Annotated in this window: 42 protein-coding genes, 2 pseudogenes and 1 riboswitch (2 of these 45 cut by a window edge); of the genes and pseudogenes, 11 read left to right on the top strand and 33 right to left on the bottom strand. The window is 66.9% G+C overall.

Features of this window, described 5'->3' with window-relative positions; genetic code table 11:
- The 3 genes from F6S87_RS06315 to F6S87_RS06305 all read left to right on the top strand — a co-directional run.
- A protein-coding gene (locus tag F6S87_RS06315) for an energy-coupling factor transporter ATPase (RefSeq protein WP_331270765.1) crosses the window boundary here: on the top strand, nucleotides 1–1,867 show its 3' portion. The gene continues 806 nt to the left of window position 1, outside the view; 1,867 of the gene's 2,673 nt are visible here — the last part of the coding sequence; the start codon falls outside the window, past its left edge; its stop codon occupies nucleotides 1,865–1,867.
- Between the two features lie 488 nt (nucleotides 1,868–2,355).
- Complete coding sequence (locus F6S87_RS06310) at nucleotides 2,356–3,195, top strand: aldo/keto reductase (protein WP_163227801.1); 840 nt, start codon at nucleotides 2,356–2,358, stop codon at nucleotides 3,193–3,195.
- 57 nt (nucleotides 3,196–3,252) lie between these two features.
- Nucleotides 3,253–3,558: a YhbY family RNA-binding protein gene (locus F6S87_RS06305; RefSeq protein WP_163227800.1), complete on the top strand. Its 306-nt coding sequence runs from the start codon at nucleotides 3,253–3,255 to the stop codon at nucleotides 3,556–3,558.
- Between the two features lie 69 nt (nucleotides 3,559–3,627).
- Here the strand turns inward: F6S87_RS06305 and F6S87_RS06300 are convergent, their stop codons facing one another.
- The 7 genes and pseudogenes from F6S87_RS06300 to F6S87_RS06275 all read right to left on the bottom strand — a co-directional run bounded on the left by F6S87_RS06300 (nucleotide 3,628) and on the right by F6S87_RS06275 (nucleotide 10,536).
- Nucleotides 3,628–4,461 (bottom strand): thiaminase II/PqqC family protein, encoded by an 834-nt coding sequence (locus tag F6S87_RS06300; protein ID WP_163227799.1) that lies wholly within the window; start codon nucleotides 4,459–4,461, stop codon nucleotides 3,628–3,630.
- Nucleotides 4,453–4,568: riboswitch (TPP riboswitch) on the bottom strand. (Overlaps the previous gene by 9 nt.)
- 49 nt (nucleotides 4,569–4,617) lie before the next feature.
- Nucleotides 4,618–4,989, bottom strand: a complete 372-nt coding sequence (locus F6S87_RS06295; RefSeq protein WP_163227798.1) for a metallopeptidase family protein — start codon at nucleotides 4,987–4,989, stop codon at nucleotides 4,618–4,620.
- 140 nt (nucleotides 4,990–5,129) lie between these two features.
- Entirely contained in the window at nucleotides 5,130–5,285 is a 156-nt protein-coding gene (locus F6S87_RS06290; protein ID WP_163227797.1) for a hypothetical protein, read from the bottom strand.
- A 290-nt stretch (nucleotides 5,286–5,575) separates the two neighbouring features.
- Nucleotides 5,576–5,947, bottom strand: coding sequence for a DUF488 domain-containing protein (locus tag F6S87_RS08770; RefSeq protein WP_331270772.1), 372 nt, complete (start codon nucleotides 5,945–5,947; stop codon nucleotides 5,576–5,578).
- 360 nt (nucleotides 5,948–6,307) lie between these two features.
- Nucleotides 6,308–6,661 (bottom strand): annotated as a pseudogene (locus F6S87_RS08765) (DUF488 domain-containing protein); the annotation flags it as partial.
- A gap of 245 nt (nucleotides 6,662–6,906) precedes the next feature.
- Nucleotides 6,907–8,805 carry an AMP-dependent synthetase/ligase gene (locus F6S87_RS06280; protein ID WP_163227795.1) on the bottom strand — a complete coding sequence of 633 codons (1,899 nt, stop codon included), beginning with the start codon at nucleotides 8,803–8,805 and terminating at the stop codon, nucleotides 6,907–6,909.
- 150 nt (nucleotides 8,806–8,955) lie between these two features.
- On the bottom strand, nucleotides 8,956–10,536 hold the full coding sequence (locus F6S87_RS06275; RefSeq protein WP_163227794.1) for a DUF6508 domain-containing protein: 1,581 nt from the start codon (nucleotides 10,534–10,536) through the stop codon (nucleotides 8,956–8,958).
- A gap of 456 nt (nucleotides 10,537–10,992) precedes the next feature.
- On the opposite strand from F6S87_RS06275, the gene F6S87_RS06270 reads away from it, so the two are divergent.
- Complete coding sequence (locus tag F6S87_RS06270; RefSeq protein WP_163227793.1) at nucleotides 10,993–11,754, top strand: GNAT family N-acetyltransferase; 762 nt, start codon at nucleotides 10,993–10,995, stop codon at nucleotides 11,752–11,754.
- Between the two features lie 48 nt (nucleotides 11,755–11,802).
- Here the strand turns inward: F6S87_RS06270 and F6S87_RS06265 are convergent, their stop codons facing one another.
- The 4 genes from F6S87_RS06265 to F6S87_RS06250 form a co-directional block, all read right to left on the bottom strand.
- Entirely contained in the window at nucleotides 11,803–13,281 is a 1,479-nt protein-coding gene (locus tag F6S87_RS06265; RefSeq protein WP_231129422.1) for an MFS transporter, read from the bottom strand.
- 345 nt (nucleotides 13,282–13,626) lie between these two features.
- Nucleotides 13,627–15,336 (bottom strand): MDR family MFS transporter, encoded by a 1,710-nt coding sequence (locus tag F6S87_RS06260; protein ID WP_231129406.1) that lies wholly within the window; start codon nucleotides 15,334–15,336, stop codon nucleotides 13,627–13,629.
- A 297-nt stretch (nucleotides 15,337–15,633) separates the two neighbouring features.
- Nucleotides 15,634–17,250, bottom strand: coding sequence for an MDR family MFS transporter (locus F6S87_RS06255; protein WP_163227791.1), 1,617 nt, complete (start codon nucleotides 17,248–17,250; stop codon nucleotides 15,634–15,636).
- A 252-nt stretch (nucleotides 17,251–17,502) separates the two neighbouring features.
- Nucleotides 17,503–18,945 carry a replication-associated recombination protein A gene (locus F6S87_RS06250; RefSeq protein WP_163227790.1) on the bottom strand — a complete coding sequence of 481 codons (1,443 nt, stop codon included), beginning with the start codon at nucleotides 18,943–18,945 and terminating at the stop codon, nucleotides 17,503–17,505.
- Between the two features lie 270 nt (nucleotides 18,946–19,215).
- Between F6S87_RS06250 and F6S87_RS06245 the strand changes: the two genes are divergently transcribed.
- A complete protein-coding gene (locus F6S87_RS06245; protein ID WP_163227789.1) occupies nucleotides 19,216–20,643 on the top strand; it encodes an APC family permease in 1,428 nt (475 codons plus the stop codon).
- A gap of 141 nt (nucleotides 20,644–20,784) precedes the next feature.
- Complete coding sequence (gene ucpA / locus F6S87_RS06240) at nucleotides 20,785–21,591, top strand: SDR family oxidoreductase UcpA (RefSeq protein ID WP_163227788.1); 807 nt, start codon at nucleotides 20,785–20,787, stop codon at nucleotides 21,589–21,591.
- Nucleotides 21,592–21,709: 118 nt separating this feature from the next.
- On the opposite strand, the gene F6S87_RS06235 is transcribed toward ucpA, so the two are convergent.
- From F6S87_RS06235 to hisS, 10 genes are all read right to left on the bottom strand, one after another.
- Nucleotides 21,710–24,325: a DEAD/DEAH box helicase gene (locus tag F6S87_RS06235; protein WP_163227787.1), complete on the bottom strand. Its 2,616-nt coding sequence runs from the start codon at nucleotides 24,323–24,325 to the stop codon at nucleotides 21,710–21,712.
- Nucleotides 24,326–24,456: 131 nt separating this feature from the next.
- Nucleotides 24,457–26,718: an amino acid permease gene (locus F6S87_RS06230; protein WP_163227786.1), complete on the bottom strand. Its 2,262-nt coding sequence runs from the start codon at nucleotides 26,716–26,718 to the stop codon at nucleotides 24,457–24,459.
- Between the two features lie 461 nt (nucleotides 26,719–27,179).
- Complete coding sequence (locus F6S87_RS06225; protein ID WP_163227785.1) at nucleotides 27,180–28,169, bottom strand: PPK2 family polyphosphate kinase; 990 nt, start codon at nucleotides 28,167–28,169, stop codon at nucleotides 27,180–27,182.
- Nucleotides 28,170–28,376: 207 nt separating this feature from the next.
- Complete coding sequence (locus tag F6S87_RS06220) at nucleotides 28,377–29,597, bottom strand: amino acid ABC transporter permease (RefSeq protein ID WP_163227784.1); 1,221 nt, start codon at nucleotides 29,595–29,597, stop codon at nucleotides 28,377–28,379.
- Between the two features lie 9 nt (nucleotides 29,598–29,606).
- Nucleotides 29,607–30,284, bottom strand: coding sequence for an amino acid ABC transporter permease (locus F6S87_RS06215; RefSeq protein WP_163227783.1), 678 nt, complete (start codon nucleotides 30,282–30,284; stop codon nucleotides 29,607–29,609).
- A 2-nt stretch (nucleotides 30,285–30,286) separates the two neighbouring features.
- A complete protein-coding gene (locus F6S87_RS06210) occupies nucleotides 30,287–31,150 on the bottom strand; it encodes a glutamate ABC transporter substrate-binding protein (protein WP_163227782.1) in 864 nt (287 codons plus the stop codon).
- Nucleotides 31,151–31,189: 39 nt separating this feature from the next.
- Nucleotides 31,190–31,969, bottom strand: a complete 780-nt coding sequence (locus F6S87_RS06205; protein WP_163227862.1) for an amino acid ABC transporter ATP-binding protein — start codon at nucleotides 31,967–31,969, stop codon at nucleotides 31,190–31,192.
- 303 nt (nucleotides 31,970–32,272) lie between these two features.
- Nucleotides 32,273–33,064, bottom strand: coding sequence for an alpha/beta hydrolase (locus F6S87_RS06200; protein WP_163227781.1), 792 nt, complete (start codon nucleotides 33,062–33,064; stop codon nucleotides 32,273–32,275).
- Between the two features lie 180 nt (nucleotides 33,065–33,244).
- The gene (aspS, locus tag F6S87_RS06195; RefSeq protein ID WP_163227780.1) at nucleotides 33,245–35,044 is read right to left on the bottom strand and encodes an aspartate--tRNA ligase; all 1,800 of its coding nucleotides are present in this window, start codon (nucleotides 35,042–35,044) and stop codon (nucleotides 33,245–33,247) included.
- Nucleotides 35,045–35,114: 70 nt separating this feature from the next.
- Nucleotides 35,115–36,506 carry a histidine--tRNA ligase gene (hisS, locus tag F6S87_RS06190; protein ID WP_163227779.1) on the bottom strand — a complete coding sequence of 464 codons (1,392 nt, stop codon included), beginning with the start codon at nucleotides 36,504–36,506 and terminating at the stop codon, nucleotides 35,115–35,117.
- Between the two features lie 151 nt (nucleotides 36,507–36,657).
- Here hisS and F6S87_RS06185 point away from each other — a divergent pair, with 151 nt between their 5' ends.
- A complete protein-coding gene (locus F6S87_RS06185; RefSeq protein ID WP_163227778.1) occupies nucleotides 36,658–38,133 on the top strand; it encodes a DUF349 domain-containing protein in 1,476 nt (491 codons plus the stop codon).
- Nucleotides 38,134–38,270: 137 nt separating this feature from the next.
- Here the strand turns inward: F6S87_RS06185 and F6S87_RS06180 are convergent, their stop codons facing one another.
- The 3 genes from F6S87_RS06180 to adhP form a co-directional block, all read right to left on the bottom strand.
- Entirely contained in the window at nucleotides 38,271–39,506 is a 1,236-nt protein-coding gene (locus F6S87_RS06180; protein WP_231129405.1) for an alpha/beta hydrolase, read from the bottom strand.
- A 192-nt stretch (nucleotides 39,507–39,698) separates the two neighbouring features.
- Nucleotides 39,699–40,793, bottom strand: a complete 1,095-nt coding sequence (gene ychF / locus F6S87_RS06175; protein WP_163227777.1) for a redox-regulated ATPase YchF — start codon at nucleotides 40,791–40,793, stop codon at nucleotides 39,699–39,701.
- A gap of 174 nt (nucleotides 40,794–40,967) precedes the next feature.
- Entirely contained in the window at nucleotides 40,968–41,987 is a 1,020-nt protein-coding gene (gene adhP, locus F6S87_RS06170; RefSeq protein ID WP_163227776.1) for an alcohol dehydrogenase AdhP, read from the bottom strand.
- 291 nt (nucleotides 41,988–42,278) lie between these two features.
- On the opposite strand from adhP, the gene F6S87_RS06165 reads away from it, so the two are divergent.
- The gene (locus tag F6S87_RS06165) at nucleotides 42,279–43,616 is read left to right on the top strand and encodes an alpha/beta fold hydrolase (RefSeq protein ID WP_163227775.1); all 1,338 of its coding nucleotides are present in this window, start codon (nucleotides 42,279–42,281) and stop codon (nucleotides 43,614–43,616) included.
- Between the two features lie 11 nt (nucleotides 43,617–43,627).
- On the opposite strand, the gene proC is transcribed toward F6S87_RS06165, so the two are convergent.
- From proC to F6S87_RS06130, 7 genes and pseudogenes are all read right to left on the bottom strand, one after another.
- Nucleotides 43,628–44,428 (bottom strand): pyrroline-5-carboxylate reductase, encoded by an 801-nt coding sequence (gene proC / locus F6S87_RS06160; protein ID WP_163227774.1) that lies wholly within the window; start codon nucleotides 44,426–44,428, stop codon nucleotides 43,628–43,630.
- 59 nt (nucleotides 44,429–44,487) lie between these two features.
- Nucleotides 44,488–46,353 (bottom strand): annotated as a pseudogene (locus F6S87_RS06155) (FtsX-like permease family protein); the annotation flags it as partial.
- Between the two features lie 174 nt (nucleotides 46,354–46,527).
- A complete protein-coding gene (locus F6S87_RS06150) occupies nucleotides 46,528–47,280 on the bottom strand; it encodes an ABC transporter ATP-binding protein (RefSeq protein WP_231129404.1) in 753 nt (250 codons plus the stop codon).
- A gap of 183 nt (nucleotides 47,281–47,463) precedes the next feature.
- Nucleotides 47,464–48,231 (bottom strand): energy-coupling factor transporter transmembrane component T family protein, encoded by a 768-nt coding sequence (locus tag F6S87_RS06145; RefSeq protein ID WP_163227771.1) that lies wholly within the window; start codon nucleotides 48,229–48,231, stop codon nucleotides 47,464–47,466.
- Nucleotides 48,228–49,760 carry an ABC transporter ATP-binding protein gene (locus F6S87_RS06140; RefSeq protein ID WP_163227770.1) on the bottom strand — a complete coding sequence of 511 codons (1,533 nt, stop codon included), beginning with the start codon at nucleotides 49,758–49,760 and terminating at the stop codon, nucleotides 48,228–48,230. Before F6S87_RS06140 ends, F6S87_RS06145 begins: the two co-directional genes overlap by 4 nt.
- A 120-nt stretch (nucleotides 49,761–49,880) precedes the next feature.
- Entirely contained in the window at nucleotides 49,881–51,209 is a 1,329-nt protein-coding gene (locus F6S87_RS06135) for an O-acetylhomoserine aminocarboxypropyltransferase/cysteine synthase family protein (RefSeq protein ID WP_163227769.1), read from the bottom strand.
- A gap of 178 nt (nucleotides 51,210–51,387) precedes the next feature.
- Entirely contained in the window at nucleotides 51,388–52,257 is an 870-nt protein-coding gene (locus F6S87_RS06130; protein ID WP_163227768.1) for a pyridoxamine kinase, read from the bottom strand.
- A 209-nt stretch (nucleotides 52,258–52,466) separates the two neighbouring features.
- Between F6S87_RS06130 and F6S87_RS06125 the strand changes: the two genes are divergently transcribed.
- From F6S87_RS06125 to F6S87_RS06115, 3 genes are all read left to right on the top strand, one after another.
- Nucleotides 52,467–53,024: a YraN family protein gene (locus F6S87_RS06125; RefSeq protein WP_231129403.1), complete on the top strand. Its 558-nt coding sequence runs from the start codon at nucleotides 52,467–52,469 to the stop codon at nucleotides 53,022–53,024.
- The gene (locus tag F6S87_RS06120; RefSeq protein WP_163227767.1) at nucleotides 53,024–54,553 is read left to right on the top strand and encodes a YifB family Mg chelatase-like AAA ATPase; all 1,530 of its coding nucleotides are present in this window, start codon (nucleotides 53,024–53,026) and stop codon (nucleotides 54,551–54,553) included. Before F6S87_RS06125 ends, F6S87_RS06120 begins: the two co-directional genes overlap by 1 nt.
- A 90-nt stretch (nucleotides 54,554–54,643) precedes the next feature.
- Nucleotides 54,644–56,197 (top strand): DNA-processing protein DprA, encoded by a 1,554-nt coding sequence (locus tag F6S87_RS06115; RefSeq protein ID WP_196779134.1) that lies wholly within the window; start codon nucleotides 54,644–54,646, stop codon nucleotides 56,195–56,197.
- A gap of 87 nt (nucleotides 56,198–56,284) precedes the next feature.
- Here the strand turns inward: F6S87_RS06115 and F6S87_RS06110 are convergent, their stop codons facing one another.
- Nucleotides 56,285–57,013: an O-methyltransferase gene (locus tag F6S87_RS06110; RefSeq protein ID WP_163227766.1), complete on the bottom strand. Its 729-nt coding sequence runs from the start codon at nucleotides 57,011–57,013 to the stop codon at nucleotides 56,285–56,287.
- 74 nt (nucleotides 57,014–57,087) lie between these two features.
- A protein-coding gene (locus F6S87_RS06105) for a succinate dehydrogenase/fumarate reductase iron-sulfur subunit (RefSeq protein WP_163227765.1) crosses the window boundary here: on the bottom strand, nucleotides 57,088–57,671 show its 3' portion. 391 nt of this gene lie beyond the right edge of the window; only the last 584 of its 975 coding nucleotides appear in the window; its start codon lies off the right edge, out of view; it ends in the stop codon at nucleotides 57,088–57,090.

Here is a 57,671-nt window from a genome sequence, read left to right as displayed (position 1 = left end):
CGACGAAGGCTCGCCGTTCGACGACGCCCCGGCGCCGGCCGTCCGGTTCCGGCACGTCACGTTCGGCTATCCGGACGCCGAGATTCCGGCGATCGACGACGTGTCCGTGACGATCCGGCGCGGCGAGACGGTGGCGCTGATCGGCCACAACGGCTCGGGCAAGACGACGTTCGCGCGGCTGCTGGCCGGCCTGGAAACCCCGCAGCACGGCGAGATCGCCGTCGACGGCCTCGTCGTCGCGGCGCCGCGCAGGAGTCCGCTGGCCGCGCTGCGGCGCACCGCGTCGGCCGGACTGGCCGCGGACAACGACGAACCGTACGGCAACGACTGGCCGAAGGGCACGGCGGCGATGTCGCCGCGGGACAGCGAGGTGGCCGACGCGGCCGACCGCGAATGGCTGCGCCGCGCGCCGTCGCGCCGGGCCGGTCGGCGCGAGCGTCGCGAGCTGCACCGCAGGGTCGGCTATGTCATGCAGCATCCGGAACGCCAGCTGTTCGCCGACACTGTCGCCGACGACGTCGCGTTCGGCCCGAAGTCGTGGGGCCTGTCCGGCGACGACGTGCACGCCCGCGTCGTCGAGGCGCTGGAACTCGCCGGCATCCTCGACCTCGCCGACCGGCGCCCCGGGGAACTGTCCGGCGGCCAGCGCCGGCTGGCCGCGATCGCCGGCGTGCTCGCCTGCCGGCCGTCGGTCCTCGTCATGGACGAGCCTACGGCCGGCCTGGACGCGGCCGCGCGCCGCCGCATCCACGACGTCATCCGTCAGCTCAAGCTACAGGGCGTGACGGTGCTGCTGGTGACGCACGCGATGGACGAGGTCAGCGAGCTGGCCGACCGGATCGTGCTGTTCGGCGCGCCGCCGCGCTCGTTCGCCGTCACGCCGGACAAGCCGGCGCGCAAGACGAGGCTGCGTGGCCGGCTGCAGCAGGTCAACCGCCGCCATCTCGAGGGCGCGAATTCGCAGCGGCACTGGCAGGAACGGCGTGCGCGCGCTGCCGCGCTGGCCAACGGGCAGCCGGATCCGGCGCCGGCCGCCGTCAGGCAGGCGGCGCCGTCCTTCGACCGCGTGGCCGCGGCATCGTCGCAGGAATCGTCGACGAACGAACGGTTCTCGTGGGTCTCGTCGCTCGATCCGCGCGTCAAGGCGCTCGGGTTCCTCGTGTTGATGTTCTCGGCGTTCGCGATGTCGTCCTGGTGGGCGGTGCTCGTCGGCGCGGTCGTCGCTGTCGGTCTCGTCGCCGCGAGCCGCATCCGGCCGTCGCGCCTGCTGCGGCAGGTCCACGCCTTCCTCGCGCTGTTCCTGGTCATGGGGCTGCTCAACGTCTTCGTCGTGCGGTCGGGCACGCCGCTGTGGACAATCGGCCGGTTCGCGATCACCGACGACGGCGTCGACACGGCGCTGCTGTACATGGCGCGATTCTCGATCGTCATCGTGCTCGGTGCCGTCATGCTCGAGACGACGACGCCGACGGCGCTGACCGACGCGTTCGGCTCGCTGCTCTCGCCGCTGCGCGCGCTGCATGTCCACGCGCAGGAAATCGCGCTCGTGCTGTCGCTGGCGCTGCGGTTCCTGCCGACGCTCGGCGCCGAGGCGAAGGCGATCGTCGAGGCGCAGGGCTGCCGCGGCGGCTCGGTCGACAGCGGATCGCCGTGCCGGCGCATGCGGGCGATGTGCGCCGTCGTCGTGCCGATGTTCGCGGCGGCGCTGCGCCATGCCGACAACCTGTCGCTGGCGCTCGATGCGCGCTGCTACGAGGAAGGCCTGGACCGCACGCACTGGCGCCGGTACCATGTCGGTCCGCGCGACGTCGCATTCGCGGGAATCGTCGCCGCGCAGATCGTCGCGATCGTGCTGCTGCAGCTGTAACCGCCGTCCCTTCCGCTCGTCCGGATCATGCCGATGTCGCGGACCCGAGCTTCCGTCCCGGGTCCGCGACATCCGGAAGAAAACCCGAAAATGTGACCTGTCTCACATTTCAAGCAGTGGCGGCGCAGCCATGCCCCCTTCCGGAAGAATGGGGTCCAGCGACCGGCGGGTCGATGGCCGAGACACAATCCGTGCTGATCCGCCGCATTACGAGAGAAGGGTTCGACCCCGTCCCGTCGGCTCCGGTCCGGCGAGGGCGGGCGACCAGACGGTTACCGGACCCAGCCCGGACGCGACCACTGCCTCCCACAAGGAGCACGGTCGTTCGAGCCGAGGTTCGTAGGTGTCGTGCGACAGCGGAAGGCGACGGCGGGCCCGTCGCCTTCCGTCATGTCCGCCGGCGTTCTCACGAGGCTGATTTCCCGTTTGTGGCCGCCGGGCCTACGATGGGCACCATATCCATTCCCCATCGCAGGCAAGGAAGCGACATGCACAAGATTGCGTTGAACAATGAACTGCTGATCCCGGAAATCGGCTTCGGCGTCTTCGAGATTCCGGACGGCAAGGCGACCGAGGACGCCGTCCGCGCGGCCATCCACACCGGCTACCGGCTCATCGACACGGCCGCCGTCTACGGCAACGAGGCCGCCGTCGGCGAGGCGATCCACACGGCCGGCGTTCCGCGCGAGGAGCTGTTCATCACGACGAAGGTCTGGAACGACGACATCCGCAAGGGCACCGTCAAGCAGGCGTTCGAGGAGAGCCTGGCCAAGCTGGGACTCGACTACGTCGACCTCTATCTCATCCACTGGCCGGCCGAAGGCTGGCAGCAGGCATGGCGCGACCTGCAGGATCTCTACGCTTCGGGGCGCGCGAAGGCGATCGGTGTGTCCAACTTCGAGCGCCACCATCTCGAGGCGCTGCTGGACGCCCCGACGACCGAGGTCGTTCCGGCCGTCGACCAGGTCGAGTCGAGCCCGCAGTTCCCGAACACCGACCTCGTCGACTTCTGCAAGTCGAGGGGCATCGTCGTCGAGGCGTACAAGCCGCTCGGCGGCCACGAGGGCGTCGCGGCGCTGTCCGGCGACCGGCGCCTGCGCGACGTCGGCGAGAAGTACGGCAAGTCGCCGGCCCAGGTGGCCCTGCGCTGGCAGCTGCAGCGCGGCGTCATCCCGCTGCCGAAGTCGACGAGGGAGACGCGCATTGTCCAGAACTACCACGTCTTCGACTTCGAGCTGTCGCCGGAGGACATGGCGGTCGTCGACTCGGTCGCCGGCACCGACGGTGGCCGGCGCAACGGCAGCGATCCGGACAACTTCGACTTCTGATCCCGTCGCTTCGCTCCGGTAGGATGGTTGGCGTTCATTTCTAGAGAAAGCAGATTCATGGCACTGTCCAAGAAGCAGATCAAGCAGCTGCGCGGCATGGGCCAGCACCTCAACGTGCTGATCCAGATCGGCAAGAACGACCTGACCGACGCCGCCATCCAGCAGGCCGACGAGACGATCGAGAAGCGCGAGCTCGTCAAGGGCTCGGTGCTCGACGGTTCCGGCCTGGACGCGCGCGAAGCCGCCGAGGGCCTGGCCGAGGCGCTGAATGCCGAGATCGTCCAGGTCATCGGCAACCGCTTCGTGCTGTTCCGCCGCTCGCACCGCAAGGACATCGAGCACATCGCGCTCGTGCGCGAGTAGGCCAATACGAAGAGAAGAAAGGGCTCCCCTCGGGGAGCCCTTTCTTGCTGTCCTGCCGCTCTTGCCGCCTTACCGCCATCCCGGCTTCCAGCTCATCTGCTCGTCGTAGGCGCTCGCCCAGAACATGTATTCGTTCTCGACGCCGTGGACGAAGATGTCCTCCAGCCCGGCGAGCCTGCGCTCGTAGGCTTCCGGCGTCAGCACTCCCCCGCGCAGCCGCGCCAGTTCCCTGTCGATCAGCGAGATCAGCCACGCGCCGTTCTTCCAGAACGCCTCGTCGCGGTACATGTCGATCCAGTGGGCGTACGGATTGTCCCCGAACGTCACCGCGCCGTTCCCGGCGGACGAATCGTTCCCGAACTCCTCCGCCAGCCGCACGCCGTAGTCGGCGTAGACCCACGCGCACGGCAGCACGCCGACGAGCACGTCGAGGATGTCGCCGAACGCGGCGAGGTTGAGGATGTCGGTCGTGTAGGCGCGGGCGAACGCCGACTGGCGCGCCTCGTGCGCGATGAAGTCGTCGGTGACGCCGAAGCTGGCGAGGTACGACTTGTGCAGCGTCGACTCGACATGGAAGATGTCGTGCTGGACGGCCGTCAGGAATTCCATCGTCTCGGAGTCGTTCGTCTTCGTCATCGCGAGCGCGTGGACGCGGGCGTAGTCGTTCAGGTAGAGCGAGTCCTGCGTCAGGTAGAACGCGAACTTCTCGCGCGGCAATGTGCCGGCGCCGAGCTCACGCAGGAACGGCTGCCGGTAGCCGTCCTCCCAGACGGCGTCGGCGGCCTGCCGGAATCGCAACGCGAATTCCGGAAGCCTCGTCAGCGTGATCTCGCCGGTGAACGGGTCGGTGGTCGTGGCGAGAATCTCGTCGACGGGTCGGTTTGCTGCAGCTTCTTGCGTCATGTCAACACTTCCTACGCTGGTATTGGCCATCAGGTTCGAAGGGTCCGCCGAGGCGTTCTCAACCGTGCGCCGCCGGCCGGCGGCGCACGGTTCCCCTGTGTCTGTCAGTGTTCATGAAAGCAGGAAGCGACGACGAACCACGGCCGTCATCGGCGCTCAGTAGCCGTGGCTGTGCAGGTAGGCATCGTCAAAGCCGAAATAGTGGCCGAGTTCGTGCAGCACCGTTTTCCGGATTTGCTCCACCATGTCGGCGTGCGTGCTGCAGACGCGTTCGTGCGGACCCTTGAAGATCGTGATCCTGTCGGGCAGCACGCCGGCGTAGCCGGTCGTGCGCTGCGTGAGCGGAATGCCCTGGTACAGGCCGAGCAGTTCGCCGTTCGCGCCGATGCAGGCGTCCTGCAGTTCTTGCGGCGACGGTTCGTCGGCGACGGTGATCGCGATGTTGCTCAGCGCCTTCTTGAATCGTTCCGGCACGCCGGCGAGCGCCTCGCTCACCGTCGCCTCGAATTCCGGCTCGGTCATCTTCATGTGTTCACCCTATCGTGACTGCGCGGCGTTCGCCGGCCGCCAACACGTCCGTGTCATCCGGCAGCCGTCCATGAAAAAATCGGCGGCCTTGCGGTCGCCGATCACGATGTCGGAAGTCCGGATGCCGTCCGGTCATGCCGTCACAGGTTACGCAGCCGCGACTCGATCGAGTCGTCGTCGACCGGCACCGGGACGGGTACTTTCTCGGCGTCGTTCTCGTCGTCCCATGCCGCGCGGTCCGCGCTGAACACGAACAGTCCGGCGAACGCCAGTCCAATGATTCCAACAACCACCATCATCATGTGTCATCACCCCTTGGCCGCCCGCGGCGGCTCACCAACGTCGTAACGAATGTACAGACCCTTCGGCTCAGGTTCCCCAACCATCTTCGCTCTCGTTACGGTTTCAATATACGGGATTGTGCGACATTTCGGCGGGAATTCCTTCGTTCGAATAACGTCAGCGTTCTCACAGCCGGCTTTCAGGAACGACTGTCGTCGGCAGGCAAACGGCGGGGACTCCCGTCCGCGGAATTTTTCCGCGGACGGGAGCCCCCGCCGACTGCATTGGACCGGTTCGCGCCGGCCTACTTCGTCGCGATGCCGAGCTGGCCGTCGAGCCAGTCGCGCAGCACGACGGCACCGTTGTGCACGGTGTCCTTCGCCGCGTACAGCAGCGTCACGTTCTCGTCGCGCAGCGTCTTGCCGACCTTGTCCGCGAAGTCGTGGGCGTCGCCGCTGGCGTCGAGCTCGGCCACGTAGCGTTTCCTGAACTCGGCGAACTTGGCCGGGTCGTGGCCGAACCACTTGCGCAGTTCGGCGGTCGGCGGCACCTCGTAGTCGCTCCAGTCGGTCAGCTGCGCCTTCTCGCGGGACACGCCGCGCGGCCACAGCCGGTCGACGAGGATGCGGGCGCCGTCGTCGGCAGCCGGCTCCTCGTAAATGCGCTTGATCCGGATCGAGTGCGGATATTCGCTTTCGACGGTGCCGCCGCGGCGCTCGATCTTGTCGCCTTCGCGGAACAGCCTGCGCTCCTCGTCGGCGGTCTCGGCGGCCTTCTCCTCGGTGCGCACCGTCATGCGCGGGTTGTCGCTTGCGCCGACGACCGGCTCATCGGCAATCCGTGCGGCCTTCGCCAGGTCGTCGTTGCGTTCGTTGGTGTCCATGGAATCCCCCTGTTCATCGGTTGGTGTCGAAGCGTTGGCACGATCTGTCCGTCCGGCGTGGTTCGCGTCTTCGGAGGCGTGGCTGCCGGGAGCGTCGAGGCCGGTCGTCGTGTACCAGACCGGCAGCTGCGGGCGCATGCCCCACTGGCGGTAGAGCCAGTTGCGCACGATGACGGCCGTGTTCTTCGTCGGATGCCGCGAGATGTAGACGAGCGTGACGTTGTCGTGTTCGAGCAGTTCGCGGATCTTCCTCGCCATCTCGTGGGCTTCGGGACGGCTGTCGAGTTCGTCGACGTAGCGTTCGGCGAAGACCGGGAAGTTCGGCCGCGTGTGGCCGAGGAACGCCTTCAGTTCGGCGCTCGGGCCGAGTTCCCTGTTGGCGCGGTAGTACAGGTCGGCGGTTTCCCGGCTCAGCCCCCGTGGCCATGCCCGGTCGACGAGGATCCTGTAGCCGTCGTCCGGCGACGGATGGTCGTAGACGCGCTTGATCCTGAGTTCGTGCAGCATTCGTACCGGTCCCCCTTGCCGGCGCCGCCGGCTGCGGCGTCGTGACCCAATATCGTCGTGCCAGCGTCCGGATACAAGTCACGTTCGCCACGGAAGAACGGAAGCGGCCTCCTGTCCATGTCGCAACCCGCTGGCCGGATCGCGGGATTGCGACATGGAAGAACAGTCGCATGGCAAGACGGACAAGACGAAACAGGGCGCTCCCCCATTGCGGGAAAGCGCCCTGCCCGGTGCGGCGAAAAGGCTCAGCCCTTCTTCTTCGGCACGTAGATGACAGTGTCGATGAGCTTGCGGTAGTGGTCGATGATCGGCTTGCGGCGCGTCTTCATCGAGGCGGTCAGCATGCCGTTGGCCTCGGTGAACTCGTCGGGCAGGATCTCGAACTTGCGGATCGACTCGGCACGGGAGACGCCCTCGTTCGCCTTCTTGATAATGCGTTCGACCTCGGCATGCACGATCGGGTTCTTCGAGAGCTCCTCGAGCGATTCGGCTGGCTGGGCGCCGCGCGAGGCGAGCCATGCGTTGGCGTCGGTCATGTCGAGCGTGACGAGCGCGGCGACGAACGGCTTGCGGTCGCCGATGACGAGGCACTGGGAGACGACCGGCGACGTCATGACAGTCGCCTCGAGGGCGCCCGGCGAGACGTTCTTGCCGCCGGCCGTGATGATGAGGTCCTTCTTGCGGCCGGTGATCGTCACGAAGCCCTCGTCGTCGACGTCGCCGAGATCGCCGGTGTGGATCCAGCCGTCAACGATCTGCTGCGCCGTGATCTCGGGCTGGTTGTGGTAGCCCATGCAGACGTTCTCGCCCTTGAAGCACAGTTCGCCGTCCTCGGCCACGCCGGCGGTGACGCCGCACAGCGGCTGGCCGATCGTGCCGATGTGGTTGTTGTCCGGCAGCGAGACAGTGACCGGGCCGGACGTCTCGGTCATGCCGTAGCCCTCGAGCAGCGGCATGCCGATGCCGTTGAAGAAGTGCGCCAGCCACGAATCCATCGGCGCGCCGCCGGTGATCGCGAAGTCGGCGTTCGGGCCGAAGATCGTGCGGATCTGCTTGTAGACGAGCGAATCGTACAGCTTGTGACGCAGGTTGAGGCCGCCCGGAATCTTCTCGCCGGACTGCTCGGCCTTCGACCATTCGACGGCGGTCTCGACGGCGCGGGCGAAGATCTTGCCCTTCATGCCGCTGCCGGCGCGCTGCGAGGCGGCGTTGTAGACCTTCTCGAACACGCGCGGGACGGCGAGCAGCAGCGTCGGGCCGAACTTCTCGAAGTCCTGGACGATCGACTTCATGTTGTCGGACAGGCCGGTCGTCACGGTGCCGGCGATGCCGACGATGACCATGAAGCGCGCGAACACGTGCGACAGCGGCAGGAACAGCAGCAGGCGGCGATCCGGAATGTTGATCGCGCGCGGCATGTACTGCAGCGCGCCGAGGCATTCGGCGGCCATGTTGCGGTGCGAGAGCTCCACGCCCTTCGGCGTGCCGGTCGAGCCGGACGTGTAGATGATCGTCGCGAGCCTGTCGCCGTGAACGGCGTTCTTGCGCGCGTAGAATTCCTCGTCGGACACGTTGACGCCGTACGCGACGATCGCGTCGAGGCCCTCGGAATTGATGACGAACGATCCGCGCAGCGACGGCGTCTCGTTGTCGATCGCGTCGATCTTCTCCTGCTGCGAATCGTCCTCGGAGAACGCGAGCACGACTTCCGAATCGTTGAAGATCGAACGCATCTGCGCGGCCGAATTCGTCTCGTAGACCGGCACCGTCACGCAGCCGATGCCCATGATCGCGAGGTCGAGCGCCACCCACTCCCAGCGGGTGTGCGCGACGATCGAGATCGACTCGCCCGGGCGGGCGCCCCAGCCGATCAGGCCCTTGCCGATCGCGATGATCTTCTCGCGGAACTCGGTGGCCGAGAAGTAGCCCCACTCGCCCTGGTCGTTCTTGTAGCCGATGAGCGAGCCGTCGGGATCGCGCTCGACCCTGTCGTCGACGAAGTCGAACAGGTTGATGTCCGGATCGATCGGCTCGTGGAGCGGAGTGGTGTATTCCTTGACGATGCCGGCGTTGATCGCCTTGTCGTCGACGTTCTGGGAGGCTTCCGGCTTCGTGGTCGGAGCCTGCTGTTCTTCAGTTGCCATAGTCACTGGCTTACACGGACGACGTGACTTTTCTACGGTTCCGTAACCTTGGTGTTTCGTAGCCGGGAGAATAGTTTCACGGCGCAACGATTCCCTGTCGCGGCCGGCGGCGCGCCCCCGTTCGGCACACGGTCTGCACAACCGTTCCGCTCACTGGCCATCGATCTCGGCGAGCCGCTTGAGCAGCCGCAGCAGCGTGCCGGTCTCGAGCGCCTCGGCGAGCGACCCCTCGTTCGTCTGTTCCTTGTGCACGAGCATCGCGACGAGCGCCTCGACGAGATCGCCGTCGAGGTCGTCGATCTTCAGGATGTCGAGCCGCACGTTGCGGTCGAGGCCGTACGAGGCGAGGACCTTGCGGTAGCCGGAACTGCGGTTGACGACGGCCTCGATGAACGAGAGCATGACCTTCGAGTAGACGCAGAAGCCGACCTTGTGCTTGCCGGCCGGATCCATCGCCATGAACTCGATGTGGTAGAGCGGCTCGGCGGCGTGCTCGATCGGCTCGATGAAGCTGGTGTAGAGCCGGTAGCGCCGTTCGTGGCCGGCGACGCCGTGGATCAGCGACAGCGCGTCGGCATAGTGACGGTAGCGTTCGGACTTCTTGCCGGCCTTTCCGGCGTCCCTGAAGCCCGGATGGCCGGCGACCGGCGTGGCCGGACCGACGGTCGTGAACGATTCGTCCGGCATCGAGACGCGGAACTGGAAGCGACGCCCGATCTCGAAGATCGCGGCCGCCATGTGCCGGCACAGGTGCCGGTGCTGCCCCTCGTCGCACGAGCAGGTGATGCGCGCGACGGCGTTGTGGCGGATCAGGATGTCGACCTGGGCATCGTAGGCCATCGACGGGTCGGAGACGAGCGCATGCCAGATGCCGTAGACGGTCTCGTCGACCTGGAGCACGCGGCCGGCGTTGAACAGGTCGTTGCCGGCCTGCAGCGTGTCGGCGGCCATCCACTGGGCGACGTCCGGCAGCATGCGGCCGACCCGCAGCGACGAGGCGAGCAGGCGCAGGCGGGCGCGGTTGCCGATCGCCAGCAGCCGGCGCCGGTCGTTCGGCACGACAATGTCCTCGCGCGCGTCGTTGACCTCGTTCATGTCGGACGCGTACTTGGCGAGCGGGTCGTGGTTGAGCCGGTTGAACTGCTCGATCCTCGGGTTCGGCGGTTCGGTGCCGGCCACGCGGTGCCACGAGGCGACCGGACGCAGCACCTTCGTGTTTTCGTAGAGCACGACGAAGTTGCGGCCGATCGACGCGCTCCACCATTCGTCGAGCGTCACGTTCGTCGGGTCGAGGATCGCGTCCTTGACGACCTTCCAGCTCGGCAGGTCGGCGACCGACGTGTGGTAGAGGTCGGCGAGGTTGGCGCGCAGGCCGTCGGAGAACATGATGCCGCCGGTCACGCCGGAGCTCATCAGCGCGCGGAAACTGCGGTACGTCGTCGGCACCGACGCGAGGTCGCACTGTTCGTAGACGGTGCCGGGACCGTAGGTGACGAGCGGATCGTCACCGCGCTCGTGGCCGTCGAGCGGCGGATACTCGCAGAACGTCAGCGCCCCGCACGATTCGCACTGTTCGAGCACGCGGCCGCCGGACAGGTGGACGCCGCTGTCGAACGGCAGGTCGTAGTTGTAGTGGGCCAGCGAGGAGGCGGGAATGAACGTGAAGCGATGCGGACCAGTCACGGCCAGTCCCTTGAGCGGCTTGCCGCATATGCAGGTGTCACGAACCATCCGGCCCCTCCTTTCGTGTCCGCGCACGGCCACCCCTTATGGCCGCGGAAGGCGTTCCGTCCCGTTCTCCGATGAACGTGGCGGCATGGCGCACGGCCGTCCGGTGAATCCGCTGCCGGATTCTCCCCCGGGCGAAGCGGCGACCGTGTCCCGAACCGCTGGTTTCCCCACCGGCCACCGAGCTGTGCAAACACCAAGAATATAACACCGCGCGCGGCGATGCACAAAAGCATGACCGCCATGCAACCGTCGCCGTCGGCGCCGCGGCGCCGTGTCCGGCAATGGCTCCGGCGCCGCGACGCCCCCGTGTCGTCCGCCATGTTCCGCCGGCGCGCCGTTGCGCCGTCGGCATGACCGGCGACGGGAACGGACGGCGCCGGTCTCCCCCGACAAATTCCCTTGTGCTGACCGCGTGAGACGGCCGCGCGGTGGTGAATCGTCACATACGATGAAGGCATGAGTGAACAAGTTGCTTACAGGACGTTGCAGCGCGACGACTATCCGACGCTGACGACGCTGATCCAGAATGCCTGGCACGCCAACGAGGACTGCTCCGACGAGCAGGCCCACCGCATTGCCGAGGCCGATCTCGAATACTGCCTGGCCCGCACGACGACGGCCCGCGTGGCGACGATCCACGACAGCGTCATCGGCGTCATCCTCGGCCGCATCGATTCGCGCGAGACGCGCAGGGGCAGCTACAACAAGCACCACCGCCATGTCGGCACGCTGCTGTTTCCGCTGCATTTCTCGAAGACCGGCCGCAAGCTCGTCGACCGCCTGAAGGCCGAGCACGAGGCCGACCGCCGCATGCTCGAGAAGGCGAAGCGCGAGGGCGCCGCCTACGACGCGGAAATCGTGCTGTTCATCGTCGACCCGGCCTACCGCGGCCAGGGCATCGGCGGCCAGCTGTTCGACTGGATGCTCGGCGAGTTCAAGGCCGCCGGCGTCAAGAACTACTTCCTGATGACGGACACGACGAGCGACTTCGCGTTCTACGACCATCAGGGCATGAACCTGGCCCAGCAGGGCACGCTCGCCTACGGCGCCGCCGACGACGACGAGATGAATGCGCAGCCGGACCCGGGGTCCTCCGCGGCTCCGGCGCCGCAGCTGGCCGCCGAGAACCTCGATCTCGACCAGCACCTGCGCGTGCTGATGTACGACGACGAGACCGACTTCTCGAACGAGGGCGTCAATCCGCTCGGCCGCGGCTGACTGTCCGAACGGCAATGGAAAAATCCCCGCCCGGCGGCGGGGATTTTTTCATTGCCGCGATGCGCGCAGGCGGAACGCGGCGACCAGGCAGCCGATGGCGATGACGAAGATGACGACCATCGCGACGAAGATCCAGGTGCCGCCGTTGGTCGTCGCGGCGACGTAGGAGGCCGAGCCGATTTCGCCGTGGCCGGCCTGGCACACCGACAGGATCGTCGAGAACAGCGTCATGCCGGCTGCGCCGCCGAACTGCAGGACGGTGTTGAACACGGCGTTGCCGTCGGGGACGAACGGTCCCGGAATGCCGGAGATGCCGCTCGTCATGATGTTCGAGACACCGAGCGCGTAGCCGACACCGAAGACGAAGTAGAAGCCGGCGAGCGTGCCGGGCGTGAGCATCCGCGAGAAGGACAGCAGGAGCAGCAGGCCGACGAAGGCGAAGCCCATCGCCCCGAGGATCGGGCGCACCGGACCGAACCGGTCGAGCAGCATGCCGCCAATCGGCGCGAACAGCGCGCCGACGAGCGCGCCGGGCAGCACGAGCAGGCCGGCCATCAGCGCGTCGGTGCCGAGCGAGAGCTGGGCGAGGTTCGTGATGACGTAGCCGAAGCCGATGCCGAGCATCGGCAGCAGCGTGTAGGCGACGACGTGGAGCAGCTCGACCCTGTCGCGCAGCCAGCCCAGGCGGATGAGCGGCGAGAACGACCGCAGCGAGCTCCACGCGAAGAACGCGAGCGCGCCCAATCCGACGGCCAGGGCGACGATGGCGACGGCGAGCGCGCCGCCAAAGGACTGGCCGGCCACGCCGTCGGAGATGGCGACGCCGAGCTGGTTGACGCCGAGGATGAGGCCGACGAGCGCGAGGACGATGGCGGCGAACTGGACGACGTTGAGCTTGGCGTGTTCGGTCGGCGCGGCCTGGCGGATGCACTTGAGGCCGACCGGCAGCGACAGCAGCAGCACGATCGGGATGACGATGACGAAGATCGCGCGCCACGGCAGGATGGCCGAGACGGCGCCGCCGACGGTCGGGCCGATGGCCGGAGCGACGGTGATGACGAGCGATCCGACGCCCATGAGCCGGCCGACCTTCGAGCGCGGCGACTGCTCGAGGATGATGTTCATCATCAGCGGCGTGGCGATGCCGGAGCCGACGCCCTGCACGACGCGGGCGACGAGCACCATCCAGAACGTCGGCGCGACGATCATGATCAGCGAGCCGACGACGGCGAGCGCGACGGCGACGACGAACAGCGACTTGAGCGTGAAGCGGCGCTTGAGGAACGACGACAGCGGCATCGTCGCGCCGACGACGAGCAGGTAGATCGTCGTCAGCCACTGGACGGTCGCCGTCGAGACACCGAACTCCTCCATGAGCTCGGGGAATAGCACCGTCATGACAGTCTCGGTCAGGATGCCGATGAACGCGAGCGAGCCGACGGCGACGATCGAGCCGACCAGGCTTCGCGGAATGCGTTCGTCAGCCGTCTTCGCGGGGCGGCGCAGGTCGCCCTCGTCGGCCATCATCTCGTCGAGCTCGCGTTCCCCGACGGTTTCGCCGCGCTGTTCGCCGTGTTTGTTCATGGATTCACTCTCTTGTCCGTTGTCTGGTCTGGGCAGGTTGGCACGCGCGGATCGTGCGACAGGACTGCAGGACTGTCTGTACCGTTTTCGTGAGAAATATACGGCCGGCGTACCGGTCATCCTTCACTCCGGCTCAGGCATACGAACAGAAGGAACTTCTGACTGAGGGGCTACGAATCAAACCACGATGCAGCGTACAAAATAGCTCCCGACAACAGGTCGGGGGCCAAGAGTGTCGCCGTCGGCGGCGCTGTCCGTCCGGAACGGAACCATCCGTCCGGAACGGGCCTACTCGTTCGAGACGGAACGGTTGAGATTGATGCCGCGCTTCTTCTGGGTGCGGAACACGACGATCATCATCGCGAACGCGAGCAGCGCGATGACCAGCATGACGACGAGGATGGCGGTGCCGCCGTTCGTCGACGCCTGCCGGTAGCTGGCGTCGCCGAGCGTGCCGTGGCCGGCCTGGCAGACGGCCATGATCGTCGTGAAGATCGCGGTGCCGGCGGCGCCGCCGAACTGGTTGAACGTGTTGAACACGGCGTTGCCGTCCGGCACGAACGGTCCGGCGATGCCGTTGATGCCGTTCGTCATGATGTTCGACGCGGACAGCGCGAAGCCGACGCCGAAGAAGATGTACAGGCAGGCAAGCAGCGTGGAGTTGAGGTGCTGCGAGAAGCACAGCAGCGACGCGATGCCGACGATGCACAGCACGATGCCGGTCAGGATCGGCCTGACCGGGCCGAGGCGGTCGAACAGCGTGCCGCCAATCGGCGCGCAGACGGCGGCGGCGAGGGCGCCCGGCATGATGAGCAGGCCGGCGGTGAACGTCGGCGCGCCGAGCGAGAGTTGCGCGAGGTTCGGGATCAGGTAGCCGAAGCCGATAATCAGCGTGGCGAGCATGAAGTAGGACAGCACCTGCATCGTCGCGACCGGGTCGCGCATCCAGCCGAGGCGGATGAGCGGCGAGAACGAGCGCCGCGTGCTCCAGCAGAAGAACACGAGCGACGCGATGCCGACGACGAGGGCGACGACGCCGACGACGACGGTGCCCGCGGACACGGCGCCGGCGACGGCGTCGCCGATGGCCTCGCCGACTTCGGTGACGCCGAGCACGAGTCCGACGAGAGCGATGACGATCGAGACGAACTGGACGACGTTGAGCTCGGCGGCCTCGGTCGGCTTCTTCTGCTGGATGCAGCAGGCGCCGAGCGGCAGCGAGACGAGCAGCAGGAACGGCAGCACGAACACGAAGATCCAGCGCCACGGCAGCACCATCGTCACCAGGCCGCCGACGGTCGGACCGAGGGCCGGGGCGACGCCGATGACGAGGGCGCCGACGCCCATCAGGCGGCCGACCTTCGAGCGCGGCGACTGCTCGAGGATGACGTTGATCATCAGCGGGACGGCGATGCCGGTCGCCACGCCCTGGATGACGCGGGCGATCAGCAGGATCCAGAACGCGTGCTGGAAGATCATGATGACGGCGCCGACGCAGGCGCAGGTGATCGCCGTGACGAACAGCGACTTCAGCGTGAAGCGGCGCTTGAGGTAGCTCGACAGCGGCATGATCGACGAGACGGTCAGCAGGTAGATCGTCGTCACCCACTGCACGGTGCTGGTCGTCAGGTTGAATTCCTCCATCAGCGCCGGGAACAGCACGTTCATGCAGGTTTCGGTGAGGACGCCGATGAACGCGAGCAGGCCGCAGCCAAAGATGGAACCGATGAGCTTGCCGGGGATCTTCTCGTCCTCGTCGCGGTCGAGGGCCGTCGACTGCGCGTCGGCTTCCTTCGTGCCGGGCACGACGGCGATCGGGATGGCGTCGGAACCGTCGTCCAGCGGTTCCTCGATGACGACATGGGCGACGCCGCCGGCTTCCATAGCCGGTTCGATGACCATCTGTCGGTCGTCGCCGTTGACGAAGGCCTCCTCGACCCTCGTCGGTTCGCCGTCGTTTCCTTCGGTTTCGATGTCCACAGTCCGTTCTTCACTCATGCAGCGTGGCACTCCCTATGTCTTGAGATTCCCCGAAAATCGCGGGGCCACTTGACGAAAGCATCGACAGAAAAACGGCAAAAATAAAGCCTACGCCAACGAAAATCTCGTTTTCGTCCGTAGGTCTTGGATCCGTCTTCGATTATTTCGTCACTGATTCGCAGTGTAGGCGCACGGCTGGAATCCCCATCGGCACGATTCCTCCGCCCGAGGCCAGATCTGGCCGTTTCGCCGGCGTGGCGCATGGGGAGGAAAGGTCCCCGCGAAGGGAGCATTCCTCCTCAAGGTACCATGTATTTACCGGGCCGACTTGTCCGTCCCGGCCTTCGCGAGCCGGGCCCTGCGCAGGCGGAAGGCGGTCAGCAGGCAGGCGAACGCGACAGCGAAGACGACGAGCATCGTCAGGAAGATCCACGTACCGCCACTGGTGGTCGCCCTGACGTAGGCGGCGGAGCCGATCGTGCCGTGGCCGGCCTGGCAGATCGCCATGATCGTCGAGAACAGCGTGATGCCGGCGGCGCCGCCGAACTGCATGACGGTGTTGAACACGGCGTTGCCGTCCGGCATGAACGGACCGGGGATGCCGGACATGCCGCTCGTCATGATGTTCGAAATGCACAGGGCATAGCCGACGCCGAACAGGAAGAAGAACGCGGCGAGCGTGAACGGCGTCAGGTGCGCCGAGAACACGAACAGCAGCACGAGGCCGACGCCGCAGGCGATCAGCGAGCCCACGATCGGCTTGACGGCGCCGAAACGGTCGTACATCATGCCGCCGAGCGGCGCGCACAGCGCGCCCACGAGGGCGCCCGGCATCATCAGCAGGCCGGCGATCAGCGCGTCGGTGCCCAGCGACAGCTGGGCGAGGTTGGTGATGACGTAGCCGAAGCCGAAGCTCAGCAGCGGCAGCAGGGCGTAGGCGACGACGTGGAGCAGGTTGACGCGGTCACGGAGCCAACCGAGGCGGATGAGCGGCGAGAACGACTTGCGTGCCGACCAGCAGAAGAAGACGAGCGAGGCCAGACCAATGACGAGCGAGGCGACGGCGGCAACAATGGAACCGGCCGCCGGCGCGCCGGAGACTCCGTCGGAGATGGCGACGCCGAGTTCGTTGACGCCGAACAGCAGGCCGACGAGCGCCACGACGACGGCGACGAACTGGACGGCGTTGAGGTGCGCGGCCTCGGTCGGACGCTTCTGCTCGATGCAGTGCAGGCCGAGCGGCAGCGAGACGAGGACGAGGATCGGAACGACGATCATGAAGACGGTCCTCCACGGCCAGACGGCAGAGACGGCGCCGCCGACGGTCGGGCCGATGGCCGGCGCGACGGTGATGACGAGCGCGCCGACGCCCATGAGCCGGCCGATCTTCGTCTTCGGCGACTGCTCGAGGATGATGTTCATCATCAGCGGCGTCGCGATGCCGGAGCCGATGCCCTGCAGGCAGCGGGCGACGAGGACGAGCCAGAACCGGTAGCCGAAGATCATGATGACCGAGCCAATGACCGCCAGCGCGACGGCGGCGACGAACAGCGACTTGAGCGTGAATCGGCGGTTGAGGAAGCCGGACAGCGGCATCGTCGCGGCGACGGACAGCAGGTAGATCGTCGTCACCCACTGGACGAGCGACGTCGAGATGTTGAACTCCTCCATCAGCGCCGGAAACAGGACCGTCATCAGCGTCTCGGTCAGGATGCCGAGGAACGCGAGCGAGCCGACGGCGGCGATCGAGCCGATCAGTCTCTTCGGGATGGTCTGGTCGCCGTCGGCTTCGGCGACCGGGGCGCCCCATTCGTCCTGAATGAGCTGTTCCTCTTCCTCGAGACGGTTTTCGACGCCGTCCTCGAGATCGGCGGCCGATTCGGCCACGAGTTCGGGATTGGAATTGTCGAGAATGAACTCTTCTTGTTTCATTTCCCCTGTGGTTCTTCACACGATAGGCAACAGAATACGGCCCCCGGAATCCCCGGCAAGGCACGGTTTATGGATTGCGCACGAAAAAATGTCGAATCGAAACAACATCGGATACTACCCCCGCAGCCTCGACAATCCTTCCCTCCACCTACAACTTACGGGCTAAAGGCGTCGGTCGGCGGCGATGTCGTTCCCGGGATGCCAGCATTGATGAATTTCGCAAGTCGACGACGCCACCGCACGGCCCCACCGTCAACCCCGCCGGGACGGATCGTTCTTGTGGATGATCTCGCGCATGCGGTCGACGGCGGGGCCGATCTCGCGTTCATAGCCGCGGTTGTTCGGGTGGTAGTACTCGGTGCCGAGCAGCTCGTCGGGCATGTACTGCTGCGTGGCGATGCCGCCGGGCTCGTCGTGGGCGTAGACGTAGCCTTCCTTGTTGCCCCAACTCTTCATCAGCGCCGTCGGCGCGTTGCGCAGGTGCAGCGGCACCTGGCCGATGCGGCCCTTGTCGACGTCCTCGAGCGCCTGGTTGATCGCCAGGTACGACGCGTTCGATTTCGGCGCCGTCGCGACGGCGATGACGGCTTCGGACAGGATGATCCTCGCTTCCGGCATGCCGACCATCGCGACGGCCTGCGCCGCGGCGACGGTGACCTGCAGGATCTGCGGGGCGGCCATGCCGACCTCCTCGGCGGCGGCGATCATGATGCGCCTGGCGATGAACCGCGGGTCCTCCCCCGCCCTGATCATCCGGGCGAGGTAATGCAGGCTCGCGTCGACGTCGGAGCCCCGCATCGACTTGATGAAGGCGGACGCGACGTCGTAGTGGTCGTCGCCGTCCTTGTCGTAGCGAATCGTCGCCGTGTCCATGACCTCGGCGACGACGTCCGGCGTGACGACCGGGTTCGGCGTGTTTCCGGGCGAATCGTTCCCGTTCTCCTTGCCGTCGCCATCGCCTTCGCCGGCGGCGAGCGACGCGACGGTGACCGGACCGGTGACGGCGCCGGCCGCCGCCTCGAGGATCGTCAGCGACTTGCGGGCGTCGCCGCCGGCGAGCCGCACGATGTCGTCGACGGCGGCATCGGTCACGTCGACCCTGTCGCCGAGGCCGCGCGGACTGTGCACGGCGCGCCTGACGACGGTTTCCAGCTCGTCGCCGGACAGCGACTCGAGCTTGACGACGACGGAACGGCTCAGCAGCGGCTTGATGACCGAGAAGCTCGGGTTTTCCGTCGTCGCCGCGATGAACGTGACGTCGCGGTTCTCGACGCTCGGCAGCAGTGCGTCCTGCTGGCTTTTCGAGAAACGGTGCACCTCGTCGATGAACAGCACCGTCTCGACGCCTTCGGAGACGAGGCGCTCGCGGGCGCGGGACAGCACGTCGCGCACGTCCTTGACGCCGGACGTCACGGCCGACAGCTCCTCGAAGACGCGGCCGGACTGCTGGGCGACGATGTGGGCAAGCGTCGTCTTGCCGACACCGGGAGGACCGAACAGGATGACGGAACTCGGCGCCGTCAGGCTGCCGGTCGACGCGGGGTTCGCCAGTCGCCGCAGCGGCGAGCCGGGCGTCAGCGCCCTCGACTGGCCGACGACGTCGTCGAGCGTCGACGGCCGCATCCTGACGGCGAGCGGACGGACGACATCGTCGTCGCCGGCCGCCGCGGCGAACAGATCCTGTTGCTGACTCATACGGCCAGTATAGCGCCGGCAACACGGCATTCGAACATCTGTTCAACTCCCGTTCCGGCCATCTTTGCCAACATTCTTGACGAAACGATACCCCCGTCGTACAGTTCCTCCGGCATGTCGCGATTATCATGGGACATAAGCCGCGGCGACGACAACGGCGTCGTCCGACCGCCGGCGGCCCTCCTTCCCTACGCCTCTTCCCCCACGATAACCGTAAACATCGTTGTCAAGGAAGACAGCGATGTCGATCACAGCACCGGAAGGTACTCCATGACCGATCTCGAAACCAACAAGCCAGCCCCGAACAAGGGGCTGCAACGCTCGCTCAAGCTCGTCTTCGTCTACACGGTGGCGACCGGCTCGATCTTCACCTACGTCAGCTACTGGGATTCCGTGTTCTTCGGATACTGCGGCTCCGGCGTCTTCCTCGCCTTCATGCTGATGACAATCGCCATCCTGCCGACGGCGCTCGTCTACAGCGAGCTGTCGTCGATGTTCCGCACGGCCGGCGGCGAGCTGATCTACAACACCGTCGGCATCAACAGGCACGTGGGCTTCCTCGCCTCGTGGCTGATCATGGCGGCGTGGATCGCCGTGCCGCCGGCCGTCGTCATGGCCATCGCGACGTTCATCAGCAAGCTGTTCGGCCTGAACCTGAGCTTCGGGGCGATCATCGTCATCGGCATCGTCATCCTGCTCGCCGTCTTCGTCATGAGCATGCAGGACATCCAGTTCCTCGTCAAGGCGCAGGCCACCTGCCTGTTCGCGAACATCGTGACGACGCTGATCACGGCGCTGCTGATCCTGACCTGCGGCCACTGGAGCTTCTCGAACATCGTGCAGTCGTTCACGTACACGTCGCTCGACAGCACGTTCGGCATTCCCGGCTGGATCATCGGCATGGCGCTGCTGATCACGCCGTTCTTCGGCTTCGAGACGGTGCCGCAGATGGTCGAGGAAGGCGATTTCCCGACGTCGAACACGAAGAAGGCGATCTGCGGCTCGATCATCACCTGCGGCGCCATCTACGCCATCTTCTTCTTCTGCGTGGCCGGCCTCGCGCCGGCGCAGGAGCTGCTCGCCGGCGACGCGTCGAGCGGCTTCATGACGATCACGGCGATGGAGACGATTCTCGGCTGGCGGGTCTGGCCCGTGCTCTACGGCCTGGTCTCGATCCTGCTCGGCATGACGGCGTCGATCCTCGGCTTCTGGATGTCGACGGTGCGCATGCTGTACTCGATGGGCACGAAGAACTTCCTGCCGCAGGCGTTCACGAAGGTCAACAGGCACCAGCAGCCGATCCTGCCGAACATCTTCCTGCTCGCCGTCAGCCTCGTGTTCATCCTGCTGCAGAACGCCGGCACGTTCATGAACGACTTCTTCAACCTCATGTCGTTCGGCTGCGCCTGCGCCTACGCGCTGACGATGATCTCGGCCGTGCGCATGCACCGCAAGCATCCCGACTGGTATGCGCACAACAGGAACAAGGTGCGCGGCGGCGACGTCATGCGCATCCTCGCGATGGTCATCATGGTCGCGATCGCGTTCTTCTGCACGCTTGGCCAGGGCGTCGGCTCGTGGGTGTCGTTCGGCGTCTACCTCGGCATCGGCGTCGTCATCTGGCTGTGGATGGTCCTCGTGCGCTGGAAGAAGAGCAAGGTGACCATCGAGACGCCGGACGGTGTCGAGGAATTCTAGGCACGATTCGCGCGGCAGTCCGGCCGTCCGGCCATGCCGCCGCAGAGCCGATCGGTCCAGTCGACCAACCAGTCATTCATTCAATCAATCAACCAACCCACTGATACACAGACAATCCCGACGACAAAGGAGTCATGAACCATGGCACAGCGGAAACTCGAAGGCAAGGCGGCACTCGTGACGGGAGCCGCGGCGGGACTCGGCGCAGGCATCGCCGAGGTGTACGCGAAGTACGGCGCGAAGGTCTGCATGGTCGACCTCGATCCGGCGGTCGAGGCGACGGCGGACCATATCCGCGAACTGTATCCGGACGCCGAGCTCGTCACCGTCACGGCCAACGTCGCCGACCGCGACGCGATGGTCGCCGCGGCGAAGCTCGCCCATGACACGTTCGGCTCGCTCGACGTCGCCTGCTGCAACGCCGGCGTCTGCCGGCTCGCGCCGTTCGAGCAGATGAGCGACGAGATGCGCGACTTCCACATCGACGTGAACATCAAGGGCGTATGGAACACCTGCCAGGCCGTCATCCCGTACATGCTCGACGAGGGCAGGGGCGCGATCGTCATCGCGTCGTCGGTGACCGGCGACATCGTCGCCGACGCCGGCGAGGCGGCCTACGCGATGACAAAGGCGGCGCTCGTCGGCCTGACGAAGTGCCTCGCCGTCGAATACGCCGACCGGCATATCCGCGTCAACTGCTCGCAGCTCGGCTACGCGAGGACGCCGATGGTCGAGAAGATGGCCGTCGAGTCGAATCCGGACAATCCGGAGGCGGCGATCGACGACATCGCCGTCGGCGTGCCGATGAAGCGACTCGCCAGGCCGGACGAGGTCGGCGAGCTGTTCGCGTTCCTCGGTTCCGACGAGGCGAGCTACATCACCGGCTCGCAGATCGTCATCGACGGCGGCAGCACGCTGCCGGAGACGATGAGCATCGGCACGAACTAGGCGCCGCGCCCATCCCCATTCTCCGGATGTCACGGACCCGGGCCGGCGGCCCGAGTCCGTGACATCCGTTTTTTCGGTTCCTTCCGGCATGCCGGAGGGCCGCGAAGCTCCGGTCCCGCTAGATCTCGTCGACCTCGTAGTCGTGGAAGACGACTTCGCCGCGTTCCTGGATGGCGTCGAGGTCGACGATGCCGGTGATCGCCCAGTTGTGGTCGCCGTCGGAGTCGTCGATGACCTGACGCACCTTCCAGGTGTGCTCGTCCTTCTCGTGGCGGTCGTCGAGGATGAACAGCTCGCCGCTGCGGGCGCCGGCGTCGATGTTGACGTACTCGTGGTCGTCGTAGTAGTCGTCGAGCGCGTCTTCCCATTCGTGAGGCCCGTAGCCCCATTCGCGGTCGAGCTCGCCGAGCGCGGCCGGGTCGTCGCGGTCCATCAGCAGCACGCGGCGGAACATCGCGTTGCGGATGAGCACGATCAGGCCGCGCCGGTCCTCGACGACGGCGTCGGCCGTGCCCGGCGCGGCGAGCGTCGCGGCCGTCGCCGCGTCGACGGCGCCGGCCGGCACGCCATCGGACTCGAGGCCGGCGGCCTCCCATTCGTCGACGAGCGACGAGTCGACCGAGCGCACGACGACGCGCAGCCAGGAAACGATGTCGTCGAGTTGCTCGTCGCGCTTGTCGCGCGGCACCGTGCGCGCCAGCACCCGGTATGCGTCCGACAGGTAGCGCAGCAGCGTGCCCTCGGAGCGGGCGATGCCGTAGCGGGCGATGTAGCCGTTGAAGTCGGAGGCCGTCTCGACCATGTCGCGCACGACGGACTTCGGTGACAGTTCGTAGTCGGCCGCCCACGGCACGTCGTGCCGGTATTCGTCGAACGCCGCGTCGAGCATGTCGGCGAGCGGCTTCGGCCACGTGACCTCGGCCAGCCGGTCCATGCGCTCGTCGTAGTCCAGGCCCTCCTCCTTCATCGTCGCCATCGCCTTGTCGCGTGCCTGGCGCTGCTGGGCCTTGAGGACCTGCTTGGGGTCCTCGAGCGTGGCCTCGGCCATCGAGACGACGTCGAGCGCGTAGGTGTCCGATTCGGGGTCGAGCAGTTCGAGGGCGGCGAGCAGGAACGGCGACAGCGGCTGGTCGAGCGCGATGTTGTCCGGCACGTCGACGGTCAGGAAATAGTCCTCGCCGCCGTGGCCGTTCGGTTCGGTCTCGATGACGCCGGTGTCGAACAGCGTCTCGAAGATCGCGTCGGCGCGCTCGAGCAGCTGGTCCTTCTGGTCGGGCGTCTGCGACGAGTCGTCGATGAGCTTCACGATTCTCGCACGGGCGTCGCCGCCCTGCTGCACCTCGTTGAGGACCATCGAGTGCGAGACCTTCATGTGGGGCATGAGCGTTTCCGGTGCCGCGTCGATGAGCTTGTCGAACGTCGACTCGGTCCAGTTGACGAAGCCTTCCGGCGCTTTCTTGCGCTTGATTTTCTTGAGTTTCTTCGGATCGTCGCCGGCCTTCGCGACGGCGCGCGCGTTCTCGATCTCGTATTCGGGCGCCTCGGCGATGACGAGGCCCTCGGTGTCGAAGCCGGAACGTCCGGCGCGGCCGGCGATCTGGTGGAATTCGCGGGCGCGCAGCCGGCGCATCCTCGTGCCGTCGAACTTCGTCAGCTGCGTGAGGACGACCGAGTGGATCGGCACGTTGATGCCGACGCCGAGCGTGTCGGTGCCGCAGATGACCGGCAGCAGGCCCTGCTGGGCGAGCTGCTCGACGAGGCGGCGGTAGCGCGGCAGCATGCCGGCGTGGTGGATGCCGACGCCGGTCTTCAAGAGCCGCTGCAGGATCTTGCCGAAGCCGGTCGTGAACTTCGTGCCCCTGATTGCCTCGGCGATCGCGGCGCGCTGTTCCTTCGTCGAGACGCCGGTGTTGGCGAGCGACTGGGCCGTGTCGAGCGCGGCGTCCTGCGAGAAGTGGACGACGTAGATCGGCGTCTGGCCCTTCGAGACGGCGAGCTCGACGGTCTTCTCGAGCGGCTCGAGCGTGTATTCGTATTCGAGCGGCACCGGCCTGGGTGCGTTCGCGATGATGTCGACGGGCCGGTCGGTCATCGCCTCGAGCTTGTCGGCGATCGCGTCGACGTTGCCGAGCGTGGCGCTCATCAGCAGGAACTGCGTCTTCGGCAGCGTGAGCAGCGGCACCTGCCACGCCCAGCCGCGCTCCGGGTCACCGTAGTAGTGGAACTCGTCCATCGCCACGCAGCCGATGTCGGCCTTCGCGCCCTCGCGCAGGGCCTGGTTGGCGAGGATCTCGGCCGTGCAGCAGATGATCGGCGCGTCCGGGTTGATGGACGAGTCGCCGGTCACCATGCCGACGTTCTCGCGGCCGAACACGTCGACGAGGTCGAAGAACTTCTCGGAGACGAGCGCCTTGATCGGCGCCGTGTAGTAGGAGCGGCGGCCGGTCGCGAGCGCCGCGTAATGCATGCCGAGGGCGACCATCGACTTGCCGGAGCCGGTCGGCGTGTTGAGGATGACGTGGTCGCCCTCGAGCAGGTCCATGACGGCTTCTTCCTGGTGCGGCCAGGGCTCGACGTGTTTCGTGTCCTCCACCCATTGGAAGAATCGTTCGTAGATATCGTCGTCGTCGAGGTACCGGGGGTCCGGATCGTTCCAGTCGGGCGCCAGCTTCGCCAGCGAGCCGTAGGAGGAGACGGCCGCCTCGCCGTTCGTTGCCGCAGTGTCTTCAGTCATGCGTCCCAGTCTAGCCGGTGACGTTTCCCGACGGAGAAGCCGCGGCGACTGGTCGCCGGACGACCGGACAGACAGACGGCGGGGCTCCGGTCGCCCGGAGCCCCGCCGTCTGCCAATGGGAGGTTGCTGACTCACTGCTTCGCTGCCGTGCCGTCGGCCGCCGGCTTGCCGGTGGCCGTGGCGTCGGAGGAAACAGCGGAAGCGTTGGGTACCGCCGGCTTCGTGGTCGTCTTGGACGATTCGTCCGACATGATGGTCGGTGTGCCGTCGCTGGCCGGAGCCTTGCCATCGGCCAGGTCGGACATGTCCTTCATGACGGAGGCGCGGGCGAGATTGGCCGTGGCCGTTGCGGTGCGGGCGTTGCCTTCGGCTTCGGCCAGCGCGTCGTCGGCCTTGGCTTCGGCGTTGTAGGCCTTGACTTCGGCGGAGGCGTCGCGCGATTCGGCGGCGGCCGCCTTGGCGCGGGCACGGGCGATATCGGCTGCGGCCGATGGGTTGTCAGGCAATGCCGTCGCGCCGACCTGTTCGGCGGTGGGCGTCGGCAGCTTCGTCGTGCCATCGGCGCCGTCCACCGGAACGCCGTTGTTCGGCGTATCGAACTGGACAGCCTTGGTACTGGCTTCGGAGTTGACGAGGATCGGTCCGGCCTCCGGCGTGTCCGGCTCGACGATGCCCTTCTGCCTGAGCAGGTCGGCCGCCGCCTCGGCCTGCTGTTCCGGCGTGGCCGAACTCGGCAGGCTGATCATCTCGTCGGGCGTGTAGGTGTGCTTGATCGGCATGCCCATCGGATCCTGGTCTTCGGACATGATGGCGGTCGGAATGTTGGACAGTGCCTTGCCCGGCTTCTTCATGCCTTCGATCTGCCAGGTAAACGGCGCGAACTGGTTGGTCGGATCGACCCAGTTGCGCTTGCGGGACAAGCGATACAGCAGAACGCAGCACAGGAAGACGAACGCGATCATCGCAATGATGATGACGTCGTAGGTGAAGCCGGAACCGACTTCGGCCTTGAGCTGTGCCGGCGGATACATGGCCAGCACGATCGCGAAGACCGACGCCGCGATGCCGACGCACGCCACGATCCATGCGCCGACCTTGCCGCCGGGGACCTTGAATCCGCGCGGACGGTTCGGCTGCGTGTAGCGCAGGCGCAGGAACGCGACAAACATGAAGACGTAGTACAGCATGTACAAGATCGTGATCGCCTGGGTGACCAGCGCGACGAAACCCTCGATGTTCGGCAGGAAGAAGACGACGAACGCGACGATCGTCATGAACAGCATCTGGAAGTACATCATGCGCGACGGCATGCCGTGCTTGTTGTTGTTCTGCAGCCACTTCGGCAGGAAGCCCGAGCGACCGGCCTGGCCGAGCATGTACGACGGACCGGCGAGGTTCGTGATCAGGGCCGCGAACGAGTTGGCCAGCGACAGGTAGACAATGACGAGATAGAGGTCCGGGAAGCCAATCTGCGCGCCGAGGTCGCGGAACACGGTATCCAGCGTGTACAGCAGGTTGATCTGGCCTTCGGGCACGATCATGGCGATGATGACGGTGCCGATGACGAAGATGAGGAACGCGAGGATCATCGAAATGAACACGACGACCGGGAACTGCTTGCTCGGGTGCTTGAGGTCCTTGATGTGGGCGGCGTTCATGTCGACGCCGGCGAACGAGAAGAACACGCCGGCGGCCAGCGATAACGTCGAGATGCCACTCCATTGCGGCACGAATCCACTGAACGACATGTCGATGGCGGGACGGTTGCCCTTGCACAGCCAGACGACTGCGAGAATCATCATGATGGCCAGCGGGATGAACGTGCCGAAGATGACGCCGTACTTGGCGATGTTCGAGAAGACCTTGACGCCCTTCGTTGCCAGCCAGCAGATGAACCAGTAGTAGGCGAGCCAGCCAAGCATGATCGGCAGCGTGACCTTCCAGGAGTGGTCGGACTCGGCGAAGTTGACGGCCCAGTTGTAGTCGGAGGTGAAAAAGCCGATCGTCGCCGACGAGCCAGGGATGCCGGAACCGAACGAGAACGACGTCTGGAACCACAGGATCAGCAGGCAGCAAATGGCCGGGAACGTGCCCAGGCCTTCGCCGACCCACCTGAAGATGCCGCCGCGCTGGCTCCATCCGGAAGCCAGCTCGGCCGCGACCAGACCGGTCGGGATGAAGAACAGGATGCCGCCGATGAGCAGGTAGGTCACGGCCGACAGGCCGTAGAAGCTCAGCTGCACGTCGTTGGCGATGCCGGCCAGCGTCGTGACCGTCATCATCGTCAGGGCTATCGTCGATATGTATCCGGTGCCCGAGTTGGCGCCCTTCACCGCCTCCTTGGCCTTGGACGCCGACACCGCCTTGGTGCCCGATTTAGTTGTTGTACTCATAGTTTTCAGCTTTGTCTGTCGGATCCCCGCTTCCCGCTGCGTTGGTGTTTCTCCCCCGGCGGACTGCAAGGATATTGCGTTGGGACAGCCGGAAGAACCGCCTTGTCGATCCGTGCGTCCCTACCCGCACCGGCCGTGCCGGACGATTCTCGGCTTTCCTGATCTCCGAAGGTAGTCGGCGGCGATTGCCGAAATCGGTCGATTTGTTCTGGGGGAAATATTCGGACGAAGGGTTACGTCTGACGCGGCTTGCCCAAACCGGACGCCATTGCCCGGTTCTGTTCGGCGTCAGCGTAACGGGAGCACCAAAACCCGATTATCGCCATCGGATTTGGCGTCCAAGCATAGCACCCGACGGCATTCCGTTCGCCCGCCGGCGAACGGAAAACGAATTGGCCTGTTGCTGACCGCGAACAGGCGCGACCGCGGAGGCCCGGCCGGGAGGCGGCCAGCCGGCCCGGTCAGTCGGCTTCGAGGCGTTCCAGCGCCTCGGCGCGGTCGACGTCGAGCGGTGGCCATGTCATGTTGAAGTTCTTCATGGTCGTCCTGAGGAGTTCGGAGACGGCCATCCTCGAATACCAGCGGTGGTCGGCCGGGATCAGGTACCACGGCGCGTCCGGCGTGCTCGTCTTCTCGAACACGTCCTGCCAGGCGGCGACGTAGTCGTCCCAGCGGTCGCGGGCGTCGAGGTCGGACGGATCGAATTTCCAGTACTTACGCGGATCGTACAGTCGCTTGAGGAAGTGCTGCTTCTGCGCCTCCTTGCTGGAGACGAGGTAGATCTTGAGGATGGCGCAGCCGTCGGCGACCAGTTCGCTTTCGAAGTCGTTGATCTCGCCGTAGCGCTTCTGCCAGACCTCGGGCGGGAACGTGCCGTAGACGTGCGGCATGACGATGTCCTCGTACTGCGAGCGGTCGAAGATCGAGATCCAGCCGGCCGGCGGCAGCTCCTTCCTGATGCGCCACAGGTAGTCGTGCTGCCTGTCTTCCTCGCTCGGGGCGCCGAAGCCGTGGTAGTGGATGCCCATCGGGTCGACCTGGTGGAAGACGTGGCGGACGATGCCGCCCTTGCCGGAGGCGTCCATGCCCTGCAGGATGATCAGCACGCGCCGCTTCGAGCCGTGCAGGCCGTTGGCGTACATCAGGCGCTGGTAGCGCGAGATCTCGGTGGCGGACAGGCCGATGAATCGTTCGCATTCGGCCTTGTTGCCGTCGAAGCCGGGCGTCTCCCCCGCGTCGATGTCGGCGAGCCGCTGGCCGGGCCGGAAACGCAGGCGCTGGGCCGGCGGCAGCGAGAAGACCGAACTCAGCATGTCGCTCGACTTCGCCGCCTGCGACAGGCCGGCGACGACCGACTCGCTGCCGTCGGCCTTCGACGCCCGCTGCGCCACCTTGTCCATCGTCTTCGCGATCTTGCTGACTTTTTTCTTTTTCGATTCCTTGTTGCCCATGCTCCCGTATTGTAGAAAGCGCGATCCTCTCCCCCGTCGTCTTTCCCTGACGACGGAAAGGAAACCCGCGAATGCCCGTGATGACCGTCACCATGGATACGGCGAGGGGATGCCGCGATTCCGTGATTGGATCATGGAATCGCGACATCCCCTCGCGTTCGGGAGTACCGGCGGGATTCGCCGTTACCCGGACGATTCGACGCTATTTCACCTGGACGATCCGTCGGACGATCCGTCCTTGTCGCCGCCGGACTTGCCTTCGTTCTTCGTGAACCAGCGGCCCTTGCGGGCGGTCTTCGCCGGCTTGGCGTTCCTGGCGGCCTTGCCGCCCTTGTCCGGTCCGGTCGAGAATACGAGCCGGGCCTGTTCGGCGAGCGGCTTCTTCTCGAATTCCTGCTGGCTTTCGGGGTGCGTCTCGTCGAAGCCCTGCGTGTAGCGGGTATGCCGCCACTGGTGGATCGACGCGTTCGTGCCGCGGTGATGCACGTGGTAGAGGCGCTGCGAACCACCGAGCGGACGTTCCTCGTGGGCGACGGCGATCTGGTTGACGTTCGACGGATCCATGATCGCGATCGGGGCGATCGGTTCCGGCTCGGTCGGCGCCAGCGTGTGCCGCTGCATGCGGGCCGGAAGCCATTCGGCGAAGCGGCTCAGCGCCCAGCACAGGATGAAGTAGATGACGGCGGCGACGACGAGCGTCTGCAGGATGTTGAAGTACATCGAGCCGAGTCGGCGGCTTTCCTGCAGCAGGTCGGTGTACATGATGATCGAGCCGAGCGCCGTGTCCTTGAGGACGACGACGAGCTGCGTGACGGCGGCCGGCAGCATGGCGAAGATCGCCTGCGGCACCTCGATGCTCATCAGCGACTGCGTGCGCGTCAGGCCGAGCGCCAGGCCGGCCTCGTGCTGGCCGTTCGGCAGGTTGCCGACGCCGGAGCGGATGAGCTCGGCGACGACGGAGCCGTTGTACAGGATCAGCGAGATGACGACGGCCCAGTACGCCGGGCTCGGGAGGCCGGCGAACGCCAGGCCTCGCCAGAAGAAGATCATCATGATGAGGACCGGCACGGCTCGCGTGAACTCGATGACGATCGCGCAGATGCCCTTGATCAGCGGGTTCGGCAGCAGTCGGCCGATGCCGAAGATCAGGCCGAAGATGACGGCGCCGACGACGGCGACGACGGCCGCGCGGATCGTGGCCCACAGGCCGGGCAGGTAGAAGTCCGACCAGGCTTCCCATTCGAGGGCTGGCTTCCAGAGTTCCCAGGACAGCTGGTTTTCGCCCTGCGGCGGGTTGTGCAGGCGCACGAGGATCAGGACGACGACGATGGCGAAGACGATGCCGGCCACCCAGTTGGCGATGCGGATGCGCTTCTTCGCCTTCGGGCCCGGTTCGTCGAACAGGACGCTGCTTTCATTGGTTGCCATGGTTGTTCGTCACCTCCTGACTGCGAGCTTGTTGGACAGGTACGTCGTCAGCAGGCCGATCGGGATGATCATGATGACGTAGCCGAACGCGAAGATCAGGAAGATCTGGATGATGACGTCCGGACGGTACTCGATCATCTCGCTCATCAGCGAGGACGTTTCGGTGGCCACCGACGCGGCCGCCGCGACGGTCGAGTTCTTGAGCAGCGCGATCAGCGTGTTGCCCAGCGGCGCGACCGAGCCGCGGAAGGCCTGCGGCAGGATGATCTGCGTGGCCGACTGCATGAAGCTCAGGCCCAGCGCGCGGCCGGCCTCGGCCTGGCCGAGCGGCACCGTGTTGATGCCGCTTCGCAGCGACTCGCAGACGAACGCGGCCGTGTACAGCGACAGGCCGACGACGGCGAGCCAGAAGAAGTTCGTCGTGAACGTGTTCGAGAAGCCGAGCTTCAGCTGGCCGTAGACGCCGAGCACCATGAAGACCATGATGATCGTCAGCGGCATGTTCTTGAACAGTTCGACGTATGCGCCGGAGACGCGGCGCAGCGACGGGACCGGCGAGATCTTCATCATGACGAGGACGACGCCGAGGATGGCGGAGAACAGCGCGCTCCAGGCGGTCAGCTCGATGTTGACGAGGAATGCGGCGGGAATGTTGTAGGACTGGAAAAGCTCAATGAATCCTTCCATGCTCAGCTATCCTCCCCGTCGTCCGGAATGATGCCCTGGTTGGCGGTCGGCGGATTGTACTTCGCATTTGGCGTGTAGTCGGTGCCCGCGGTGTTGTCCTTGATCGCCTGTTCCCAGGAGCCGTCCTCGATCATCTCGTTGATCGCGGCGTCGATCTTCGCGACGAGTTCGGTGTCGTCCTTCTTGACGCCTACGCCGTAGTATTCCTGCGTGAACGGGTCTCCGACGACGCGCAGCCTGCCGCCGGACGCCGAGGCGAGGCCGGCGAGGATGATGTCGTCGGTGGTCACGGCGTCGACGATGCCGGACAGCAGCGCCGTCGCGCATTCGGCGTAGCTCGGCTGCTCCATCAGCTGGACTTCGTTGGCGAACTTCTCCTTGACGACGGTCGCCGACGTCGAGCCGGTCGCCGAACACAGGCGCTTGCCATTGAGGTCCTCGGGACCGCTGATCGAATCGTCGTCGGCGCGCACGAGCAGGTCCTGGCCGGCTACGAAGTACGGTCCGGCGAACGAGACGACCTCCTTGCGGGAATCGGTGATCGAGTAGGTCGCGATGATCATGTCGACGTCGCCGTTCTGCAGCATCGCCTCGCGCTGCTTCGACGGCGCTTCCTTCCATTCGATCTGGTCCTCGGAATAGCCGAGTTTCTTCGCGATGTACTTCGCGACGTCGACGTCGAAGCCGACATAGGTGCCGGACTTCTTGAAGCCCAGGCCAGGCTGGTCGAACTTGATGCCGATCTTGATCTTGTCGGACGCGTCGTCCGATCCGCAGGCGGAGACGCCCACGACGCAGGCGGCCGCGCAGATCAGCGCGACGGCCTTGCGCCAGATGCGCTTCGCCGGCCCTCCAAATAGTTTCATGCTGTTCCTTCGCTCTTCGTGACGTCTCTCGTCAATGCGTCAGTGCGTCAGGATCTTCGACAGGAAGTCCTTGGCGCGCTCGGTCTTCGGATGCTCGAAGAACTCGTCGGGCGTGCCCTCCTCGAGGATCTGGCCGTCGGCCATGAACACGATGCGGTCGGCCGCCTTGCGGGCGAAGCCCATCTCGTGCGTGACGCACAGCATCGTCATGCCTTCCTTGGCGAGCTCGACCATGACGTCGAGGACCTCGTTGACCATTTCCGGATCCAGCGCCGAGGTCGGCTCGTCGAACAGCATGACCTTCGGGTGCATGGCCAGGGCGCGCGCGATCGCGACGCGCTGCTGCTGGCCGCCCGAGAGCTGGGACGGCATCTTCTCGGCCTGCGAATCGACGCCGACGCGGGCGAGCAGGTCCATCGCCTCGCGTTCGGCCGCCATCTTGTCCATGCCGCGCACCTTGATCGGTGCGAGCGTGACGTTGTCGAGAATCGTCTTGTTGGCGAACAGGTTGAACGACTGGAACACCATGCCGACCTCGGCGCGCAGCTGGGCGAGCTGCTTGCCTTCCTGCGGCAGCGCCTGGCCGTCGATGCGGATGACGCCGGAATCGATGGTCTCGAGGCGGTTGATCGTGCGGCACATCGTCGACTTGCCGGAACCGGACGGTCCGACGATGACGAGCACCTCGCCCTTCTTCACCTTGAGATTGATGTCCTTGAGCACGTGGAGGTTGCCGAAGTGCTTTTCGACGTGTTCAAGCTCCACGAGGTACTTGGCGTCGTCCTCGATGACGGGCTGGATGCCCGCGGGGGAATTCATTTCAGTCTTTTGAGTCATAAGCAATCAGTCTAACGGCCCAGTGTAACGGGGATGCATACCCCCCTCGTTACACAAGGGGGTGGTTTCGGGACACTCGTCCCGTCCCAACGTAGCGCACGCGGCGCCGCATCTCAACGGACGGATCGTCCCTGCACCAATCCTTTATAAATTACGGTCGTTTCAAACGATTCCCACGAAACTTTATTCCGGTGAATCAAATACCGGGCATGCCGGACGACGCTGTCCGGCCGGCCGGCCACCGGCAACCGTCGCCGGAGGACGGGGGTCCGCCTCCCCCGGCAATCAGTCGAGCGCGAGCAGGAACTGGACGGCCTCGGCCTCGGCGACGTCGCGGTCGGCACCGTCGAACGCGTGCGTGAGGTCGGAATAGGTGGAGACGGCGCAGCGCGTCATCGCGGCGCCGTACTGCTTCGCGCAGGCCTCGGTGATGACGGTGTCCCTGTCGCCTTGGATGGCGAGGGCCGGCCCATGGAACCGCGCGGCCATTTCGTAGACGGGCAGCGTGCGGGCAATGCGCACGAACTTGCCGTCGATCGTCACGCGGCCGTCGGCGACGGCGATCGTTTCCGGCACGTGGACCGGATCGAAGGAGACGCCGAGCAGCAGTCCGCGCATCGCGTCGTCCTTGAGCGAGGCGGCCGGCGAGAGCATCGCCAGTCCCCTGACGACGTCCGGATACATGCCGGCGAGCATGCCGGCGACGACGGCGCCGGCCGAGTGGCCGAGCAGCGCGATGTCCCTGACGTCGTCACGACCGCGCACGTAGTCCAGCACGGCGATCGCGTCCTCGGTCTCGTTGTACAGGTCGGCGGCCGCGAAGTCGCCTTCGGACTTGCCGTGGCCGTTGAAGTCGAAACGCACGACGATCCAGTCGTTGGCGACGAACCGGTCGGCCAGCTCCTGCAGCAGGTTGCCGTCGGCGTAGCCCGAGTCGCCGAGCAGGCCGTGCATCATCAGCACGGCGTGCTTCGGCCGGTCCTCGTCGCCGTACGGCCGGTCGATCCTCACGTGCAACTCGAGTCCGTCGCGCACGACCTCCGCCGTCTCGTTCACCGCATCCGTTGCCTTCGTCATCGTCATTCCTCCCGCATGTTCGATTGTCGAGGCCATCGTAGGCAGGAAACGTCTCGGCGTCCGTTCCATTCAGCTACCGGCACGCCCCGGCAAACAGAAGGGGTGTCACGATCCCGTGATTTGATCACTGGATCGTGACACCCCAACGTGATGGTCCGACGGCATCGGGCCGACGGAATCTCAGTCCTCGTCCTCGTCCGGGTCGTAGTCGACGCCGGTCTCGGCGCGCTGCTCGGCGCTGATCGGGGCCGGGGCGCCGGTCAGCGGGTCGCGGCCGCCGCCGGCCTTCGGGAAGGCGATGACGTCGCGGATCGAGTCGGCGCCGGCGAGGATCGCGGCCACGCGGTCCCAGCCGAAGGCCAGGCCGGCGTGCGGCGGAGCACCGTACTTGAACGCCTCGAGCAGGAAGCCGAACTTGTCGTTGGCCTCGTCCTCGCCGATGCCGAGGACATCGAGGACGCGGTCCTGGATGTCGTCGCGGTGGATACGCACGGAACCGCCGCCGATCTCGTTGCCGTTGCAGACGATGTCGTACGAATCGGACATTGCGTGCTCCGGATCCTTGTCGAACGTGTCGATCCAGTCCTTCGACGGCATCGTGAACGGGTGGTGCATGGAAGTCCACTGGGAGTGGCCGACGGCGACGTCGTCGTCGTCGGGATCGTCGGTGCGCTTGAACAGCGGGAAGTCGACGACCCACGTGAACGCGAAGTCGTCCGGCTTGAGCAGGCCGGCGCGGTCGGCGAGCTCCACGCGCACGGCGCCGAGCAGCGTCTGGGCGCTCTCGCGGGCACCGGCGGCGAAGAACACGGCATCGCCTTCCTCGGCGCCGACGGCCTCGCGCAGGCCATTGCGCTCCTCCTCGGACAGGTTCTTGGCGACGGGGCCCTTGAGCTCGCCGTTCTCGCCGAAGACGACGTAGGCGAGGCCCTTGGCGCCGCGCTGCCTGGCCCAGTCCTGCCACGCGTCGAACTGGCGACGCGGCGTGGCGGCTCCGCCCTTGAACAGGACGGCGCCCACGTAGGGAGCCTGGAACACGCGGAACGGCGTGTCCTTGAAGTAGTCGGTCAGCTCGATGAGCGGGTTGCCGAAGCGCAGGTCCGGCTTGTCGGAACCGTACTTGTCCATCGCTTCCTGCCACGTGATGCGCGGCAGCGGCAGCTGGACGTCGTAGCCGGCGGCGCCCCAGACGGCCTTGATGACCTGCTCGGCGATCGCGATGACGTCTTCCTGGTCGACGAACGCCATCTCCATGTCAAGCTGCGTGAACTCGGGCTGGCGGTCGGCGCGGAAGTCCTCGTCGCGGTAGCAGCGGGCGAGCTGGTAGTAGCGCTCGACGCCGGAGACCATGAGCAGCTGCTTGAGGAGCTGCGGGGACTGCGGCAGCGCGTACCAGGAGCCCGGCACCAGGCGGGCCGGGACGACGAAGTCGCGGGCGCCTTCCGGCGTGGACTTGATCATCGTCGGCGTCTCGACCTCGGTGAAGCCGAGCTTGTCGAGTTCGTTGCGGGCGGCCTTGGCCATGTCGGAACGCAGCTTGAGGTTCTTCTGCATGGACGGGCGGCGCAGGTCGAGGTAGCGGTACTTGAGGCGCACGTCCTCGCCCGGCAGCTTGTTCTCGGACTCGTTCTCGAGCGCCGTGGACACCTGGAACGGCAGCGCGTCGGACTTGGCCAGCACGTCGATCTTGTCGGCGACGATCTCGATCTTGCCGGTGGCCAGGTGGTCGTTCTCGTTGCCCTCGGGACGCAGGCGGACTTCGCCCTCGAGCTCGATGACGTATTCGGAACGCAGCGGGCGCGCCATCTCCTCGTCGTAGATGACGGCCTGCACCAGGCCGGAGCTGTCGCGCAGGTCGATGAAGGCGACGCCGCCGTGGTCGCGCCGGCGGTCAACCCAACCGGAAAGCTTGACGCGCTGGCCGACGAGATCCTCGGTCACGTCGGTCGCATGGTGTGTACGGTAAGCCGACTGGCTCATTCTTCCTCACTTTTTGTTGTTTTCGAACGATTCTTCCATTCTGGACGCCCTCCGGGGAGGGAGTCTATTTTCACTGAATCGTCACCGTCTGCTGGGCATAGAGCGTATCCGGCTCCCACGACTGGACATCGGCCGCGACCTGCTCTCCGGTGACGATGTTCTTGACCTCGTCGCTGTCGGAGCCATCCTCGGTGGCGTCGGCCGGGAACCAGACGTACGGAATGCCGAGCTTGCTGGCGTACTTGATCTGCTTGCCGAGCTTCGCGGCGGTCGGCGCGACGTCGGCGGCGATGCCGCGGCCGCGCAACGCCTGCGCGATCCGGTTGCAGGCCGGACGCATGTTCTCGTCCCAGACGGCGACCATGACGGCGGCCGGCGAGACGCGGGAGGCGACGGCACCGGCGGTGTGCAGCATGTAGGAGACGAGGCGCGACAGGCCGATGGACAGTCCCACGCCCGGATACTTCTTGCTGCCCTGCGAGGCGAGGTTGTCGTAGCGGCCGCCCGAGCAGATCGAGCCGAGCGAGTCGGCGCCCTCGAGGAACGTCTCGTAGACGGAGCCGGTGTAGTAGTCGAGGCCGCGGGCGATCTTCAGGTCCGCGATGACGGAGCCGGGGCGCAGCCTGGCGGCCTCGTCGACGATCATCGCGAGCGTGTCCAGGCCTTCCCTGGCGAGCAGGTAGGCATCCGAATCGAACGCGATGTGGTGGATTTCGCACAGCGCATTGAACTTGTCGGTCAGGTCGGCGCCGTTGTCGGCCGTCAGGTTGGCCAGTTCGAGGCAGGCGTTGGCCTGGTCGGCCGTCGCGCCGCATGTTTCCTCGAGCAGGCGCGCGACTTCCTCGCCGCCGATCTTGTCGAGCTTGTCGATCTCGCGCAGCACGCCCTCGATGTCGGTCAGGCCCAGGCCGCGGTAGAAGCCCTCGGACAGCTTGCGGTTGTTGGCGTGGACGGTGGCCTTCGGCAGGCCGTACTGGCGCAGCTCCTCGAGGGCCTGCACCATGACGAGCGGCAGTTCCACCTCGTAGTGGTCGGGCAGCTCGCCGTTGCCGATGACGTCGATGTCGGCCTGGACGAACTCGCGGAAGCGGCCCTCCTGCGGGCGCTCGCCGCGCCAGACCTTCTGGATCTGCCAGCGCTTGAACGGGAACGCGAGGTCGCCGGAGTGCTCGACGACGTAGCGGCTCAGCGGCACCGTGAGATCGAAATGCAGGCCGAGACGCTCCTCGACCGGGGTGTCGTTCTCGTTGCCGACATCCTGCAGGCGGCTCAGCAGGTAGATCTCCTTGCTGGTCTCGCCCTTCTTGAGCAGGCTCGAGCCCTGTTCGACGGCGCGGGTCTCGATCCCGATGAAGCCGTTGAGCTCGAAAATCGTCCGGAGCGTATCGATGACACGCTGCTCCACTACGCGTTCAGAGGGGAGCCACTCTGGAAATCCTGAAATAGATGAACCTTTTGCCACGTTTCTCTATAATATGGGGAGTTGCGTATAAACGCGTAATCGGGGGTCATGCCTAGACTTGACTCCCAACTGGGAACGATTGGCCGCATGTCCGCCAGCGGGTCGTGCGAATCGTTCCGCTCTGCCGTCACTGAAGCTAAGGAGCTGACTCATGGCCGACAACACCGTCACCGATTCCGAAACCACCAACCCGACCGAGCAGGCCGCACCGGCCGCCGCCATGCCGGTCCCGGCTGCCGCGGCTCCGGAGGCCGCTGCCGCGCCGAAGGCCCCCGCAGCTCCCGCCGCGCCCTCGCCGGCCGCGATGAAGGCGCACATGCCGTCGCCGGCCGCCGCGTTCGCCGGCGCCCACCAGCACACGGCCCCCGCGTCGAACGGCTATTCGGAAGCCGAGATCAAGAAGGCCGAATCGTTCGGCCGCGTCGACGACAACGGCACGGTCTACGTCAAGGACAACGACACCGAGCGCGAAGTCGGCCAGTTCCCGGACGCGTCGAAGGAAGAGGCGCTGGCGCTGTACGCCCGCCGCTACCTCGACCTGAAGTCGAAGCTCGACCTGTTCGAGTCGCGCCTGAAGAACACCTCCGTCAAGCCGAAGGAAATCAACGAGACGCTGTCGGCGCTCGCCGAGGAAATCGCCAAGCCGGACGTCGTCGGCGACATTCCGGCGCTGCAGCAGCAGTTCGTCAAGGTGAAGGTCGAGGCCGACGAGAAGAAGCAGGCGCTGGCCAAGGCCCACCAGGAGGCCATCGCGAAGGCGACGGCCGAGCGACTGGCGATCGTCGAGAAGGCCGAGGCGCTCGCCGCCGGCCTGGGCGACAACACGAACTGGCGTTCGACGGCCGACAAGTTCCGCGCACTGTTCGACCAGTGGCAGGAGCACCAGCGCACGACGATCCGCATCGACAAGGCCGAGGCCGACGCGCTGTGGAAGCGCTTCTCGACGGCCCGCACGACGTTCAACCAGGCGCGCCGCAAGTGGGCGCAGAACCGCGATGCCGAACGCGCCGCCGCCAAGAAGGCGAAGGAAGCGATCATCGTCGAGGCCAACGAGATCAAGGATTCGACCGACTGGGCCGCCACCTCGCGCAAGTTCAACGACCTGATGGCCCGCTGGAAGCAGGCCGGCCGCGCCGGCCGCGCCGAGGACGACGCGCTGTGGGCGCAGTTCCGCGAGGCCGCCGACACGTTCTTCAACGCCCGCCAGGCCGACCGCGACCAGACCTCCTCCGCCGAGAAGGAGAACCTCGCGAAGAAGGAAGCGCTGCTCGTCAAGGCCGAGGCGCTGCTGCCGGTCAAGACCGAGGCCGACGCGAAGAAGGCCCGCAAGGCCCTCGGCGAGATCCAGGACGAGTGGGACCAGATCGGCTACGTGCCGCGCGACGACATGCGCCGCATCGAGAACCGCCTCGACGCCGTCGATAAGCAGATCAGGGCCGTCGAGGAGTCCGCGTGGAAGAAGTCGGATCCGGAGGCCGAGGCCCGCGTCTCCTCCTTCGAGGGCCAGCTCAACGCCCAGCTCAAGGAACTCGACGCGAAGATCGCCGCCGAGACCGATCCGAAGAAGAAGGCCAAGCTCGAGGCCGAAAAGGCCACGAAGGAGCAGTGGCTCAACGCCATCAAGTGAGTCGCATGACCAGCGCCATGCGCTGAAATGCAAGCGGATGCCGCACGCAATGGGGTGTCGCCAGCCAAGGCTGGCGACACCCCATTGCCGTATTGTCGTGTTCCCGGGTCCTCTTCCTGGCGGTGCGCGACGGTGATTCAGCGGCAGCGGGCGTAGGCGAAGTCGCGAATGGCGGCGAGGACATGCTGGCTTTCGGGCAGCCAGCTCATGCAGACCGGGAAGACGTGGCCGAGCGTGGCCGTCGGGGCGACCTTGACGTCGGAGAGTTCGAAGTCGGCGCGCGAGCCGTCACGGGCCGTCGCGGCGGCGAGCGCCGTCGCCAGTTCGAGCGTCTGGGACTCGATGAAGTCGTCGCTGCTCGTCTGCAGGTAGACCGGCGGCAGCGGGAAACCGGTCGCGCCGTCCGTCTGCGCGGCGAGCGTCGAGCGCACGGCGGTCATCGGGTCGAGCAGCGGGCTGTCGCCGGGGATGCCGGCGAACAGCTTCTCCCCCGTCATGTCGGTCAGGCGCTGGCGCTCGGACAGCGCCGCGGCGCATGAATCGTCCGCGTCGCCGGCTTGCCGCATGTCACCGGTCGGCCGCATGTCACCGGTCGGCCGCATGTCATAGACTCCGCTGACGAGCGCGGCGCCAGCGATCGGCATCCCGCTCGCCGACTGGAAGCCGAGCGACGACGCCAGCGTGGCGTTGCGTTCGATCAGCATCGTCGCCCAGGCGAGGAAGCCGCCGGCCGAGTCGCCGGTCAGGAAGATGTTCGCGTGGCTGACCGGGAAGTCGCCCAGGTGCGCGCGCAGCCACGTCAGCGCGGCCTGGATGTCGGCGAGCTGGCCAAGCAGCGTCGTCTGCGGGTATGGCCGGTAGTTGAGGTTGAAGACGGCGAAGCCCTGCGCGGCGAGGTGCGTGCAGAAGTTGCGGTTGAGTTCCTTGTAGCCGTAGTTGAAGCCGCCGCCGTGGATGTCGACGAAGACCGGCAGCGCCGTGCCGCCGGTGACGATGGCCTTGTGCGGCAGGTAGAGGTCGAGCAGGTGGCCGCGTACCTGGCCGGCCTCGGCATCGTAGCCGCCGTCGGGCAGGTACGGCAGGTCGGCGACGACGTCGACGTCGCACGGCACGTGCCAGTAGTCGGTGCGGGGCCAGTCGAAGTCGGCGGTGGCGACGCGGCTGTTGCGGATGGATTGTGCCTGCCGTTCGTCGATCGTGCCGGCGGCGACGGCCGCCTTGAGGTCGCCGTCGGTTTCGGTCCAGTGGTTCGCGACGTCGGCGATGGCGGGAATTGGGTCGAGCTGGTGGGCGTCGGTGAATCTGGTCAGCGGGAAGGGGTTCTCCGTCGTGCCGGCCATGGTCGGTGCGGTATTCGTCGTTGAATTGGTCATGGCCACCATCGTAGGCCACGTGTCTCCCGCCGGTCGTCCGTCGGCGAATTCGATGAACCGGTTGCCGCCTGTTTTCGACTCCGGCCGGAAGCTTGTGCATGACGGCGTGCAATGTGCCGTCCTCCTTCTTGTGACGGCTCCGGGCCAGAGGCCCGGAGCCGTCACAAGAAACGGGGGCGACTCGTCGCGGAATTACTTGCTCACGTTGAACTTGAACTCGACGATGTCGCCGTCCTGCATGACGTAGTCCTTGCCCTCGAGGCGGAGCTTGCCCTCCTCCTTGATCTTCGGCATGGAGCCTTCGGCGGCGACGAAATCGTCATAGGAGACGACCTCGGCCTTGATGAAGCCCTTCTCGAAGTCGGTGTGGATGACGCCGGCGGCCTGCGGGGCCGTGGCGCCCTTCCTGATCTGCCAGGCGCGCACTTCCTTCTCGCCGGCCGTGAGGAACGTCTGCAGGCCGAGGATGTCGAAGCCGACGCGGGCGAGCTGGTCAAGGCCGGATTCGGTCAGGCCGGCGTCCTCGAGCATCTCGCGGGCGTCCGCCTCGTCGAGCTCGGTGAGCTCGGCCTCGAACTGGGCGTTGAGGAAGATCGCCTGCGCCGGCGCGACGGACGCGGCCAGCTTCGCCTTGAGCTCGTCGTTGGCCAGCTCGGCGTCGTCGACGTTGAAGACGTAGATGAACGGCTTGGCGGTGAGCAGGTGCAGGTCGTAGACGTCGGCCTTGTCGATTTCGCCGGCGGCGGCCGCCTCGTCGATCGTGCGGCCGGACTCGAGAATCTCCTTGGCCTTCTTGACGGCCTCGAAGTATGACGGCTCGATCTTCTTGCCGCGCAGGTCCTTCTCGAGCTTCGGCAGCGCGTTCTCGATCGTCTGCAGGTCGGCGAGGATCAGCTCGGTGTTGATCGTCTCGATGTCGTCGGACGGATCGACCTTGCCGTTGACGTGGACGATGTCGTCGTCCTCGAACGCGCGCACGACTTCGCAGATCGCGTCGGCCTCGCGGATGTTCGCGAGGAACTTGTTGCCGAGGCCTTCGCCTTCGGAGGCGCCCTTGACGATGCCGGCGATGTCGACGAACGTCACCGTCGCCGGGACGATCTTCTCGGTGTGCACGAGTCCGGCGAGGACGGGCAGCCGGTTGTCCGGCAGCGGCACGACGCCGGTGTTCGGCTCGATCGTCGCGAACGGATAGTTTTCGGCGAGGACGTTGTTGCGCGTCAGCGCATTGAACATGGTCGACTTGCCGACATTCGGCAGGCCGACGATTCCGATAGTAAGAGACATGCCTCCTACCCTACCGCCGGCAGCCGTCATTACGGGACGATTCGTGCCGCATGGCCACGGCGCGGCTCCCGAACGCATCATGTCGCGCATCCGGGCCGGAAGCCCGGGTGCGCGACATGGCAAATGCCCGGGGGCCGTCCTGCGTGACAGGGCGGCCCCCGGGCCGGCGACATCTCAGACGCGCGAGAAGTCAAGGACCTTGCGGCCCTGGATCTTGCCTTCGGCCATTTCCTCGAAGACTTCCGGGGCGTCGTCGACCGGGACGGTCTCGACGACCGGGACGACGAGGCCCTGGGCGCCGAAGTCGAACGCCTCCTCGAGGTCCTTGCGGGTGCCGACGAGCGAGCCGACGACGCGGATGCCGTCGAGGACCGTCTTGACGATGCTCAGGTCCATGTACTCGGACGGCAGGCCGACGGCGACGACGGTGCCGCCGGCGCGGACCGAGTCGACGGCCTGGTTGAACGCGACCTTCGAGACGGCCGTGACGACGGCGCCGTGGCAGCCGCCGGTCAGCTTCTGGATCTCGGCGGCGACGTCCTCGGTTTCCTTGCCGTTGATGACGATGTCGGCGCCGACTTCCCTGGCGAGGTCGAGCTTGTCCTGGTTGATGTCGACGGCGACGACGCGCGCGTTGAACACCTTCTTCGCGTACTGGATGGCCAGGTTGCCCAGACCGCCGGCGCCGAAGATGACGATCCACTGGCCCGGCGCGATGCCGGCTTCCTTGAGCGCCTTGTAGGTGGTGACGCCGGCGCAGGTGATCGACGAGGCCCGGGCCGGGTCGAGGCCTTCCGGCACCTTGACGGCGTAGTCGGCCGTGACCTTCGCGTACTCGCTCATGCCGCCGTCGACCGAGTAGCCGGCGTTCTTGACGTCGCGGCACAGCGTCTCGCGGCCGGTCGTGCAGTATTCGCAGTGGCCGCAGCCCTCGAAGAACCACGCGATCGAGACGCGGTCGCCCGGCTTGAGCGACGTGACCTCGTCGCCGATCTCCTCGACGATGCCGATGCCCTCGTGACCGAGGATGCGGCCCGGCACCTTGCCGAAGTCGCCGTGGGCGACGTGCAGGTCGGTGTGGCAGACGCCGCAGTACTCGACCTTGACGAGCGCCTCGTCGTGACCGATCGTCGGCTTCTCGTGCTCGACGACCTCGATGCCGTTACCCTCCGCGTTGACAACAACAGCCTTCATGACAATCCCTTCGTTGGTCTTGCCGCGCCCCTTCGCGCGGTCTCGACGCCCAATTCAACCATGAAATGCCGCATAGGCCAAGCCTGTTCACCGATCAATGCACAAATCCCACGAAAATACCGCATGTCGTCCAGTCAACGAGCGGCATGTCGCACGGACGGATCGTGGCCCCGACGACTGGCTGCGCGTCCGCCGGCGCGACGGCACGCCGATCGCGAAGGCCGGTCGACTACACTGGACGCGATTGCCCGGCGGGACTGTCCGGCCGGGCGGAAAGGAATCCGATCCACGATGACGCTGCTCACGAGCTATACCGTCCCCGGCCTGCACGTCGAGGACCATTCGACCGTCGTGCCGCTGGACTGGCGCGACAGGACTCCCGGCGAGGGGTTCACCGGCGAACGGCTCTCGCTGTTCTATCGCGTGATCTGCGCGCCGGAGCATGTCCACGACGACCTGCCGCTGCTCGTCTTCCTGCAGGGCGGCCCCGGCGGCGCCGGCCCGCGACCGCTCGATCCGTCGTCGGACGGCTGGATCGCCGAGGCCGTCAGGCATTTCAGGATCGTGCTGCCTGACCAGCGCGGCACCGGCCGCTCCAGTCACGTCGACGGCCGGGTGGTCGCGCAGATGACCGGGGCGGAGGGATCGGACTACCTGAAACGATTCCTCGCGGACTCGATCGTGCGCGACTTCGAGCACCTGCGGCTGACGGAATTCGGCGGCGCGAAGTGGACGACGCTCGGCCAGAGCTACGGCGGGTTCCTGACGCTGACCTACCTGTCGCTGTTTCCGGAGGGCATCGTCGCGAGTTTCACGACCGGCGGCATTCCGCACGTTCCCGGCAACGCGAGGGAACTGTACGAGCACACGTTCCCGAAGATGGAAACGAAGACGAAGGCGTTCTACGAACGCTATCCGGAGGACGCCGAACGGCTCGCCATCATCGCCGACCGCGTGGCGAACGAATCGACGACGCTGCCGAACGGCGACCCGCTGACCGTCGAGCGGCTGCAGACGCTCGGCAGCTCGTTCGGCATGAAGCCGAGCTTCGAGCGCGTCCACTGGATCCTCGACGGCGCGTTCGCCGCCGGCGACGGCTCGGCGAGCGAGTCGAGCAGGCTGACCGACCGGTTCCTGTTCGACGTGATGACGGCGACCGATTCCCATCCGCTGTACTGGCCGCTGCAGGAGTTCATCTACGCCAACGGCGAGCTCGACGAGCCGATCGACTGGGCCGCCGCGCACGTGTGCGCCGCGATGCCGCAGTTCGCGACCGACAGCCGGCCGCTGATGCTGACGGGCGAGGCCGTCTTCCCGTGGATGTTCAGCCAGGAACGCGCGCTGCTGCCGTTCAAGTCGGCCGTCGACCAGATGATGCAGTCCACCGACTTCGGCGTCATCTACAGGCCCGACGTCCTCGGGCGCAACGAGGTGCCGCTGCAGGCCGCCGTCTACTACGACGACATGTACGTCCCCAGCGAGCTGTCGCTGGACACGCTGTCGCGCATTGGCAACTCGCACGCCTGGGTGACCAACGAGTTCGAGCACGACGGCGTCCACGGCGACGTCGTGTTCAGGCACCTGTTCGACGAGGCCCTGAACCGCGGAGACCTCGCCGGACTGTTCTAGTACCGGCCCGCTCAGGCCTGCTCGATGGCGTCGACGGCCTTGATGACGGCGCCGCGGAAGGCGCTGTCCTCCAGGGACGCGACGCCCTTGATCGTCGTGCCGCCGGGCGAGCAGACGGCGTCCTTCATCGCGCCCGGATGCTCGCCGGTGGCGAGGTACAGCGCCCCGACGCCCTCGATCATCTTCGCGGCGAGCCTATAGGCGGTCGCGCGCTGCAGGCCGTACTTGACGCCGGCGTCGCCGAGCGCCTCGAGATACATGTCGGTGAACGCCGGCGCGCAGCCGGCGATGCACATGCCGATGCCCATGTGGGCGGCGTCGACGCGCTCGACGAGCGAGATCGCCGAGAACAGCCGCTCGAACTCGGCCGTCTGGGCGTCGGTCAGCGTGTTCGACGTCTCGGTGACGAGGACGCCCTTGCCGACCGCCATCGGCGTGTTCGGGATCGTGCACTGGATGTGCATGCGCGAGGCGAGTTCCTCGCCGAACAGCTTCGCGTAGTCGTCGAGCGTCCAGCCGGCGGCGATCGAGACGACGAACTTGTCGTCGCGGGCGAGGATGTCGCCGAGCGGGCCGACGACCGCCTCGATCTGGTACGGCTTGATCGCGACGACGACGATGTCGGCCTGCTCGGCGACGGCGGCCGCGTCGGCGAGCGCGACGGCGCCGAACTTCGCCGTGTTCTTCTCGAGCCTGTCGAAGTGGGCGGCGCAGGCGACGATGTCGGCGCCGCGCACGGCGCCGGCGTCCGTCAGTCCCTGGGCGATGGCCTGCGCCATGTTGCCGAATCCAATGAAACCAAGAGTAGCCATGCCGGCACCTTCCGTGATCGGGAAACAACGATGGTTTCGAGTGTACTCGGCAGCGCGCCTCACGCCTCGGCGAGCGCCTCGACGGGACTGGTCTTCGTGGCTCGCCGGGCCGGGAAGACGCTGGCGAGCAGCGCGGCGACGACGGCGACGAGGAGGATCAGGCCGTACTGGCCCCAGTCGACGGTGAAGACGAGCGTCGAGAAGCTGCTCATCACCATGTACGAGCCGAGGAAGCCGAACGCGGTGCCGACGACGAGGCCGGTGATCGACGACGTCACCGAGATGACGAGCGCCTCGACGGCGAGCGAGCGCCGCAACTGTCCCTTCGTCATGCCGATGGCGCGCAGCGTCGCCGACTCCCGGGTGCGTTCGATGACGGACAGGCTCAGCGTGTTCGCGACGCCGATCAGCGCGATGAGCACGGCGACGGCGAGCAGCGCGACGAGCATGAGCAGCAACTTGTCGATGATCGCGTTCCAGATCATCCTCATGACGACCGGCCCGGTGACGTCGAGGCCGTCGACGTCACCGAGTTCGGCGGTCAGCCGCTGGATTGTCGCCGACTGGGCCGACGAGTCGCCGGCGAGCCTGAGCATGACCATCCTGCCGGTCGACGGCAGCGTGCCGTCGGCGAACATCGACTCGTTGACGAAGCCGACCCTGGCGTACATCGTCGAGATGCTCCTGAAGTCGCGTGTCTCGGTCGACAGCGTGACGGCCTTCGTCGCGTCGGCGGCCTCGTCGGTCGACAGGGCGGTGCCGGCCGCCGACGACGAGACGTCGAACGTCGCGGTCGTGCCGCCGGCGAATGTCGTGCCGTAGACGGCGCTGACCGACTGCAGCAGCACCTGGCCGCTGTCGAGCGTGACGCCGGACAGGTCGGTGTGCATGACGGAGGCCAGCGCGTCGACGGACGGGACGCCGACGAGCAGCACGCCGACTTCGTGGCCGTCGTCGGTCATCGTCGCGTAGGCGGTCGGGCCGCTGACCGACGCCTCGACGCCCTCGGTCGAGGCCAGCTTGTCCGTCGTCGTCTCGGTCAGCGTGGCGCCGGAGAGCGCGAAGTCGACCGAATAGCGCGAATCGAGCGTCTCTCCCATCGTTGCCTTCAGCGTGGCGGCACCGGTGGCGATCGTCGAGACGAGCGTGACGCCGATGAGGAGGGCCGTGCCGGTCGCGGCGATGCGCCGCGGATTCTTGCGCACGTTGGCGGCGGCGACGGCCGACGACGGGCCGATGCGCGAGACGAGCGCGCATGCGCCCTTCATCAGCACCGGCATCCAGAACGTCGCCGTGACGACGAGTCCGATGAACGTCAGGCCGCAGCCGGCGACGGCGCTCAGCAGCGTCGTGTTGGCGGCCGCGTCGCTCAGGCCCTGCGGCGAATGGATCGCCTGCGTCAGCGCGACGGCGCCGTAGACGGCGAGCGCCACGCCGACGACGAGCAGCAGCGTGCCGATGACGGCGCGGCCGCGGCGCGCGGACGCGCGTTCGGACAGGTCGATCGGCCGCAGCGCTTCCAGCGGGCTGACGGCCGTCGCCGACCGGGCGGCGCCGCAGGACGCGAGCATCGTGACGACGGTGCCGAACGCGATCGGGATGACGACGACCTGCCAGCTGAGGATGACGGGCACGTGGATGTTGGCGAAGTCGCCGCCGAGGTGCGGCACGACGGCGGAGACGGCCGCCATCGCGCCCCAGCCGGCGAGCACGCCGAGCGCCGAGGCGATCAGGCCGAGCAAGGCGGCCTCGAGGACGACCGACCGGTACAGCTGGCCGCTCTTCGCGCCGATCGTGCGCAGCAGCGCCAGCGTGCGCCGGCGCTGGGCGACGAGCACCTGGAACGTGTTGGCGATGACGAGCGCGGCGACGAGCAGGGCGAGGATGCCGAACGCGAGCAGGAACGTCGTGACGATCTGCGTCTCGTCGGCGTGGTTGGCGAGCGGGCCGCCGTCGCCATACAGCATCTGGCGCATGGCGTTGCCGAACAGGTAGGTGCCGGCGATGAACGCCGAGCCGACGAGGATGGCGATGCCGGCGGGCACGAGCATCCTCGCGTTCTTCTTCATGAGCTGGAACGTAATCGACCACATCGCCGTTCACCTCGCCGTCTTCAGGTCGCGGATGTCGGTGAGCAGCTCGCTCATCGCGGCGGCCTCGGGGTCGGAAATGTCGCGCACGATGCGGCCGTCGGCGACGACGAGCGCCCGGTCGGCGTAGGAGGCGGCGACCGGATCGTGCGTGACCATGATGACGGTCTGGCCGAATTCGCGCACCGAGCCGCGCAGGAAGCCGAGGACCTCGGCGCTCGACGCCGAGTCGAGCGCGCCGGTCGGCTCGTCGGCGAAGACGACCTTCGGCTTCGTGATCAGCGCGCGGGCGATCGCGACGCGCTGCTGCTGGCCGCCGGACAGTTCGTTCGGCCGGTGCCGCAGCCGGTCGGTCAGGCCCAGCGTGGTCGTCAGCCGGTCGAACCATTCCCGGTCGGATTTCTCGCCGGCGAGCGTCAGCGGCATCAGGATGTTCTGTTCGGCCGTGAACATCGGCAGCAGGTTGAAGTTCTGGAAGACGAAGCCGACGTCGTGACGACGCATCAGCGTCAGCTCGTTGTCGTTCAGCTTCGTGATGTCGCGGCCGTCGAAGATCACCTCGCCGGCCGTGACGGTGTCGAGGCCGGAGAGCGTGTGCATCAGCGTCGACTTGCCGGAACCCGACGGCCCCATGATCGCCGTGAATCTCCCCTGTTCGAACGCCACGTCGACGTCCCGCAGCGCATGGACGGCCGCCTCGCCGTCGCCGTAGTCCTTCGTCAGGCCAATGGCCTGGATGACTGTCGTGTTCGTGTATGCCATCGTGTCCTCCATCGCGGTTGGATCCGTTGATGGAAGCGAGCATAGAAAATCCCGGCGGGCCGTCGCGTCGGCCCCCGGGATTATTTCCGGCCTGCGTCGCCGTGGACGTCATCCTGCGGGATGGGCACGATTCCCGCGCGCTCATCCGGCGGGATGAATCGTGCCATGACACGATGCGGGACGCTACCAGCCCAGACAGATCATGACGATGACCGCGGCGAGGACGAGCAGCGCGACGAACAGTTCGAACCAGTCGACGCCGCGCATCCTGACCGGCAGGTACTGCGTGCGGCGGCGCTTGCCGTCGAGCGTCATGCCGGCGCCGCGCTCGCGCATCGCGCGGTCGACGCGGGCCGTGCGCCGGTCGATCCTCGCGTTCGCGGACGCCGAGATCGCCGAGCCGGACCAGAAGCCGCCCGTCAGTCCCCTCGTCTGCTCGGCGGCGACGATCTCGCGCTTGACGGCGAAATACTGCGGCAGGTAGTTCAGGAACCTGGTCCACGCCACGCCGCCCCGGAACGGCACGCCGAAGCGCGCCAGCCCGTTGATCCACTGCGTGCGACTCGTCGTGAACAGCATCAGGAACCAGGCGACGACGATGTTCGAGATGCGCAGCACGACGACGCCGGCGACGGTCAGCGACTCGGCCGTCAGCTTCACCCAGTCGAGGTCCCACAGCACGGTGCCGTCGGCCACCCGCCACGCGAGCACGATGACCGCGAAGACGACGATGTCGACCGGCAGCAGCCACCGCCACAGGTGACCGACGCGACCGGCCGGCGTGTGGTCGAGCAGCAGGAACAGGTGCAGCAGCACGAGGACCGCCGCGAGGAAGATCAGGTTGCCCCACACGCAGCTCATCACGGCCGTCGCCAGCACGATGAAGCACTTGACGCGCGGGTCCATCCGGTGGAGCCATCCGTGGCCCCGGACATAGAATTCTGCGTTCATGCGGCTCGTCCGCCGTCCTTTCCTCTCGTCGTCGCCGACACCGGCACGATCCGTCCGCTCTCGACGAGATTGCCGCCGTCGAGCCGGACAACATGCGAACAATGGCGGCCGATCGCCACGCGGTCGTTCGTGACCATGACGATGGTCGTGCCCTCGCGGTTGAGGCGCGCGAGGATGTTGAGGAGCCTGCCGGACAGGCGCCGGTCGAGGCCGGCCGTCGGCTCGTCGAGCACGAGGATGTCCGGATGCATGGCCAGCGTCGCCGCGAGCGCGACGGCGCGGCGTTCGCCGTAGCTCAGCGACGACGGCGCGATGTCCTCGATCGCGTACAGGTCGAACAGGCCGAGCATCTCGTTGACGCGGCGGCGCACCTCGTCGTCCTTCAGGTGGAGTTTCTGCGGGCCGAACGCGATCTCGTCGCGGACCGTCTTGCAGAACAGCTGTTCGTCGGGGTTCTGCGAGACGTAGCCGACGACACGGGCCATCTGGCCGACCGACTTCCTGCGCACCTTGCGGCCGGCGACGGTGACGGAGCCGTGCGACGGGCGCACGAGGCCGTTGAACAGCCTGACGAGCGTCGACTTGCCGGAGGCGTTGCCGCCGGTGACGGCCGTGAACGATCCGCGCGCGATCTCGAGGCTGACGTCGTTGAGCGCCGGCGCCTGGCCGGGCAGCGCGTCGGGATAGTCGACGCTGACGTGGGACAGGTCAATGGCGACGTCGGCCGGACGGTCCTTCTCGACGGCCCATGACGGCGCCTGGTCGTCGGGCTGCGGCGTGACGACGCCGACCGATTCGAGCAGCGCCTGTTCCCGCACGAAGATGTCGGGCGTGGTGCGGCGGATGATCTCGCCGTTGACGAGCAGGAAGATCGAGTCGGCCCACCGGGCCATGCCGGACGTGTCCTGGTCGACGAGCATGACGGCCATCTTGCGGGTGCGGCGCATGTCGGCGATGGCGGCGAACAGGTCGCGCTTGCCGTCGGCGTCGAGGGCGGCCGTCGCCTCGTCGAGCACGAGGACGTCGGGCTGCGCGACGAGGGCCGACGCGATGGCGACGCGCTCGGCCTCGCCGGCGGACAGCGTCGTCGGGTCGCGGTGGCGCAGGCCGGCGATGTGCAGGCGGTCCATGACATCGTCGACGTGCTTCTTCATCTCGTCGAGCGGCATGCCGCGGTTCTCGAGCGGGAACGCGATCTCCTCCTCGACGGTCGACGCGAACAGCTGCCACTGCGGGTTCTGGCTCACGTAGGCGACCTTGCGGGAAATGTTTGCGACGGACGTCGACTTGACATTCATGCCGGCGATGCGCACGAATCCGCTCATTTCGCCGTCGAGCATGTGCGGGATGACGCCGGCCAGCGCCCGCGTGAACGTTGTCTTGCCGGCGCCGGTCGGACCGACCACGCCGGTGAAATACCCCTCGGGCACGTAGCAACTCACGTTGCTCAGTCCGGTGACAGGCTGGCCGCCTTCCAGCAGCGGCGCATACTGCCAGCCCAGATTCATCACGGTTATTACGTCGGCCACACCACTCTCCCGTTACCGTCAAGGCTTGCGCTGAATACCCCTAGCACTTCGAATAGTCAGTATTATAGAGTACGCGCTCAGGCGGTCAAACGCCGCCGTCTTCGCCGCCGACGGAGCGGGTTACCGGGCGAGGCCGCTGGCGCGGACCGCCTCGAAGCCGTGTTCGAGGTCGGCGAGGATGTCGTCGATGTGCTCGGTGCCGATGGACAGGCGGATGGTGCCCTGGTGGATGCCCTGGTCCTCGAGTTCCTCCGGCGTCTCCTGCGAATGCGTCGTCGAGGCCGGATGGATGACGAGGCTCTTGGCGTCGGCGACGTTGGCGAGCAGGCTGAACAGCTCGAGGTTGTCGATGAAGACGCGCGCCGCGTCCTTGCCGCCCCTGATGTCGAACGTGAAGATCGAGCCGCCGCCGTCCGGGAAGTACCGCTCGTAGAGGTCGTGGTCGGGGCGTCCCGGGACAGCCGGGTGGGAGACGGATTCGACTTCCGGCACCGTCTGCAGGTACTCGACGACCTTGAGCGCGTTCTCGACGTGGCGTTCCACGCGCAGCGACAGCGTCTCGGTGCCCTGCAGCAGCAGGAACGCGGCGAACGGCGAGAGCGTGGCGCCGGTGTCGCGCAGCAGGATGGCGCGGATGCGGGTGACGTAGGCGGCGGGACCGAGCGCCTCGTAGAAGTTGAGGCCGTGGTAGGACGGGTCCGGTTCGGTCAGCGTCGGGAACTTGCCCGGCGCTGCCGCCCAGTCGAAGTTGCCGCCCTCGACGATGACGCCGCCGAGCGTCGTGCCGTGACCGCCGATGAACTTCGTCGCCGACTCGACGACGATGTCGGCGCCGTGCTCCAGCGGACGGAACAGGTAGGGCGTGGCGAACGTGTTGTCGACGATGACCGGCAGGTGGTGGCGGTGGGCGATCTCGGCGATGGCCTCGAAGTCGGGCAGGTCGGCGTTCGGATTGCCGAACGTCTCGAAGTAGACGAGCTTCGTGTTGTCGCGGATGGCGTCCTCGAATTCCCGGGGATCGGAGGCATTCACGAACGTCGTCGCGATACCGTCGCGTTCGAGCGTGTGGCGCAGCAGGTTGTAGGTGCCGCCGTAGATGTTCTTGGCGGAGACGATGTGGTCGCCGGTCTGCGTGATGTTGCGCAGGGCGTATTCGACGGCGGCGGCGCCGGAGGCGACGGCGAGGCCGGCCACGCCGCCTTCCAGCGCGGCGATGCGGTCCTCGAACACGCCCTGCGTGGTGTTGGTCAGGCGGCCGTAGATGTTGCCGGCGTCGGCCAGGCCGAACCTCGCCTCGGCGTGGTCGAAGTCGTGGAAGACGTAGCTGGTGGTCTGGTAGATCGGCACGGCACGGGCGTCGGACGCCGGGTCCGGCGATTCCTGGCCGACGTGCAGCTGCAGCGTCTCGAAATGGTACTTCGGCCTGGCGGTTTCGTTGGTATTGGTCACGGTGGGCTCCTGACTTGCGGGGATTGGACGACTGGTTGTCCCCCACCCTATGGATTCGGGCGTTTCCAATGCAAGCCAGGAGTTATCGCGATTGCCTATACCGGATTATCAACGATTTGTCCGGCACGGATCGCCGTCCGGAAATTCCTTCCGCGACACGCCGGACAGGCCAGTCGGATCAGTCGACGAGGCCGGTCAGGTCGGCGAGGTTGAGCTCGAAGCTGACGCCGCGCTCCTCGAAGTTCGGCTGGTGCCTGGTGTTGATCATCGAGTGACGGACGAATTCGCCGGCGATGCGGGCCGACTCGGCGAGGTCGCGGCCGGCCATGACGGCGCCGATGAGGGCGGAGGCGAACGCGTCGCCGGTGCCGTGGATCATGTACGGCATCTTTTCGTGGACGAGCTCGGTTTTCTTGCCGGCGCCCTCGACGGCGGAGGCGACGTAGTTGCGCAGGCGGCCGTCCTCGCGGTCGATGCCCTTGAGGACGACGTTCTTCGCGCCGAGGCCGAGCAGGGCGTCCAGCATGTCGGTGACCTGCGCGTCGTCGAGGTTCTGGCCCTCGTAGTCGCGGCCGGTCAGGATGGAGGCCTCGGTCAGGTTCGGCATGAGGACGTCGGCGCCGTCGGCCAGCGCGCCCATCGCCTCGCACATCTCGAGCGTGTACGTCGGATACATCTTGCCGCCGTCGCCCATGACCGGGTCGACGAGGCGCAGCGACTTCGGATACTCGGTGTACAGGCGCTGGATGATGGCGACCTGCTCGGCCGAGCCGAGGAAGCCGGAGTAGACGCCGTCGATGTCGACGTTTTCCTGCTTCCAGGCGTCGAGGTAGCCGGCGAGGATGTCGGTCGTGTCGTGCATCGTGAAGACTTCGTAGCGGGTATGCGCGGAGAACAGCGCGGTCGGCACCGGGCACACGTCGCAGCCGGCGGCGGACAGGATCGGGATGGCCGCGGTCAGCGAGCACTTGCCGTATCCGCACATGTCGTGGACGGCGGCGATGCGCGGAATGTAGTCGGGATTGCGGTTATACAGCGTCACGCTCATGGGTGCCTCCATGGTTTCTCGGTTGGTGACTTTCCAGCACAAACTGTAGGCCATCGTGTGCGGTTTGGCGAATCTCACGGCGAAAAATGAACCCGTCCCGCACGATTCCCGCGTCAGGATGTACCACGGATCGCGGTGGAAAACGGGGCATTCGTCCACAGGACTCCGGTGGCCTTGGTCCGCGGCGCCGGGCGTGCTGGACTGGGGCCATGGACGAATTTGCAACGGATGCCGGCGCCGTGACGGCCGGCGAGGAGCGGGAATTCCGGCGCACGATGTCCCTGCGCGAGGCGCTGGACTCCCTGTTCGGCGAGGACCTGATCGACATGATGGAATCGGCCCGTGACGACGCCGGCGACGGCAAGAATCACGGGGGCAGCGGAAACGGAGGCTTCGACGTCTTCTCGCTGTCGACGCGCCAGCTCGGCGCGATGGGCGAATCGCTGGCGGCCATGCAGCTGGCCGGCGACGGCTACGAGATGCTCGACCGCAACTGGCGCTGCCGCTACGGCGAGCTCGACCTGGTGGCGCTGTCGGCCGACCAGCTGCTTGTCTTCGTCGAGGTGAAGACGCGGCGGTCGGTGCGCAGCGGCCTGCCGGCGGAAGCCGTCACCGTCACGAAGCAGAAGCACCTGCGGATGGCGGCGAGCGAGTGGCTGCTGACGCGGAAGCACAAGCCGTACAACACCGGCGTGCGCTTCGACGTCATCTCGATCGTCGTCGGCGACCGGCGCGTCGAGATCACGCATGTGCCGGGAGCGTTCTGATGGGCATCGGCGGGGCGCTGTCGGTCGGCCTGATGGGCCTGCAGGCGTTCGTCATCCAGCTGCAGGCGTTCGTCTCGCCCGGACTGCCGTGCTTCTCGATCATCGGCCTGCCGGACGCGTCGCTGGCCGAGGCGCGCGAGCGTGTCCGGTCGGCGTGCGTGGCCGCCGGCTTCCACTGGCCGGACATGCGCGTGACGGTGAACATGTCGCCGGCGTCGCTGCCCAAGCGCGGCTCGGGCCACGATCTCGCGATCGCCGCCAGCGTGCTGACGGCCAACTGCAGGCATCCCGACTGTCTGGCGGACACGATCGTGCTCGGCGAGGTCAGCCTCGATGGCACCGTCCTGCCGATCAACGGCATGCTGCCAATCCTGATGCATGCCCGCGAGCGCGGGCTGACGTCGGTCATCGCGCCGCGGCTCAACGCCGACGAGGCCGAGCTCGTCAAGGGCCTCGATGTCATGTATGTCTCCCATGTCGGCGAGCTCATCGAGCTGCTCGGCGCCGAGGCGAAGACGACGACGCCGAATCCGGTGGCGACGCTGGCCGACCGCGCGGCGACGTCGCAGGCCGAGGCGGCGCCGGCGGTCGGCGACATGGACGAGGTCATCGGCCAGCAGACGGCGAAGTGGGCGCTGCAGGTCGCGGCGGCAGGCGGTCATCACCTGCTGATGGTCGGGCCGCCGGGCACCGGCAAGACGATGCTGGCCTCGCGGCTGCCGGGCATCATGTGTCCGCTGACCGAGCAGGAGCAGTTCGAAGTCGCGTCGATCCGGTCGCTGTGCGGCACGCTGTCGCGCTACGGCATCACGGACACGCCGCCGTTCGAGGCGCCGCACCATACGGCGTCGGTCGTCTCGATCGCCGGCGGCGGCACCGGCGTGCCCGAGCCGGGACTGGTGACGAAGGCGCACAACGGCGTGCTGTTCATGGACGAGGCGCCGGAGTTCGCGACGAAGGCGTTGCAGGCGCTGCGGGAGCCGCTCGAGTCGGGCTACGTGACGGTGTCGCGTTCGAAGGGCACGACGTTCTTTCCGGCCCGGTTCCAGCTGGTCATGGCCGCCAATCCGTGTCCGTGCGGCTACGGATACGGCAACTGCGAGCGCTGCACGTGCCGCGAACGCGACCGCATCCGGTATTTCGGGCGATTGTCCGGACCGATCCTCGACCGCATCGACATCCAGGTCGACGTGATGCCGGCGACGAACGTCACGTCGCGCCGCGGACACGACGGACCGTCGAGCGCCCGGATGCGGCAGGCCGTCGTCGAGGCCCGGAACCGCGCGGCCGAACGCTTCGCCGGACTGCCATGGAGCTGCAACGGGCAGGCGTCGGGCGCGTGGCTGCGCGAGCATACGCCGTCGGCCGTCCTCGACGTCGTCGACCGGACGCTGGCCTCGCAGTTCATGAGCCTGCGCGGCGCCGACCGCGCGATGCGGCTGGCGTGGACGCTCGCCGACCTCGCCGGCCATGGCGAGCCGGACGCCGAGGACATGCACCGGGCGATCGCGCTTCGCACGCGCGTGTAGGCGACTGTCCGGGGAGACAATCCCGTCGGCAATCCAGCCGACGACAACAACGACGATGACGACTATGACGACAACGACGAAAGGACGACGATGACCACGACGATTCCGGAGCCGCTGGCCAGGGCCGTGCTGTCGGCGATCGGCGACGGCGCCGACGCGCTGATGGTCGCGCTGCTGCGCGGCATGGACGGCGGCGGCGTGGCGCTGCTCGACGAGCTGACGGGGCTGTGGCGCGCTCCCGACGACCGCCGGTTGCGGATCCGGCTCGACGACCGGTTCGGCGCCGGACTGGCCTGCTGGGGCCGGCGCGCGGGCGCGGCCGGTCTCGACGCATTCGGCCGCGCCGTCAACCGGTGGCTGCTGCGGCTCGACCGGCTGCTCGCCCGTGTCGGCGACGGCGCCGGCCCCGACAATGCCGACGGCCTGTCGGCGTTGCGGGCGTGGGCGACGGCCGACGGCGCCTACCGGCTCGTCGTGCCCGGCGACGACTGCTGGCCGTCCCGGTTCGCCGACCTGTCGGTCCGCTCGGACTGGGCGCCGCCGGTGTGCCTGTGGGTCAGGGGCGCGCCGGACGCGCTCGTCGCCTGCGACATGCCGGTCGCGATCGTCGGGTCCCGCGCCGTCAACGATGCCGGCCGGCACATCGCCGGCACGCTGGCCTCGAACCTCGCCGCGGCCGGCCACACCGTCGTTTCCGGCGGCGCGATGGGCACCGACGCGGCCGCGCACCGCGGTGTCGTCGACATGGCCGACCGGATCGGAACGGAACGCTGCGGACGCACCGTCGCGTTCTTCGCCGGCGGCCTCGACCATGCCGGTCCGTCGGTCAACCTGCGCCTGTTCGACCGGATCGTCGCCGCCGGCGGCGCGCTCGCGACGGAAATGGCGCCCGGCACGGTGCCGGAGGCACACCGGTTCCTGATGCGCAACCGGCTCATCGCGGCGCTCGCCGACTCCATCGTCGTCGCGCAGGCCCGGCTGCGGTCCGGGGCGCTGAACACGGCCAACTGGGCAAACGATCTCAACCGCAATGTCTGGGCGGCGCCCGGTTCGCCGCTCGACGCCGACAGTTCGGGCTGCAACCGGCTCATCGCCGATCAGCGCGCGGTGCCGCTGCTCGACGTCGCCGACCTGGGCGACCTGTGTCATCCGGCCCATCTGCCGCATGTCGTTTCCCGGGACGACGTCACCGGCACCGTCCGGTCCGGCGGCGCCGTCGACGACCCGTGGTCACGGACCGTGTCGCCGTCCGGCTCGCGTCCGCATGCCGTCCCGGATATCGTCGCGATGCCGCACGCCCGCCAGCCACAGCTCAACCTGATGCCCGCCGTCGCCGCCGGCCCTGGTTCGGCCGCGGATCCGTCCGCGGATTCGGCGATGGATTCGGCGACGGATCCGGCGATGGATTCGGTGACAGATCCGGCGACGGATTTGGACACTGATCCGGCCGCGCGAGTCGTCGCCGCCATCCGTCGTTGCCGGCGCCGCGGCGCCGCGGCCACGCCCGACAACGTGCTGGCGACGTTCAACGGGAGAAGGCCGGCCGGCGCTCCCCCGCTGGACGCCGGCGAATTCGCCAGCCTGCTCGGCCGTCTGGAACTCGACGGCGTCATTCGCCGGCAGGGCACGCTGCTGGTCGCCTAGGATTGTCCGTTTCGGGCTCCCGCCGACGTCGCGAACCCGGGCCATCGGCCCGGGTTCGCATCTGAAAAGGGACCGGAAAACTGTCGCCTAGCGCAGCGCGGCGACGAGGATGCCGCTGCCGACGGGCAGCAGGGCGGTCGAGAAGCGTTCGTCGTCCTCGACGGCGTCGAGCAGCGCACGCATCGCGACGGCCTTCGCCGACCGGTCGGCGGCGTTGACGACGCCTTCGCTCGACGCGTCGTCGCCCATCGCGAGCACGTCGGTGAAGACAAGCACGCCGCCGCGGTGCAGCAGGCGCGGGGCCGCCGCGAACGAGGCAGTGTAGTTGTCCGGATCGCCGGAGACGAGGAGGAGGTCGTAGTCGTCGGCGTTGAGACGCGTCAGGTAGACGCGCGGATCGGCGTTGACGGCGCGCAGGATTGCCGACGTGCGGTTGCCGACGGCGTTGAAGAAGCGGCGCACCTCGGCGATGCCCTGCGGCGAAGAGTCGACCGTCGTCACGCGCGCGACCGAGCTGTGCGGGCCGGTGACGCCGATCGTGCCGTGCAGCGACGCCGACGGCGAGAATCGTTCGAAGCCCTCGATGATCTGCGCCGTCTCGACGAGGACGTCGGTGCCGACGACGATCGCCGACGACGCGCCGACGAGCGCCAGCAGCGTGTCGACCATCGCGCCCTGCGCGGCGGAGGACTGCGGCAGGCCGGCTTCGGCGGCGCGCGTGCGCGCCTCGGCGACGATGCCGGATTCGCGGTCCCGCTCGTGACCTTCGGTGAATTCCCACGCCTTCGCGTGATTGATGAACGACTCTTTATTCATGTCTCGTCTGTCCCCGGGCGCCGCCGGCCGTCGACTGTGGCGGCCGGCCGCGCCCAACTGTCGTGGTGGATGGCCTAGCGTTCCCGCACCTGCGCGATGAGCTGCCAGATTTCCTCGCCGACGTCGATGCCCTTCGGGCATGGCCGCGAGCATGCGCGCACCGACTGGCAGGCCTGGATGCCGTCGGCCGTGTCGATCATGTCGAGTCGCCCGTCGTGCTCGTAGTCGCGCGAATCGTTAACGAACCGGCTCTCGTTGATCAGCGCGGCCGGACCGACGAACGCCTCGCCGCCGGAATACACCGGGCAGGCGCCCTCGCACACGCCGCACAGGATGCAGTTCGTCAGCTGTTCGTATTTCTTCAGCTGTTCGGGTCGCTGCAGGTATTCGAAGACGTCGACCTTGCCGTCGACGGTCGTCGCGAGCACGCCGTCGGCGATGAGGTACGGCTTGAGCTTGCGCAGCTGGTCGAGCATCTTGTCGATGTCGACGACGAGGTCGCGCAGCACGGCGAAGCCCGGCAGCGGCGCGATCTCGACGACGCCGAGATCGAGCGGACCGTCGGCGTCGCCGGCGGGGTTGCCTGTGACGCTGTCGGCGTCGGTCTCGACGACGGCCGGCACGCCGGTCTTGCGGAAGCCCTCGTCGTCGGCGCCCG

The sequence above is a fragment of the Bifidobacterium choloepi genome (assembly GCF_010667615.1).
Classification (GTDB): Bacteria; Actinomycetota; Actinomycetes; order Actinomycetales; family Bifidobacteriaceae; genus Bifidobacterium; species Bifidobacterium choloepi.
Note: the sequence above shows the minus strand (reverse complement) of the source record. Positions and strands in the feature narration are given on the sequence as shown.

Bases quoted from the DNA above. Each gene is read 5' to 3' on its own strand.
- F6S87_RS06245 (WP_163227789.1), top strand. From the start codon at position 19,216: ATGACCGATCTCGAAACCAACAAGCCAGCCCCGAACAAGGGGCTGCAA.
- F6S87_RS06215 (WP_163227783.1), bottom strand. From the start codon at position 30,284: ATGGAAGGATTCATTGAGCTTTTCCAGTCCTACAACATTCCCGCCGCA.
- F6S87_RS06235 (WP_163227787.1), bottom strand. From the start codon at position 24,325: ATGACTGAAGACACTGCGGCAACGAACGGCGAGGCGGCCGTCTCCTCC.
- F6S87_RS06255 (WP_163227791.1), bottom strand. From the start codon at position 17,250: ATGAAACAAGAAGAGTTCATTCTCGACAATTCCAATCCCGAACTCGTG.
- F6S87_RS06230 (WP_163227786.1), bottom strand. From the start codon at position 26,718: ATGAGTACAACAACTAAATCGGGCACCAAGGCGGTGTCGGCGTCCAAG.
- F6S87_RS06310 (WP_163227801.1), top strand. From the start codon at position 2,356: ATGCACAAGATTGCGTTGAACAATGAACTGCTGATCCCGGAAATCGGC.
- F6S87_RS06145 (WP_163227771.1), bottom strand. From the start codon at position 48,231: ATGAACGCAGAATTCTATGTCCGGGGCCACGGATGGCTCCACCGGATG.
- F6S87_RS06205 (WP_163227862.1), bottom strand. From the start codon at position 31,969: ATGAATTCCCCCGCGGGCATCCAGCCCGTCATCGAGGACGACGCCAAG.
- F6S87_RS06110 (WP_163227766.1), bottom strand. From the start codon at position 57,013: ATGAATAAAGAGTCGTTCATCAATCACGCGAAGGCGTGGGAATTCACC.
- F6S87_RS06305 (WP_163227800.1), top strand. From the start codon at position 3,253: ATGGCACTGTCCAAGAAGCAGATCAAGCAGCTGCGCGGCATGGGCCAG.
- F6S87_RS06265 (WP_231129422.1), bottom strand. From the start codon at position 13,281: ATGATGGCCGACGAGGGCGACCTGCGCCGCCCCGCGAAGACGGCTGAC.
- proC (WP_163227774.1), bottom strand. From the start codon at position 44,428: ATGGCTACTCTTGGTTTCATTGGATTCGGCAACATGGCGCAGGCCATC.
- F6S87_RS06185 (WP_163227778.1), top strand. From the start codon at position 36,658: ATGGCCGACAACACCGTCACCGATTCCGAAACCACCAACCCGACCGAG.
- F6S87_RS06150 (WP_231129404.1), bottom strand. From the start codon at position 47,280: ATGGCATACACGAACACGACAGTCATCCAGGCCATTGGCCTGACGAAG.
- F6S87_RS06220 (WP_163227784.1), bottom strand. From the start codon at position 29,597: ATGGCAACCAATGAAAGCAGCGTCCTGTTCGACGAACCGGGCCCGAAG.
- F6S87_RS06280 (WP_163227795.1), bottom strand. From the start codon at position 8,805: ATGGCAACTGAAGAACAGCAGGCTCCGACCACGAAGCCGGAAGCCTCC.
- F6S87_RS06295 (WP_163227798.1), bottom strand. From the start codon at position 4,989: ATGAAGATGACCGAGCCGGAATTCGAGGCGACGGTGAGCGAGGCGCTC.
- ucpA (WP_163227788.1), top strand. From the start codon at position 20,785: ATGGCACAGCGGAAACTCGAAGGCAAGGCGGCACTCGTGACGGGAGCC.
- F6S87_RS06250 (WP_163227790.1), bottom strand. From the start codon at position 18,945: ATGAGTCAGCAACAGGATCTGTTCGCCGCGGCGGCCGGCGACGACGAT.
- F6S87_RS06300 (WP_163227799.1), bottom strand. From the start codon at position 4,461: ATGACGCAAGAAGCTGCAGCAAACCGACCCGTCGACGAGATTCTCGCC.
- F6S87_RS06275 (WP_163227794.1), bottom strand. From the start codon at position 10,536: ATGGTTCGTGACACCTGCATATGCGGCAAGCCGCTCAAGGGACTGGCC.
- F6S87_RS06120 (WP_163227767.1), top strand. From the start codon at position 53,024: ATGGGCATCGGCGGGGCGCTGTCGGTCGGCCTGATGGGCCTGCAGGCG.
- F6S87_RS06210 (WP_163227782.1), bottom strand. From the start codon at position 31,150: ATGAAACTATTTGGAGGGCCGGCGAAGCGCATCTGGCGCAAGGCCGTC.
- aspS (WP_163227780.1), bottom strand. From the start codon at position 35,044: ATGAGCCAGTCGGCTTACCGTACACACCATGCGACCGACGTGACCGAG.
- F6S87_RS06270 (WP_163227793.1), top strand. From the start codon at position 10,993: ATGAGTGAACAAGTTGCTTACAGGACGTTGCAGCGCGACGACTATCCG.
- F6S87_RS06130 (WP_163227768.1), bottom strand. From the start codon at position 52,257: ATGAGCGTGACGCTGTATAACCGCAATCCCGACTACATTCCGCGCATC.
- F6S87_RS06200 (WP_163227781.1), bottom strand. From the start codon at position 33,064: ATGACGAAGGCAACGGATGCGGTGAACGAGACGGCGGAGGTCGTGCGC.
- F6S87_RS06125 (WP_231129403.1), top strand. From the start codon at position 52,467: ATGGACGAATTTGCAACGGATGCCGGCGCCGTGACGGCCGGCGAGGAG.
- F6S87_RS06290 (WP_163227797.1), bottom strand. From the start codon at position 5,285: ATGGTGGTTGTTGGAATCATTGGACTGGCGTTCGCCGGACTGTTCGTG.
- F6S87_RS06180 (WP_231129405.1), bottom strand. From the start codon at position 39,506: ATGACCAATTCAACGACGAATACCGCACCGACCATGGCCGGCACGACG.
- adhP (WP_163227776.1), bottom strand. From the start codon at position 41,987: ATGAAGGCTGTTGTTGTCAACGCGGAGGGTAACGGCATCGAGGTCGTC.
- F6S87_RS06260 (WP_231129406.1), bottom strand. From the start codon at position 15,336: ATGAGTGAAGAACGGACTGTGGACATCGAAACCGAAGGAAACGACGGC.
- F6S87_RS06225 (WP_163227785.1), bottom strand. From the start codon at position 28,169: ATGGGCAACAAGGAATCGAAAAAGAAAAAAGTCAGCAAGATCGCGAAG.
- F6S87_RS06165 (WP_163227775.1), top strand. From the start codon at position 42,279: ATGACGCTGCTCACGAGCTATACCGTCCCCGGCCTGCACGTCGAGGAC.
- ychF (WP_163227777.1), bottom strand. From the start codon at position 40,793: ATGTCTCTTACTATCGGAATCGTCGGCCTGCCGAATGTCGGCAAGTCG.
- F6S87_RS06115 (WP_196779134.1), top strand. From the start codon at position 54,644: ATGACCACGACGATTCCGGAGCCGCTGGCCAGGGCCGTGCTGTCGGCG.